Genomic DNA, 57,671 nt, shown 5'->3' on the forward strand with positions numbered 1-57,671 from the left:
ACTCGTTGTACATCCACACAAGAACGTACAACGAGTTTTTTTTTATTTATATTGGGAGTTTTGACACACCCTCCTATGTGCTTTTTGGGCTTTACCTTTCCGCTATGCGCCGGTGACCGTTGGTTCAGCCCGTTTTGTTTGAGTTTTGACACACACTCTCCTATGTGCTTCTGCCCCTTCGTGGCGTGCTGCTTAGACTTTATACGCCATATTCTCCATATAGTTGCTACGCTTATTCACGTATAATGCCTGATGTGCAGGATATTTGCAATAGAAGCACGAATATGAAGTGTTTGAGCATCAGATTATGTTTTTACTATTTGTTGTTTTAGTGCATATTTGTTGCTTTGACGGTGTGATTCTTCTCTATAATTGTTCTGTTTATTACGGAAACTACTCATTATTTTACTTAATATAAGTTAAGTTCAAAATGGTCCAATTTCTTACATTCTTCTTTAACAATCTTCTGTGTCGGAAGTTATGAAAGTGAATGGAGAATTATAATAATCATATAAATGTTAAGCGTTGTAAAAAAGGGAAGGTAAACGCAAATATATACTAATATTCTATAGCTGTAGAATTGTAGTATATTATAAATATGTACCTTTGCAATGAAACGTGTTAAATGTTGGACTTTTTTCAGTCCCTTGTGATAAGAATATGAAAAATCATAGGTATAAGTTAGTATTACTTGCTGTGTGTTTATTGTTTGCAGCAAGCGCTTTCGGACAACATACTGTGGTGAAGACCAATGCACTTTATTGGGCCACTACCACTCCCAATCTTGCACTTGAGACCAAGATAGGGCGGAAGTGGACTGCCGAGTTATCTGCCGGATACAATCCTTTCACCTTTTCCGATAACAAGAAGTTGCGCCATATTGCTGTGCAACCCGAGGCACGTTATTGGTTGTGTTCGCCCTATGCCGGTCATTTCTTCGGCATGCATCTCGTATATTCACATTATAATATAGGTGGCATCAAGTTGCCGTTAGGCATCTTCAAGGACCTGCGCAACTATCGTTACCAGGGCGACCTTGGAGCTTTGGGCTTCGGATATGGCTACTCATGGATGTTGCCTGGCAACCATTGGAGCATAGAGGCAGAGGTTGGAGTAGGCGTAGGCATAACGAAATACGAGAAATATGAGTGTGCCACATGCGGTTCTAAGGTAGGCAGCGACACCAAAACATTGTTTATGCCAACCAAAGCAGCCATCTCGCTTGTATATAATATCAAGTAATCCGCTTTACGTCTAACACATAATCATTATATGAACACCTTTATATATTTAATGATGTCGCTGCTGTCGTTGGGCATAGTAATGCCCACTGCAGCCCGCACAGCAATTCCAGCTGTCAATCCCACCGCATCCGCTCCAGGCATCAACATGCGATGGACAGCCGACACGCTGCATCTTTCGTTTGCCCTTAGCGAGTCGCGCAATGGCAGCGGCAGCAACTATGCAATATGGGCGATGCCCCGATTGGGCAGTGCCACGGGCGACACCATCACCCTTCAGAACTCCGTGTTTCGTGGTCGTCGCAACATGCGATATGTCGAACGCGAGCGTCATTTCGCCCCAACCACGTCCGACCGTATGATGCGCCGCTTGAATTCGTCGCCCCGCAGCACCATGCAGCGAGCCCGCAACGAGGTGATGCTTGGCGACACCGTGCATTACGACGTAGCCATATTGCGCAGCCAGTATCCGTGGCTGTGGCAGAACCGTGTGACGCTCGACGTGCTTCGCGAGCAAGACGGCTGCTGTTCAACCGACCGTCTCGCCCCGTCCACCCTTGCGTCCCTGCGCTACGTTCCGCCCTTCGTGCCCCAGTTGAGCCTCGTGCCCGACAACACCGGCAAGGCAGGCGAACTCGAGAAGACCAATCCGCTGCTCCGTCCTTACAGCCAGTATCGTCCCTACACCAAGGACCGCATACTCCGCAAGGAAGAGGGAGCGCTCTACGTACACTTCGATCTTGACAAGTCAACGCTGCGTCACGACTTCCGCAACAATGCCGCCACGCTCGACCGCATCGTAGACATAACCCGCCAGATACTTGCCGACACCACATCCAACGTTCGTGTGATTCAGATAATAGGACTTGCGTCGGTAGAAGGCCCCGTCAAGCACAACGAGCAGCTTGCCGCCTCGCGTGGAGCTGCGCTCAAGAAGTACATACAGCAGCGTGTGAAGATAGCCGACTCGATGTTCGACGTAGCCAATGGAGGCGAGGCATGGACCGAGTTGCGCTCGCAGATAGAAGACCTTCAGTTTGACGGTCGCGACGAGATGCTTCGCATTATCGACACCGAGAGCGATGTCAACAAGCGTGAGCTTAAGCTGAAGACACTACGCGGAGGAAAGCCATATAGCTTCTTGCGCGACAAGGTGCTTGCCGACCAGCGCAACTCAGGTTATCTGCGCATCTACTACGATTATGTGCCCGACACCGCAGCAGCCACCATCAACCGCGCTACCGAGCTTATCAACCGCTCACAGTATGCCGAGGCTCTGCAGCAGTTGCGCACAGTCAGCACCGACCGCCGGGCATACAACGCCCTTGGCGTGGCTCTCTACATGACGGGCAACCGTACCGAAGGCATGGAATACATACGTCGCGCTGCCGCCGATGGCAACGCCGAGGCACAGGACAACCTGCGCCAATGGGAGGCAATACAGCGTGCCGAACAGTAAAACAAGAAAACGTAACGTGTAATACGACAAGAGAATTAAAACATTATAAACAAACATCGTAAATGCGTTGATAATCAACCGCTTACGAGGAGGCAATCCTGCGGCATTTCAAAAGGACTCCTTTTGAGGTGCTAAAGGACTCCTTTTGGACCGCAAAACGAGTCCTTTTGGTGAGCAAAAGGACAACTTTTGCAATGCAAAACGACTCCTTTTGCAGAACACAACTAAAAAGGCTTGAAACCCCAACGTACGGGGCTTGAAAACCAACGCATCTACATTAACAAAAACGTTCATTTTTATGAAAAAACTAAGCAGCTTTTTCCTCATGGGCACAGTAGCCCTTGCAGGACTTGGTGTGATGTCATCGTGCTCGTCAGACGACCTCGGCAATGACTCCACAACAAACCCCGGCGAAACAAAGGCAGTGAAAACCCAGTTCGCCCTTAACATTCCGCGCGCCAACGGAGGCACACGTATGAGCGGTGACAACGCACAGGCTACACAGAATTTCCTTGGAATGGAGGACATCCGCATGTACTCTTTCAAGGGAGAACCGACCGCCTCTTCTACAAGTACTGCCACATTCACCCTTGCCAACATCGCTCCTGGCATTTCAGAAACAGCTTCGTCAAAGATCTACAGCGACGTATCTGTACCCGTAGGAACTACACACTTCCTCTTCTATGCTCACGCTCCGCAGGGAACAACAGACGTTACAAATGCCGATAACTTCACAAAGGGTGTGCTCAATTTTGCAGCTGGCACAGACAATGCTACCGCTACAAATGATATCTCGGCAGCTTTGGTAGGTGTTAAGGGTACTGACAATGGTTCGGCAGACAAGCTTCTTGCAGTTCTCAACGCTGTTGCAGGAGTAGAAAATTGGTCAACCGTTGCTGAAACTACAGAACTTGGCAAACTCTACAAGAACTTCATTACCCTTAAGGCTGGTTCTGCCAACAGCATTCGCCTTGCACTCCAGGATCTCTACAACGCTCTTGGTGGTGTGACAACAGGTAGTGACGCTGATGCTAAGACAATCGCTAACAATATCCGTACAGCAATAAAGACAGATAACGTATTTACTGTTACTGAACAAACAAACAAGACATTTGCCATTACAACAGCAAACACTTATCCTAACAACATCAACCTCCCTGATGGAGCAGTGCAGTTGTCATACGCAAAAGAAACAAAGACATTCTCTTATGCAGGTAAGTCTGATCTCACTGGTATTCAGCAACTTGATGCTGCCAAGATTTGCTTCCCTGCATCTATCTATTATTTCCAGAGCAGCGACCTTGCAGCTACTGCTGCAGAGCTTGATAATACAGCATGGCCTAAGACTACTTCTGATTGGACAAGCAATACAGTTGCTCCTTGGTTGAAGGACGGTGCTGCTGGTTGGACAGCCTCTGTTCAGCCCACAACACGCTCTATCGCAATGCGTCAGAACATCAACTACGGAGTTGCCAACCTCGCTACTACCGTAAAATGTGGTGCTGAGACATTGGCAGACAATGTGGGTCTTAAAGTATCTGAGCCCAATGAGTTCACAGGTACAGTAACCGTTCCAACTGAAGGCTTCACCGTTACTGGTCTGCTTATTGGCGGTCAGCCCACAAAGGTAGGCTTCAACTTCCAGCCATCTGACGACAAATTCGATTATACTATCTACGACAAAAATCTTACTGGTATTGTAGCCAAGAACGCTGAGTCTACCACAACCAACTACACCATCGTTCTGCCTAACGACAAGGGTCGTGGCGTTGCAAAGCAGGAAAAGGTTAACGTAGCAATTGAGTTGACCAACAACTCTGGCGTAGCCTTCCGTGGTGCAGACGGCATTATCCCTGACGGTGGCAAGTTCTATCTTGTAGGTCAGCTCAATCCTGATGCCAAGACTATAGAAGGCGTTGCCAACCCCGCAGTATTCATGAGCGACTACATGACCACAATGAATCTGACTATCACTTCGCTCAAGAGCGCTTACAACACAATCCCCGACCTGCGTTCAACAAAGCTCCAGCTCGGTCTCTCGGTTGACCTTGACTGGCAGGCAGGTCTCCAGTTTGATGTAAACATCGACTAAAACCGCAGCCAGCAACAGTCTGGCACCCCATAGGGCGGCAGCCCTTGATCAGGCTGCCGCTCACTATTTTAACACTACACGTACATGATTATATTGACATTACGACACGGCGTGAGGCTTGTCGCGGCAACAGCCATTGCCACGGCATGCCTCACTTCGTGCATAGACGAGGACCTGACACAGTGTGGCAAGAACTACACCGTCGACTACACCGTGCGCCAGCTCACCGACGTGCCTGCCATTCTGCAGCGCCACCTCACTACCCCTGCCGAGCAGCAACTCTCGGCACAGTTGCTCGCACCGCTCAATCGGGTGTTTGCATCTACCGCCGCCGACCTCGACCTCTCCTTCTTCGACAGCGCTACGGGCAACGTCGTGCAGCACGAGCAGCACGACATCAATGCCTCGCATGCCCAGTACACCCTCTATCTCAAGAAACTCGACTACCGCAACCTGGCACTCGCCAATGCCGCAGCCGAGCCGTTTGTGGCTGTCGACGGAGCCGCTTCGTCATCTGCGCTGACGCTCAGCCAGACCCCGTCCGACACCATCGACACCCACACCCATCCACTCTTCACGTCGCGACTCGACATGACACTTGACGACCAGAGCCAGTCCTATCATGCCGACCTCTACATGCAGAACTGCGCTTCGTGCCTCGTTCTCGACCCCGGCACCAACGTCGTGCAGAGCCTTTCGGGCTATGTCGACGACATGGCAACCGAATTCAGCGTCAGCGACAGCACCTATCACTTCGCACGCCACACCGTTGTGCGCTCCACACCCGTCAGTGCCGGCGGACAGTATGCGCTCTATGCCGCATCCATGCCGTCGCCAATGGCAGCCCAAACCTACACCTCAGCCGACGGCATCAGCCAGACCGCCACATGGCGCATAGGCATAGTGGTGCGCATGGCGGGCCGTTACACCAAGACCACGCTCTACGTTCAGGAGCCGCTACGGGCAGGCGAGCTGCGCATCATCAAGTGCAAGATAAACAACCGAGGCGAAGTGGTGCCCAATCTGCACAATGTAGGTGCCAGCGTCGAGCTCGACTGGAAACCCGGAGGCGACCACAATATCGACATCTGACAATTCCCTTCAACACAAACCGTATACAAATGAAACGCATAGACTATTTCTTTACACTCATAGCCACGCTCATCCTGCTCGCCTCATGCGGCAGCAGTGGCGACGAGCCGTCGCCCTCCACAAAGCCTAAGGTGGTGCTGCGCATGCTTGTTCAGGCACCCAAAGCTCCGTCGTCGCGCATTGCCGACCCCGGCACCTCAACGGGCGAGGCCGACTTGTGGGACACCTTCCTGCTCGCCTTTGTCTACAAGAGTGACGAGGCAGGTGCCAATACTGTGATAGTCGACCGCATAACGCGCACGCAGTTCAACCAACTCGAACGCTACAACGACAACGACAATGTGCGCTACTACACCATTCAGCTTATGCCCGGAGTGGTTTATTGCTACGGCATAGCCTACAGCTCCGACGCAACCGATTACGACATATACCGGGGTCTGCAACAATGCACATCGAAGGAGGCAGTTGACAATCTGTTGATTTCCAACTCCTACGCCGCAGGCAGTGCCGATGCCACGTCCAAGTTCCTAAGCGTTGCCACGGGCTACTATCGTGATTTGAAAGACAAAACCCGTCAGGGCACAATCGACATAACCAATGCCGCAGCTTCGGCAGAGTCGCCCTACAACGTGCCCGTGCTTCGGCTCGTGCGCTTGGCATGCAAGATAGACGTGCAGTGGGATGCCGCTTCGGCATTCACAGGCAGCCAGTTGCGTGCCTACGTTACGGGATTCAAGTACACCTCCAATCCTTCGGTCACTGGCGCAGGCTACGGTCGTCTCTTCCCCGAACTCGCCACGTCTACCGAAGCGGTAGGTGGCAGCACCGCATTCCTCAACACCAGCGAGATAAGCCAGCGCAACGGCCGTGCCTATCACTACGTCTTCCCCGAGTCGCAGAAGGCAGTAGGCACAAAGCCCAAGCTCACCTTCGACGTGAAGGGAGTCGCCGACGGCACGACGAAGCAGTCTGCCGTCACCGTCAACTTCAGCAGCCAGCCCCAGGCAGCCACTTGGTACAAGATCAACGCCACAGTGAGCGGCATTTCTGCCAATAAGGAATTCACATGGAACATCACCCAAACACAGGGTACGAACTAAATATCATTCTAATATATGCTTCGATTTATACAGAATGTAATGGCAGCGGCAGCCCTCATGGCAATGCCGCTTGCGCTCAATGCGCAGACCAATTACTACGTCAAGGCACCTCACGACCTCACTACGGCTACGCCAGAAGGCACAGCCGACGGCTCTTCGTGGGACAAGGCTATATCTCTGCAGCAGGCATTGGCAAAGGTTAAGGCAGGCGACTGCATCTTTGCCAAGGGCTACACAGCCGGTGAAGCCACCGGCGAAGACTTCTACTACACCGTACCCGACCCCAAGGGCTTTGTCCTGCCGTCGGGTGTGCGCATGTATGGAGGTTTTGCAGGCAACGAGACCGAGATCAGTCCCGACAATCTCGACACCCAAGCCAATGACCCACGCGGCTGTGTCGGCAGCGACCTCTCGCACATGAAGTACCGTTCGGTGCTCACTGCCGACATCGACTGCAACGACACCGTGTCTGACACGTGGCTGCTCTTTCCGCAGAACTCTACTCGCAAGGACAACGCCCGTCACGTTGTGACGATGAGTCTTGCCCCTACTGCCGTCAATCCCAATGCCGGCAACGACCCCACTGTGCTCAACGGATTCTATATTGTGGGCGGCAATGCGTCGGATTCGGACGATTCTTACGGTGGCGGAGTGTACATCACCGATGCCGGCACAGCCGACAACAACACCGGCGAGCGCGGTTATGACGTGTCGCGCTGCTTCTTCACCAATAACTACGCAGAGCGTGGCGGCGCCATATACGTGGCAGCCAACGTCAAGCCCAACGCCAACCGACGTGCCTACATACGCTACAACACCCTCTTCAACAACGTGGCAGGCACACGAGGAGCCGACGACAACCTTGGAGGCGGACTCTGGGCAGAGGGTAGGGCAGACATCGTCAACAACCTCGTCTACTGCAACATCAACGGTGGTATGCGTGTGTCGGAAGCCACTACCGTTGTCAACAATACCATTTCGCGCAACAACAGCGCCGGTATCGACCACGTGTCGCCTGACAAAAATAACAAGCTCACCGTCTACAACACCATCGTCTGGGGCAATCACCGACTCAACAAGTATTCGCCTGCGCCCCATTTCAGTCATGGCGCATACTATACACACCGTGGCGAGGCAAACCCCGGCGACGACACCAACGTAGTTCTTGAAGAGAGCAACAATGCAGCTGACGGCGCAACGCCCAACTTCAAGGATCCGGTTACATCTGCCAGATACGACCGTAGCTACATCTGGACCACTACCGATTATCCCAAGTGGTCGTATGCCATTGACTACGGTTCGGCACTCATTGCCAAAGGCGACCCTACACAGTATAAATCTGCCACTTGGGGCGACCGTGCGCTCAGTGCCGACAACCGTTTCGGCACCGCCGACAACAATACTACCACCATCGATATAGGTGCCTACGCCTATACCAAGGTGCCCGCTTCGCGCCGTCGTTACGTCAAGACAGCAGCCAATGGAGGCAACGACGACAACGACGGACTTACTTGGGCCACTGCCTACGCATCACCCCAGAAAGCCATCGACGCCCTCAACGACGGCACAGGCCAGCGTGGCGAGGTGTGGGTGGCAGCCGGAACATACGCCCCCAGCGCCCATATCACCGAAGACACCAACAGCCCCGTGGCATTCCTCATGCACAGCGGCATCAACGTCTTTGGCGGATTCCGTGGCACGGAGACCTCGATCGACCAGCGCGACGGCTATTACGACGGTTCTGACGATGACCAACCCAACCGCGATTCTCAATATACATGGAAGTTCCACGAAGAGTATCGCACCATATTCCAGGGCCATTCCTGCACAGTTCCCGTATGGAACAGCACCAAGGGCGAGTGGGTATTCAGCAGCGGATCGTATCATGTGGTATGGTTTGCACCCATTGCAGCCAATGGAGTGGGTACGTCTGACAATAAGGTGGCAATGTTCGACAAGGAGACAGTGCTCGACGGTGTCACCATCGAGGGTGGCAGACACACCGTCGAATCCGGTTCGGTCAGCGAAGGCTATCTGCCCAACGACGGAGCCGGAGTGCTTATGGGCGAGAATGCCATACTGCGCGACTGCGTGGTGCGCTACTGCTATGCTGCAGGACGAGGCGCTGCCGTGTACAATGGTGGCGGACGTGTCGAGAAATGCCTTATATATAATAATGTGAACGCATCGGGCGACGGTGGCGGAGTCTACATCGACGGCTTCGGCATCGTGTCGCGCTGCATCATAGCCAACAACAAGGCGCGCAATGGCGGAGGCGTGTACATGAAGAAGGGCAAGGTGGCTGACCATGCCATACTCGCCCTGTCGGTAGTAGCCAACAACGAGAACACCGCCAACGGTGCCGTCTATGCCGACCAGTCGGGCAATCTCATACACAACACCATTGTCAACAACTACACCTCAACCTCTACCGACGAGTCGGACGATAACGCTTCGCACACGGGTGGAGTGTACGTCAACGGCTACTGTTATGCCGTAAACAACATCATCTGGAACAACGTCATCAAGCGCCCGGAGGGCTCTCTGGCAAGTTCGGCAACCCAGCAGGCACAGATATATGCCTCCAATGCCACTGCCGCCAACGTGCGGTTCTACAACAATGCACTCTCATCGCCCAACTCGGCAGTGTGGAACAACGTCTACCAGTCGGGCACAATATCACTCGGAGCCAATGCCGCTGACTGCGTATTCAAGCTCAACGACGTGGGTGCTGAGCAGTACGGCTCATGGGATCAGATAATCGACTGTATCGGATTGCAGTCGTCGTGGAACACAATCGACTACTACTGGCCCACAAAGAACGGCGCTTCGCTGCGCTCGTCAGGACTGCCCCAGTATATGTTTGATGCCGAACTGCTGTTCCGTCCCGCTGCCGACATCATCGGCGAAATATTCAATTCCTATACCATCGGAGCCTACTACTCCGACGTAGTCAAATTCCGTCCGGCTCTGTTGCGTCGCGACGGCAAGGACGTTGTGCGTCTGTATGTCGACCCCAATGGCTCTAAGGCTGACGGCGACGGCTCGTCATGGAGCAACAATGCACCGTCGCTGCACGAGGCACTCGTCTTCTTCGAGAACTTCACGTTGCCAGTTACAAAGTCGTTCAATACACTTAACGTGGAGACACCTGATGCTTATCCAGGACAAAATAGCATCACGCTCAATCCCGACAATACCATATTCGAGATCTGTCTGCGCGAGGGCGACATCCAGCCCGAATACTCTTACGACAACAACGACGCCAGATCCGTGTCTCACCGTATTCCGCGTATGGACTGTCCGCTGCGCATCGTGGGCGGCTATCCTTCGGCTTCAGCCAACGCTAAGCCTACCGATGCCGACCGCGACATAAAGAACCACCGCACCGAGTTTGATGGACGCTATACTATCGGAGCGCTCAGCGGCCACTCGTATCATACGGTGCGCGTGCAGAATGGTGCCGACGTGACGTTCGACGGAGTTGCCGTGACAGGCGGCAACGCTACCGAGAACTCTACAATACACACCGGTGCAGGTGTGCTTCTGTTCAATGGAGCACGTGTACAGATGGACAACTGCATCATCGAGAACAACCGTGCCTATACAGGTCCGGCTGTGGGAGCCACCACATTGGCTGACAACGTGAAGCTTGTGATGCGCAACTGCGTTATCAACAACAACACTGTGGTAGAGTCGCAGGAAAAGGCTGCAAGCGACGATCCGTGGCTTTTGAGCATTACGCCAAAGGATATTGAGTTCAATCATGTCACCATTGTCAACAACATAGCGTGGGCTCCGCAAGACTCCGTGCTCAATCGCAATGCCCGCACATCGTATGCTCTTGGCAATCAGTATCCTGCCGGCACGGTGACAACATATTGCAACAACACATTATCTAACATTGCATCATTGGGTAAGGACGGAGCTGCCAACTTCTCCAACCCCTCTGTCAACTGTGGTGCAGCCGAGTCGGGCAACGTTTATTATGGCGGCAATGCCGACTATCGTCCGCTCACCAGTTCGGAGGATATGCAGGTGGTCATCAACAAGGCTGCTGCCAACGCTGACGATATGTCAGTCGACATCTATAACGATGAGCGCGACCTCGGTGGAGCACCCGACTTGGGCGCTGTTGAGGCTCTGCTGCCTAAGTCGGGTAGCGTGATTTACGTGCGTTCGTACAACACCGTGGCACCAAAGGACAACACCGAGGTGCTTGACGAGACCGACGGAAAGCCCGACTTCAGCCTGCTTAAGAACAATCCCGGCGTGGTTTACAACGGAAAGTCGTGGGATACTGCCATTCATGGCAATGCCATGTGCGACACACTCAATATGGACAAGCTTGACAATTCCATATATGTGCTTGAGAATGGCATGATGCTTGCTGCTACGTATAATAACTTAAACTACTCAACGTATCTCGGCAAAACCACTACTCCAGTACGCACCGAACCCTATTATGGTCCGGCGTCGGGACATTATACACGCTTCCTTGTGCCTGACTGGACTCGTAATTATCAAAATACTGATGCTGGCAGGAAAGCGTGGGACAAGTATTATCAAGGCAATACCAACCAGTGGGACTGGGCATCTTCAACTGGCAACTATAACAGTATCAACAACGACCGCAAGGAACGATACATCAGCGGTTTGCAGTTGGCAGTGGAAATAGCCGCCAAGTACAACGCCCTGCACAAGAACGATGCAGGATTCGAGCCTAAGGTTGTATGGGTAGGTGCCGGAGTATATACCGACTACAAGGGCTTTGTAATCCGCAATGGAGTGAAGGTGTATGGAGGCTTCCCCAAGGAAGGAACACCAGGCGAACAGGAGCGCAAACCGCTGCTCTCGCAGTACGTTCCGGCTCGTTTGGCAGACGCATCACGCACTAAGTCCGACTACGAGACAATACTTCAGATACGCAAGGAATCACCAGTGAAAGGTAGTACAAGTGACAATCTTGACATATCCTCTTTTGCTGAAAAAATTGTAAATGAATGTGCCGCAGACGCTACCAATGGTGCTACAGGCATGTGCCAACGACACTATGTACTGTATCAGCCTGACGTGTGTGTGACAACCTGGCATGTGGCAGGCGATGGCAATAACAGTGCATACAATGGCAACGAGTATCGCTGCTACGAAACTGGCAAATACTACTGGAAGAACTATGTCGGTGGCAACAAACCGAGCGTTTATAAGGAATACGAAGATGTGAAGTGGGACGGATTCACCGTTCGTCATGGCTACATTATTAATTATATGGCTAACCGTGACGGTGGTGCAGGTGTGCGCGTGTTCCATGGCGTTAAACTCGAAAACCTCATCATCACCAACAACCTCACACACGGCTACCGTACACGTGGAGGCGGACTGTATATGGATGGTGCCAACTCGACAATATCCAACAGTTTCGTGCTCAACAACCTCACTACCGACTACAATGCCAAAACGATGAGCAATTGGTCGGACGGATATGTTGGTGCAGGTGTGTATAACCGAACTGGAGGCTTTGGCGATAATGATGACTACGGTGGCGGTGCCTATATGATTGTGGGCACGGGCTACAATATGGTCGTGGCTAACAATCGTGTGGTAAGCCATCTGACACCGTCGGGCAGCGGTGGAGGCATCTTCATCGAGAACGCCAAGTTCTACAACAACACTGTAGCATACAATTCTTCACGCCGAAACGGTGCCGGCATAGAGCAGTGGGCATCGGCTGGCAACGCCACCGGTGTGTCGTCAGAGCTGTCGCTTTACAATTGTATCGTCTACGGCAACAAGAGTACTGACTTCCCCGACAATCCTCAAGTGTCGTCGACAAGCGTCGGCACATTCAAACCTGCCCACAACTGCTTCCTTATAGGCGGTACAAACAGCACGGCGGGTGTGTGGAACGAGAGCGGTGTTAGCAATGCCGACGAGAAACTTTATTCTTCAGCCAACGGCAACATTATATATAAAGGTAGCGAGGAGTCTTCTTGCAACCCGTTTGAAGCCGGTGACAATGCCCGTAAGACCAACGACTATCGTCTGAGTAGCTCTACCAAGTGTATGAACGGTGGTACCGACAACCTCAACCAGAACAATGAGGAGCACAAGGTAGACCTCCCACTCACCGATATGGACTACTCCGACCGTATCAAGGACTGTAAGGTGGACATCGGAGCATACGAGTCGGACACTTACTCTAACATCGCTTACGAAACACGCAACGACTCTATCGTGTTCTATGTGACGCAGACTGGCTACGGCGACAACTCCGGACGCAATCCGGAGAATGCTGCCTGCGCCGATAAACTGCAAAAGGTGCTCAATGTTGCGGGCGAATGCTTCGCCACGAAGAAGTTTGGTGACAGAGATTTAAGCGCAATAAAGAAGTTCGTTGTGAAGGTGGCTGGCTACAATATGAACAACTCCAGCGAGGGATTCATATATCATCCCAACACCCTTGCCGACCCTTCCGACCCTCAGAGCTACACCTATCTCATCCCTAACGGAGTGACGCTGATGGGCGGATATTACGAGGGTGAGCAGCAGACCGTAAGCGAAACCGCTGGTACTGAAACTATAAAGAAGATAAAACTGGTAGGCTACAACTGGTACGACGACAATCGCAACGTGTGGGACGGATGGCGCAAGCTGACAGACGGAACCCTTGCCAACAGCCGTACGGTTCTGTCGGCAGTAGCCAAGTTGCCTGCCACCTCTACCGTTGACCGCATTGTGGGTCATCACGCCGTAACATTCGGCTCATGGCCAACCGGCGATTTGCAGAAGTGGAGCCAAGAAGCGGTGAGCAGCAGTGCCACTATCGACGGATGTTTCATCGTCAGCGGCGAGGCAATCACTAACGACGGACACAAGGCTTTTGGTGGTGCTGCCATCGTGCCGAAGAACGCTCATGTGCGCAACTGTGTCATTTCGCACAACAAGGCGGTTCGTGGCGGAGGTCTGTATCTTATGCCTGGAGCCATCGTGAGCGGCACTATGATTGACGAAAACGAGGCTCGTGTGGGTGCTGGTATGTATGTTGACAACGGCGATACTCAGTCGGGTACACCCGACAACCGTGCCTATGTCATGTCGACAACAATCGTCCGCAACACGGCTGAGAATACAGGTGGAGGCGTATTCTTTGAAGAAGGAGCGCTTATGGCAGCCAACTGCGTGGTGTGGGGCAACTTTGCCGCATCCGACAAGAACCTGAGTGGCATTTCCGACAGGGACTTTGAGGACACCAAGCTCTACGGTTCTGTAGATGGAACGAATGCTGCCACAGGTCGCGAATATCCCTTCAACGATTGCTTCATCGAGACTTTCAAGATCAAGTCGAACCACCCCAACATCTCGATGACATCCGAGAATACACGCTATTTCCGTTCGGGCGACACGTATGTTCCGCGTCCTTTCTCGCAGCTTATACACGCTGGAGCGGACAACGCTACTATGCTCAACGTGTGGAAGAAGAGCTTCGACGTGGCAACCTACGATATGCGCTCGGTTGAATTTGCTGTCAGCAACCTGCAGAACAAGCTCACCGTGGGTGCGTTTGCAGTACACCTGGCTGCTACCGACGAACTCTTCACCCGACTGTTTGTGTCGCTCGACGGCGGCAACGAGGTGTCGGCAGACATTCAGCAGAAGTATGTGGGACGCTCGTTCTACACTCCGTTCAACTCGCTCGGCAACGCTCTGGAGTACATCCGCAAGATGCGTGCAAGCAGAAAGGCTACTGACGACACCCACTTCGAGATACTCCTGGCTAAGGGAACCTACGTACCAGTGCTGGCACGTACCACCACTTCGACCAAGCTCGACAACGATATGCGTATGTGTTCGTTCTCTATTCCGGTCAACACGGCACTCTATGGCGGATTTACGGGTAAGGAACTCTACTGCACAGGCAAGGGACTTGTCTATGAAGACTTCCCTGGCAAGCCTACTGGCACGTTTGTTGCCGATGGCAAGATGACCGATATTCTCGCCGAACGCAACAAGAAGGAGAATACATCTACGTATTTTGTCGACCGCAACTTGAACAATATCATTGAACCGTGGGAGTTCAACTCGCTCACCATTCTTACCGGCGACCTGCTCAACGATGAGTCCGAACGTGCCTATCACGTAGTTTATGCCTACGATGACAAGACGTATGCGGAAGCCGACAAGGCAAAGAAGCGCCAGCAGCTGGGCATAGTTCTCGACGGAATAACCATCCAGCACGGTGCAACTTCGTCGTTCCTCGACTTCGACGACAGCAGCGGTAAGGAGCTACTGAACGAAGTTGGTCACGGCGGAGGTATATATAGTAATGGTGTAAACGTAACGCTCAACCGCTGCCGACTGATTGACAATCGAGGCATACATGGCGGTGCCGCCTTCATCAAGGATGCCGATTTCTCTGTATTGGGCTCGCTCGTGGCAGGCAACGAAGCTATAGCCGACTCGCGCATGCGTTCGGAAGCAGGCAAGGGTGGAGCCCTCCACTTCAACTATGACGACCAGAACGCCTACGGAAGTTTCTATACTGCCAACTCGCTCTACGTCAACAACAGCGCCGAACCGTCGCTCGACGGCACAGGCGACGGTATGGGTGGAGCCATATACTTCAATGTCGGCAACGATGCCACTAATCACGAAATGCACTTCATGAACTCGATAGCAGCCCGAAACAAGGCTACTAAGGGTGCAGGAATGTACTGGAACGGTAAGATTCTTGAAGGTAAGCACTTCTCTTGCAACAGTGTTGTATGGGGAAACAAGGCAGACAAGAGTCAGCAGATGTTCTTGAAGAATGTGAGTCATGTAGCCAGCGACGTCTTTGTCAATCTCAATCCGAAGACCGATTACACGGATGTGACGCGCGAAGACGGCAGCGTTGTACGCACACTCATCAACGACAACATCGTACTCAGCACCGACAACATGGCTATTGACGGTCCGCGCTTTACCAAACCGACCGCATTGGCTGGCGTAGATGGCTACGACCTCAAGTCGCAATGGAACCCTGCAGGCATCTCAATACTTACTGATGCCGGCGACGGAGTGTTGAAGAAGGACAACTCTGGCAACTTCAACAATGAGACCGGATCTTATTACGACTTCTGGAAGAATGTTGTGTCGGACACAATACGCACTTATTTCGCTGCCGATTATGGTATAAGCCGCTATATGTTGCGCCGTCAGTCGAACATGAACAGCAATAGCACTGTTTCCGATACGCACTGGACCGACTACGCACGTTATCTAGGAGGACTCAACGAGGACGGAACTCTCGCCGACAAGACCATCGATATCGGACTGTATGAGTATCAGTATAAGATAGACTTCCGTAAACTCATCGGCGTTTACATCGGTAATACCGAGCAAGGCGACGGCGACGGACGCGACTGGGCTAACCAATCGTCCGACCTGCGCAGCGCCATTATCGCAATGGCAAACCCAGATGGTGCCGTAAGTACGGGCGATGGATATAAGAAGCGTACCGTATATGTGCGTGGCGGAGAGTACTTCTCGCCGACACTTTATGCCGGCAATGCCTTCTCGTTGTATGCAAGTGAAAGCGATGAATGGGGCGAATCGGTTACGATAAAGGGCGCATGTACGGGCGAAGGACATGGTGACAAGGCTCAGCAGGACTTCTCCAAGCAGACCGTTATCGTTCCGAGCAAGCTGCCGATACTAAAGGCTGGCAGTCTGCTCAACGTAATGACCAAGCACAAGCCCGTAACAATCGAGGGATTGACATTCAGCAACGACTACGGTCGCGGACTGCGTGCGCAGGTTGACGATGCCCGAGGCTCGCTCACGATACGCAACGGCGGATTCCGTGAGAATGTAGGAAGCGGAATGTTTGTGGCTCAGAATAAGGGTAAGGTGCTTATATATAATACGGTGTTTGCAAGCGATTCGTGCAAGAGCAACATCAAGAACGAAACCGGAGAAGCCGCAAAGGTGGGCAACAATGCGGCGCTTGTCACTACAGGCAAGACAACGGTTGTAAACGCAACGTTTGTCGAAAACCTTGGTCCGGCTATCGCTTCGAGTCCTACAACAACTGAGTTTGGAGAGGCTTCGCTCAAAGATACTCGCGTATTCAACTCCGTTTCATGGCAGAACGAGGACAACAAGACCGACCTGACGCAGCTTGCCGACGGAACCACCGAGATAAAGGCGGGCAGCATCTACGCCCCAGGCGGAGTGTTCTGGTCGGACATTACTGGCATAGAAGGCTCTGAATTGCCACGCAACAATAAGGCGTTTGCCTATCATTATGCTGATGTCAAGGTGCGAGATGGAGTCGTTAACGGTCCGGCTAATGCCGATGCTATGAACGGACCAAACTTCACCAATCCCGCAGCAAAGGACTATACGCTGCGCCCGTCGCTCTTCTTGCTCGATAGAGGTTCGAATACTCACTATCAGAAGGAGGTGCTCGGCTATGACGAAGCAAAGATAAAGGCAGCCAAACCAGCCATTCCCGACACCGAAGTAGAGCTTGCCAACAAGCGCCGACTTGTAGGCGATGCCGTCGATGTGGGGGCCTACGAGCACGACGCACAGCTGCGTCAGATACTCTACGTTACGCCTATAGCTTCGGCTGAGAACACGGGCGAGAGCTGGAACAAGTCGATGGGCGACCTCCAGTCGGCTGTTGACCTTGCCGGACTCTACTCGCGTCGCAACGAAGACGACAGCTACGTGTTTGTCGACCAGAAAGTTAGTGTAGACAATCTGAAGCTCGAACTCGACCGTGTACACGTTTATGGCAACATGAACGGTGAGAAATCAGCATCGGACGAGACCACGGACGGAGCCAATAAGGTGGTCAGCGACCTCCTCGGCAAGCGTCATGGAGCCTTCGAAAGCGGATACAGCATGTCGAAGATTAAGAATCTTACGATTGATGCCGATGCCGTAGTCGACGGATTTGACATAACGGCTTCAGCCCAACTGCGTAAGGGATTGCTCGGCGGAGCGCTCGTTGAGTGCAACGTAACGGGTACGGGCGAGGGCGTACTGTACAACTCGCTCGTCTACGACAGCAATTGGGAGCAGACCGCCAAGCCTTCGGCAATATCACAGCTCACCGTTTCAGATGTTCGAGCAGTCAACGTTTCGAGCCAGGGAACAATCCAGAATGTCAGCACTGATGCCTCACATAAGTTCAGCTTTATGCCCGATCTGCTTGGCAGCTATGCCAATCGGGCACCGGGATGGAAGTGTGGCAAGGCAGTAACGGGCACCGTCAGCGTAGCCGACACAATCAGCCACACGTGCTATGTGCCCTCGTCGCTGCGCTACCGTTGCTATCAGCTCAACGACGACGACAACGACAATCTCGACAGATGGCCTAAAACCTCAACACAATATGCCGCTGCTAATATGTGTATAGACAAGGTAGGCCACGCATACGACGTACTTGGCAACAAGCGTTTGCGCAATAATCTTGACAACGGTTGCTTCGAGACGTGGAACGTCTTGGTTGATGGTGAGACAAAGACAATCAACTCTGCCGACTATCCGCATTGTCCTTCGGTGATGTACGTGCGCAGCGGTCGCGAACTGGCTATCGAAGACGGTGTCTATCCCAACCCCGGCACAGACTACAACGCCAATGCTTACTTAGCATTCCTGCTGCTTGAGCACCACGCCGGACTGCGTTCGCACAACAACTGGTTCGGATATATGCGTCTGGCGGTTGAACGTGACTTCGAGAACGGACAGTCGCAGTATGTGTACATGCCGTTCACGGTCGACCATGTGACCAATTCCGACTGCTTCAAGGCTTACACCTACAACGCCAAGGAGCGAGCCGAGTACGACTATAAGTACAAAGCCAATGACGGAGCTTGGAATCCTGCCGACCGACTCAGCTACATCGGACTGGCACTTGTGCCCAATGCCGGGGCGCGAACGAAGTTCACCGCACGCTTCTACAGCAAGCAGCTCGACGAGCATCCGAAGTGGCAGATAACCGGCAACAATCTCAACGTGACACTACAGCAGAGCAACAACCGCTCGCCGTGGTCGTCGCCGGCTGACGGCGGAGCCAAGTTCACACACAAGGAGAACATGGGATGGAACCTCTTCGGTTCGCCCTACATCTGCTCGATGAACTACAAGGACATGGAATATCCGCGCATAGCCTACTGGCTCAACGCTTCGGGCGAGATGCAGACGCTCAATATGAATCTCACTATTGATGCAGAGCAGGCAGGACACATCCCTCCGTTCGACGCAGTGTTCACCCAGACCGCTACACTTGCAGAATCCGAGAAGTTCAGCGTGGCACAATCCACCGGCGTTTCGGGCAAAGCTTACGCCTCGACCACACGCATGGCAGTAGCGATAGCGCCCTACGCAGCCACACGTCAGGCTTCTGAAGCCAATGTGTCAGATGAGTTCGCCTTCCAGGCAGTGCCTCACGACGAGGCTCGCAGCGACTATGATATGGGAGCCGACGGCGTGAAGTGGATGTCGGGCACACAACCCCTCATCTACGCCGAACGCAACGGCGGACGCTACTCGTTGCTCAGCGCACTCGACGAAGAGGGCGAAGTGCAGATTGGAGTCAGCGTGCCCGAGGCGGGAATGTACGTGATGCAGGTGCCCGAAGGATGCGATGCCACCGACTATGAGGCAGTATTGCTGAAGGACGCAAGCACAGGCAAGGCTGTAGATCTGCTCGAAGGCAGCTACACCTTCAGCGCCACAGCCAAGGGCGAGCAGAACAACCGCTTCTCGATAGCGTTCCGCAAGACTGCCGATGCCGACGCTTCAAGAATCTATGTGAGCCGTGTGGCAGCCGACCGCATACGCATTGTGGGACTTCAGACTGACGACGACGTGCGTCTGTATCTGCCCAACGGAATGATAGCCAACCAGACACGAGCCACTTCCGATGCCGTAACGATGACGGCAGGAACGCAAGGCGTAGTGATAGTGGAGGTTGTAAGACAGGGCAAGCAGGTGTGCGTGCGCAAACTGAAATAGATAGTTAGTAAGTATGATTAGTAAGGACGACACGAGCAAGGGGGCAACCTCGGGTTCGTGTCGTTTTTTGTTTTGGAAGGATAGAAAATCCAATTGATTTTTCCCTTTTCCCTTTTCCCTTTTCCCTTAAATTTCCGTCGCTTTTCAAAAGGAGTCCTTTTGGGTTGCAAAAGGGTTCGTTTTGGATTGCAAAAGGAGTCCTTTTGGAGAGTAAAAGGAGTCCTTTCAGAGTGCAAAAGGAGTCCTTTTCGGCTCATCCGATATTTGGAGTGATGTAAACATGAGAATTTTGTCCAATGCTTATACAAGAAGTGGCTGACGGGCTGAAAGCCCAATAAGCTCATAGGGCACCGCCCTGGGTGTACGGATTGATAAATGCAAAACGCCCTGTAGGGGCAAAAGCATTGATAATTAACGCTTTTGCCCTTACAGGGCGCATTGTTTTGGGTGGCTTTTTACCTCAGGGCGTTGCCCTGGGCTATGTGCTTCTGCCCCTTCGGGGCGTGCAGCTTAGATTTTTTGATACACGCTCCTCCTATAGTATGCTTTACAATATCCGCCGTATGAACCTTATACCTTACTTATACCATTCCTTTCCACTTTTATCCTTTATTCTTCCTCGTTCAAAATCTTCCCAAATACAAACAAATGTTAATCTTGTTCATAAATCCGTTGTTTATGCGTTTATATATCAGAAAGCCTAAAGAATGAAAGACAAGGAGTTTGAACATATAGCACCAGTGCTGCGCCAACGCTCGGTAGACACAGCGCGCAGCCTCGGACTTGATGCCGACGATGCAGAGGATGTGGCGCAGGATGCGCTGCTGAGGCTGTGGTCGTTGCGCGGAGAGCTAAAGATGGAGCGTGTTGAGGCTCTTGTCGTCACCGTGGCGCGCAACTTGTCGATTGACATTCACCGACGACGGCGCACCGTTCCGATGGACAGCCGCCCCATAATCGACGAACTCCACACCCAGCCCGACACGCTTATGGAGGTAGCCGACGATGAGCGGTGGCTCGAACAGAGAATGCAGGCACTGCCATCCACCGAGTATCAGGTGCTGCACCTGCGTCAGGTGGAACGCAAGACCGACCAGCAGATAGCCGCAATACTCGGCATCGGCATCGCCTCGGTGCCCACGCTGCTCTCCCGGGCACGTCGCAAACTGATGCAGGCAATGCTTGCACGGCAGCGTAAAGAGTAATCCTTGGCAGCGTAAAGAGTAATCAGTAAGATGAATAACCCCAATAAAATGACAGCTATGCAAATACAGCAACTCATAGACAAATACATGAACGGACAGACAACCGTTGACGAGGAGCAGCTCATAGCGCGCTACTTCCGCTCTGCTACCGACGTGCCCGACTCGCTGAAGCCCTACCGCGACATGTTCGCCTACTTCGACGATGGCATGCCATTAGGCGCTTTGTCCGAGTTTGACGGTTCAGCCGGGCAGGCAGACACTCGTGTTGCGCCCGACAGCAGCAAGGTTGTCGCTCCGCGCAGACACAGCCTTCGCATGGCAGCATGGTGGAGTGGGGCAGCGGCAGTGGCAGCAGCCGTGGCTCTTTTGCTGATAATGCATCGCCCGTCGGCACCCGTCCAGCCCATAGCATCGGCTGTAGTAGTGAGCGACACGTGCAGCACGTCCACGGGTGTTGAGGCTGAACAGAACGTCGTGACCGACTCAGTAAAGCTCAAGCCACAGCCCCAACGTCGTCGCCCAAGCGTACGCCGCCGCTACTACTTGGCTCCGCCCAAGACCTATCTGGCGCACGCTGCCGCCGCCGACAGCATCACGCCCGCAGCCAACGCCAACGTGAACGGCTCTGCCACCGACTGCCTTGTAGCCATACACGAGTTGCCCGAGGCAGAGCGCCAGAGCATAGAGCGCGACATAATGGAGTCGCTCAGGCTTGTCGACGAGGTGCGCAACACGCTGCTTGCAGTAGACATGCTCAACCAAATCGACGACGAAGCCGACGACGAACTGTATTGACATCGGATGAATAATATACTCGCATCGAATAAATACACCTAATAAAACATTGACGATTATGAAAAAGATATTCACAATGATTATCGCCCTTGCGCTCGTTCCGGCATTTGCGGCAGCGCAGACCACCATTGCACGCGTAGTGGAGCAGTTCAAGAAAGGCGCTGTTGAAGAAATTTCAACCTCCAAGGAAACCGACACCGACACCGACGGCAAGCAATGCGTTTATGAAAGAAATATATTTCTTGTGGCAAAGAACAGCGGCAAGTTCAAGCAGCTGATGGATGTCTTCAACGACGAGCAGACGAATGCCTACTCTGTGAACAAGCGTATGGCAGGCTATGACGGCTCTGCCAGTAAAATAGGTTACGGCAAGAATTCGGAAAAGACGATAGTGTTTATGAAATATTCCGACCGCAACTACTTCGTGCTTTACTTTAAGGACCCTGCCGATTCGAAGCGTCGCACGTGCTATGCATTGGCATGGTATGAAAGCAAGAAGGACAAGAAGAAAAAGGAAATGTGGTGTGTAGACATCATACGTGTATACAGCCTGAACCCCGAATATGTGAGGTCGCTGCCCAAGACCATAACCAAGACCACTACTACCGTCAATTCCGACGACACCAACACGTCCATTACGGTCAACTCCGACGGCACCATCATACGCTACGACCGCAACACGGGCAACAGCATAGTGTATCGTCCGCAGGACAACAAGAAGGCAAGCAGCATCGATGTGCCCATAAAGAACAGCGGCGACTTCATACAGCGGTTCAACGATCTGCGCACCGAGTATATACAGGTAGTGCAGTTTGCGGGCAAGGAGCAGACCTTCTTTGCCTACCGTATAATGCCGCCCGTCAACAAGATGCTGCAGTTGTGTCGCGAGCATAGCAAACTTCTGAAAAGCAACGAGCGCAACTCGTGCATGGGAATACTCGATGACATGAAGCAAAGTGCACGTGACAAGGGCATACGCGAAATGCTCAATCTCGCCCAGACGTATCTGGGCGGCAAGTAAGATTTCTCTCTCTATTAATATGAAATAATATAATCCCAGCCCTCCGGTTGTCGTGACGACAGTCGGAGGGCTTTTTCTTCTGTTCCACCCGAAATGTTTTGTGATGAAAACATAGGCTCAAGACAGGATAGAACAGGCAATGCAAACAGTAGGAGGCTATGGCGTCCTCGCCGTAGCCTGAGCAGTTTGCCGACGCATTTGCTATTGTTATGATTTGCACTTTCAGCTTGCTCAGGCTACGGCGGGGACGCCATAGCCTCCTACAGTTACTTTCTTGTCTGTCTATTTGCGTCAATCCATCTTCCGTAACAAGACTTTTTCGCAGTCAAAAATATTGTAATTGTAATAAAACGTTAACCATATGAAAATGTTGTAAAAAAAAAACAACTACTTGCCGAAATTATATTTATCTTTACAACTTCAAAACGGACGAAACCTAAAGGTAGCAATACGGCAACCTGAACTTATATATCGATTTATACATTTTAGAAACTAATTATAAACAATCTCTTACAAGATGAAGAAAAACAGGACTATCCCATTGACATTGTTATTGTCAGCATTGGCAGCAACTCCGGCTGGTGCGAGTGCGGTTCCTGGTGCTTCGGCATCGGTCTTGCAGACCATGCAGCAGCAGACTTCCGCATGCAAAGGCGTCGTTAAGGACACTAATGGCGAGACACTCATTGGCGTCTCAGTAGTAGTGAAAGGCACAACCAACGGAACAGTGACCGGACTTGACGGCGATTTCGCCATCAATGGCGTGAAGAAGGGCAGCCGCCTTGTAGTGTCGTTCATCGGTTTTACTTCGCAGGAAGTGGTATGGAACGGCACACCGCTCAACATTACTCTTAAGGAAGACAACAAGACCCTCGACGAGGTGGTTGTTGTAGGTTTCGGTACGCAGAAGAAGGAGAACCTCACGGGTTCTGTCTCGCAGGTGAAGATGAGCGAAGTGCTCGGCGACCGTCCCGTAACCAATGCCGCAGCAGCATTGCAGGGAGCCATGCCCGGACTCACCATCGGTGGCGGTACGGGTCCTGGACAAAGCAAGTCGTTCAACATCCGCGGTACGCTGTCAATCAACGGTGGCGGTCCGCTCGTGCTTATTGACAACGTAGAGGGCGACATCAGTCTGCTCAATCCCGACGACATCGAGAGCGTATCGGTATTGAAAGACGCCGCATCGTCAGCCATTTACGGTGCGCGTGCAGCCGGTGGCGTGATTCTCGTTACCACAAAGCGTCCCAAGGACAAGGCTAAGCTCAACCTCAACTACAACTTCAACGTAGGTTGGGAACGCTCGCTCAACGTACTTGAGCAGTCGAGTCTGACCGAATATATTGATGCCTATCTTGAGGCAGGCTACACCAACTCTTACTGGGCAGGTAACGGCGACGTGGCAAAGTGGCGCGAGTATCTGCAGCAGTACAAGCAGAATCCGTCATCGCTCAACACCGTCGGCGACGGCATCTATAAGGATGAGGACGGCCGCGTGTACTGGCTCAGCGAGAAGAACATGTACAAGCGCATCCTCACAACGGGCGCTCTGCAGAACCATAACGTGTCTATCTCGGGTGGCAACGACCGCATACGCTTCCGTATGTCGGCAGGACTGAGCCGTGAGGATGGTCCGCTCATCACCAGCAAGGACAAGTACATGCGCAAGAACATTTCGGCATTCGTCTCTGCCGATGTCAACAAGTGGTTTACACAGGAGGTGAACCTGCTCTATACCGATGCCGACAAGACCAATCCGGTGAACGTAGGCAACATGTCGGGATTCTACACCACACGTCTTGTTGGCTACTATCCCGAGGGAAACATACCCGGTTCGATACTCGGAATTGAGGACGACCTGCCCTCGCAGACACCGAGCAACATGCTCCGACTGGCTCCGGTATCACATCTGAATACAGCCGTAACGCGTGTCTCTACACGCTCTGTATTCAAGCCGTTGAAGGACTGGACCATCACAGCCGAATACACCTTCGACAAGAAGGATGCCGACTCGCACTTCTATTCGGAGCGCTTCCGCTTTGCCGATGTGCAGCTGGCTGCCAAGTGGTCGGTAGAGTCGGGACAGGACTACTACAACATGCAGGACACACAGAAGCGCTACAATGCCTTAAACGTGTTCTCTAACTACGACCATCGTTGGGGCGACCACTCGTTCAAGGCAATGGCTGGTTTCAACCAGGAGAGCTATTCGTACAAGTCGTTCTATGCCCAGGTGAAGGGACAGACTACTCCGTCGGTACCTTCGTTTGCAGGCGGTTCGGGCGACAAGAGCATCACCGACGGCTATTCGGAGTATTCAATACGCAGCGGTTTCGCCCGTCTCAACTATGCTTTCAAGGACCGCTATCTGCTCGAGCTTAACGGCCGCTACGACGGATCGTCCAAATTCCCCAAGAACGACCGCTTCGGCTTCTTCCCGTCAGTGTCAGTAGGCTGGCGTTTGGGACAGGAGAAGTTCATGGAATGGTCGCGCACATGGCTCGACGACATCAAGCTGCGCGCCAGCTACGGTTCTATCGGCAACCAGAACATCAATCCTTATCAGTTCCTTTCGACCATGACCGTCAGCCCAAGCACCGTATGGCTCGACAAGAACGACAAGGTCAACGTAATCTCTTCGCCGGGACTCATCAGCAGCAGCTTCACATGGGAGACCGTGAAGACCATCAACCTCGGTGTTGACGTTACGGCGCTGAACAACCGTCTGCAGATGACATTCGACTACTACAAGCGCCGCACCGACGGAATGCTTGCCGACGGCATCGAGATACCGGGCGTTGTGGGTACATCGGCACCGCTTCAGAACATTGCCGACCTTTCGTCTGACGGTTGGGAACTCAATCTGACATGGCGCGACCGTATCGGTGATTTCGCCTACAACATCGGTTTCAACATCTACGACAATCAGGCTAAGATAAAGAAATTCAACAACGAGAGCGGAATTATTGACGGCCAGTACTACGTCGGACAGAAGCTTGGCGAGCTGTGGGGCTATGTTGCCGACGGCTACTATAGCATCGACGACTTCGTGATGGACGATGCAAAGCGTGGCGTATGGACTCTGAAGGAAGGCGTGACATCTATCCAGGGCTATTCTGTTCAGCCTGGTGACGTGAAGTTCAAGGACCTCGACGGCAACGGAATGATCAATTCCGGCGCTGGCACATTAAGCGATCCGGGCGACCGTAAGATCATTGGCAACACTCGCGCACGCTATCAGTTCGGTGCCAACCTGGGTGCAAGCTACAAGGGATTCAGTCTCGACGTACGTCTGCAGGGCGTAGGCAAGCGCGACTACTGGCTCGGCGGCTCTTCAATATTCCCGTTTGCAGGTGCAGGTTCGGGCGATGCTGTGTTCCAGCCGCTCTTCTCTAACCAGACCGACTACTGGCAGGCAAAGAGCTATGATCCTGCCGATCCCGACTATATGGTTGCAAAGAACCCCAACGCCAAGTTGTTCCGCATCTACAATCAGGGCAACAACGTAGGTTCTAACACTCGTGTTAGCGACAAGTATCTGCAGAATGCAGCCTATCTGCGCGTCAAGAACATCACCCTAGGCTACACCTTGCCACGCAATTGGGTGAAGAAGGCGCTCATAGAGCAGGCACGCGTGTACGTCAGCGTTGAGAACCTTGCCACTATCAGTGACCTGCCTAAGGGCTACGATCCCGAAGGCAACACCAGCAACAGTATTGTATGGGACTATCCTTACTATCGCACAATATCTGTTGGTGCAAACATCACATTCTAATAACACAACTATAAAAGCCTGAACAATGAATAATAAGATATTCGCCGCGGCAGCTCTTGCCGCAACACTCACGCTCACGGGGTGCAACGACGACTTTCTTGAGAAGACGCCTAAGACCGACCTGACCGAGGTCAACGCATTCCTTGAGTACGACAACTTCAAGGCGTTCATGTATCCGTGCTACGCCATGTTTACTGACACTAACATACGCACCAACTTCAACACTTGCGTTGTCAACTCGCAGTTCTACGGCGACTTCTACGGCGGACTCGTGACAAGCCGTGACAACAGCAAGAACCAGTATGCCTATCGCACTGTTACGCAGACAACAACGGGCAACGGATGGAACTTTGACTATATACGCCGCATCAATATCATGCTCTCGCATCTTGACGACGGCGTGCTTAAGGAGTCGGAAGCCAAGCATTGGCGCTCGGTAGGCTACTTCTTCAAGGCGTGGTGGTATATGGAACTCATCGACCGCTTTGGCGATGTGCCTTGGATTGAGAATGTAATCAACGAGGAGAGTCCCGAAACTTACGGTCCGCGCACACCGCGTAAGGAAGTGGCACAGAAGATTATCGAATGTCTGGAGTATGCCATCAACAACATTGGCGACTTCAACGACGGCGACAACACTATCTCTGCCGATGCCGCACGTGCCGCCTTGTCGCGCTTCCTCTTGCGTGAGGGCACATGGGCAAAGTATCATGGACTCGACGAACCGTATGAGGAGTACTTGAACAAGTGTCTCACCGTGTCGCAGGAACTCATGGCTAAGTATCCTACATTATATAATGGTACGGAGAATACGCCTGCATCGGGCTATGGCGAGATGTGGACTACTGAGGACCTGACCAACGTTCCGGGTGTCATCTTCTTCAAGCAGTATGTTGACGGCATACTGATGAACCGTGGCAACGACTACGAGCACATCGCAGCACATCACGAAGACGTGCCTCAGTACACTGTAGACATGTTCCTTATGAAGAACGGTCTGCCTATAGCCAATCCCAACTCGGGCTATAAGGGCGGTCGCGGCAAGGATATGTGGGACACTTTCGCCGACCGCGACCCGCGTCTTTACCAGAACATACAGCCGCCTTACGTAGTAGTTCCTAACAGTGGCAATGTCGACGGAGTCAATCTGTTCAAGTCGTGGCGCTACGCCAAGGCTGGCGACGTGATTGAGGGTCACACCGTAACAGCTGAAGAGGCTGCCAAGTATCGTACATACATGGACTATCTCGGTGCCAATACGCAGTGTCTGCGTGGCGGTACGTTCGGCGGAACCGGTATGAAGCGAGTACCAGGACAGAACTGGGGAGCGTCGCTCACGAAGAACAGTCCAAACCTGACCGACAACTCTACAACTGCCTACATGCGTTGCCGCACAGGCTACTACACTTGGAAGCACTACGACATGTGGGAATTCTCTACTGGTTCAAGCTCATACTGTACAGCCGACAAGCCTATATTCAAGATTGAAGAGGTGCTGCTCAACTATGCTGAGGCAGCTTGGGAGCTCGGCAGATTCGACCAGAGCGTAGCCGACAAGACCATAAACAAGTTGCGCGACCGTTCGGGTGTGGCACACATGGTTGTAGCCGACATCAACGACGACTTCGATCCTAACCGAGACAAGGGCAACGCTCCTTGGTGGACAGGCAATGGCGGCAAGTTCGGCAACTACAATGTCGACCCCGTATTGTGGGAGATTCGCCGCGAACGTCAGATAGAATTGTTCGGCGAGGGATTCGCTTTCTACGACATTCGTCGTTGGGCTAAGGCAGCTTATTATGTCAATCGCCAGCCGTGCGGTATGTGGATTACGGCTACCGACAATCCTTATGGCACAAAGGGCAGCAAGTACTCTGGCTCGTTTGTCGACTATGAAGAGATTCAGAATGCTGGTAAGTCAGTAGGCGAGAACAATTCTACTGGCTCAGGATGGATATATACTTATCCGAGTCCGCTCGATGCTGGTGGCGGATGGCTTGACACTTACTATCTGATGATGGTACCGACCAAGCAGATTGCGCTCAATCCCCAGCTTTCGCAGAATCCGGGCTACAACGAGTTGTTCGGACTTGGCAAGTAAACATTGATACGTAAAGCCCTACCCCCTTGCCCTTCTCTCAGCGGAATAGAGGTAAGGAGGTAGGGATTTTTTTATGTCGTTCTCGACAAAAAACATTAACTTTGCAACTGAAAACAAACAACAATCGATATGAACAAATCTCTTCTATTAGCCTCGGCAGGCATTGCTTGCGTGCCAACGCTGCTTGCGGCTAAGACAGCAAAGGCCGCTAAGGCCAACGACCCGACACGCCCCAACATCATATTTATATTGTGCGACGACATGGGATATGGCGACCTTGCATGCTATGGACAGCCCTATATCTCTACGCCCAACATCGACCGCATGGCAAGCGAGGGCATGCGCTTCACTCAGGCATACGCCGGTTCGCCCGTATCGGCACCGTCGCGAGCTACCATTATGACCGGTCAGCACTCGGGACACTCGCATGTACGTGGCAACAAGGAGTACTGGTCGTACAAGAATACCGTGAAGTATGGCGACAACGTCGACTTCGCCGTAGTAGGTCAGGAGCCTTACGACCCTGCCCATAAGATTCTGCCCGAAATGCTCAAGGACCGCGGCTATCGCACAGGCGTGTTCGGCAAGTGGGCAGGAGGTTATGAAGGTTCGGCTTCAACACCCGACAAGCGTGGCATCGACGAGTTCTATGGCTACATCTGCCAGTTCCAGGCTCACCTGTATTATCCCAACTTCCTCAACCGCTTCTCGCGTTCGCAGGGCGACACAGCCGTTGTGCGTGAGGTGATGGAGGATAACATCAAGTATCCGATGTTTGGCAAGGACTACTTCAAGCGCACCCAGTACTCTGCACGTATCATACACGACAAGGCTCTGGAGTGGATTGACAGTCAGGATGCCGAGCATCCGTTTGTGGGCTTTTTCACCTACACTCTGCCCCATGCCGAGCTGGCTCAGCCCGACGACCAGATACTCGAAGGTTACAAGAAGAAGTTCTTCGTCGACAAGACCTGGGGCGGACAGGAAGGCTCGCGCTATAATCCCGTAGAGCATACACACGCCCATTTCGCCGGAATGATAACCCGTCTGGACTCGTACGTAGGTGAAGTGATGGCCAAACTGAAAGAGAAGGGACTCGACAAGAACACTCTCGTCATCTTCACAAGCGACAACGGACCTCACGAGGAGGGCGGTGCCGATCCCGAATACTTCGGTCGCGACGGCAAACTGCGCGGATTGAAGCGCCAGTGCTACGAGGGTGGCATACGCATTCCGTTCATAGCATGGTGGCCGGGACGCATTCAGGCTGGCACAACAAGCGACTTGCAGTTTGCCTTCTACGACCTTATGCCTACATTCTGCGACCTTGCCGGTGTGAAGAACTTCCGCAAGCGCTACACCAACCGTGCCCTGCCAGGCGACGGTTTCGACGGCATCAGCATCGCGCCGACACTCCTTGGCAATGCCGACAAGCAGCAGCTGCACGACCATCTGTACTGGGAGTTCCACGAGACCGATCAGATTGGTGTGCGCCGAGGCGACTGGAAACTGGTAGTAGTAAAGGGTAAGCCACGTCTGTACAATCTCGCCAACGACCTGCACGAGGACATTGACGTGTCAGACAAGCATCCCGAAATCGTCAAGCAGCTCATTGACGTAATCAAGAAGGAGCATACCGACAACCCGATGTTCAAGGTTACGCTGCCATATTAATAACAGGCGAACCTTATATATATAATATGTGTATCCTATATATATAATAGGTGAACCGGGTCAAGCGCCCCATAAGGCAGGCATTGTATGTTAATGCTTCCTTATGGGGCGTTTTTAGAAGTCACGCCATCTCACCGTCTCACCATCCCAACTTTCATATCCAGCCGTTAATTTGCATTAACGCCCGAAATAAAGTCGGAAGAAAATGCACCCAATTGGATTTTTATTGCTAAATTTGCACGCAATAAATTTTTAAGTTATATGTCATCATTTGTTGCTGATAAAATTGTAATGGACGGTCTCACTTACGATGACGTCCTTCTTATCCCCGCTTATTCAGAGGTACTGCCCAAAACGGTAGAGTTGAAAACCAAGTTCTCTCGTAACATCAGTCTGAATGTGCCTTTTGTCACAGCAGCCATGGATACCGTGACAGAGTCGGCTATGGCTATTGCCATCGCACGCGAAGGCGGTATTGGTGTTATTCACAAGAACATGTCAATCGAAGACCAGGCGCGTCAGGTTGCCATCGTTAAGCGTGCCGAGAACGGCATGATCTACGATCCGGTGACTATCCGTCGTGGCAAGACAGTAAAGGATGCTCTCGACATGATGGCCGAGTATCACATCGGAGGTATCCCCGTTGTTGACGACGAGTGCCATCTCGTAGGTATCGTTACTAACCGCGACCTTCGCTTTGAGCGTCATCTCGACAAGCTCATCGACGACGTGATGACAAAAGAGAACCTCGTGACAACTCACATCAAGACCGATCTCTCGGCTGCTGCCGATATACTCCAGTCAAACAAGATTGAGAAGTTGCCCGTTGTTGATGGCGAAAACCACCTCGTAGGTCTTATCACTTACAAGGACATCACTAAGGCTAAGGACAAGCCAATGGCTTGCAAGGACGAGAAGGGTCGTCTGCGTGTAGCAGCTGGTGTAGGTGTGACAGTAGACACACTCGACCGTATGAGCGCACTCGTTGAGGCTGGTGCCGATGCAATCGTTATCGATACAGCTCACGGACACTCTAAGTACGTTATCGAGAAGTTGCGCGAGGCTAAGGCTTCCTTCCCCAATGTCGACATCGTTGTAGGTAACGTGGCTACCGGTGAGGCTGCCCGTATGCTCGTAGACAATGGTGCTGACGCCGTTAAGGTAGGTATTGGCCCGGGCTCTATCTGTACAACACGTGTCGTAGCAGGTGTAGGAGTTCCGCAGCTCAGCGCTGTTTACGACGTGTACTCAGCTCTGCAGGGCACAGGAGTGCCTTTGATTGCTGACGGTGGATTGCGCTATTCAGGCGATGTCGTTAAGGCTATAGCCGCTGGCGGTAGCTCGGTTATGATCGGTTCGCTCGTTGCAGGTACCGAGGAGAGCCCCGGTGACACCATCATCTTCAACGGACGTAAGTTCAAGAGCTATCGTGGTATGGGTTCGCTTGAGGCTATGGAGAACGGTTCAAAGGACCGCTACTTCCAGGCAGGAACCAAGGACGTGAAGAAGCTCGTGCCGGAAGGCATCGCCGGACGCGTACCTTACAAGGGAACAGTTCAGGAAGTTATCTATCAGCTCATCGGTGGTTTGCGCTCAGGTATGGGCTATTGCGGTGCCGGAACTATCGAGGCTATGCACAACGCCAAGTTCACACGCATCACCAATGCTGGTGTGCTTGAGAGTCATCCGCACGACATCACCATCACAAGCGAGGCTCCTAACTACTCACGTCCGCAGTAATCGCTGCCACGTGCAGAATCAAACGACGCTACGCCCATCACGATTTTGGGCTACAGCATAAAAGGCAATGGCCTGTGTAGATGTCTGTATCTGACAACTGCACAGACCATTGCTTTCACCGGTTTAAATATAACGCAAATTCGACGGATAACATCCGTGTTGACAAGATGAAGATAAAAACACTGTTGGTTGCTATGTCGCTCACGGCAGGCAGCGCTTTTGCCCAGACCGCCGACCCGATAATAATGACCATTGGTGGCAAGAACATCACACGGTCGGAGTTTGAGTATGCCTACAACAAGAATGCTGCTGAATCCACGATAGACAGAAAAAGCATAGAAGAATATGTCGACCTGTTTGTCAACTACAAGCTTAAGGTCATTGCAGCCGAGCAGGCTGGCATTGACACTACAGCTGCATTCCGCAAGGAATTTCTCATGTATCGCGACCAGCAGGTACGCCCTTCGTTCATTGACGACGACGACATAGAGCGCGAGGCGCGTAACATCTACAAGCAGACACAGACACGAATCGATGCCGAAGGGGGAATGGTGCATCCGCAGCACATTCTTGTGGCACTGTCGCAGCAGGCTGATGCCAAGCAGCAACGGGCAGCATCGCTTAAGGCAGATTCTATATATAAAGCCCTGATTGGCGGGGCTGACTTCGCCGACATGGCGCGCCGGATGTCCGACGATAAGGGTTCGGGCATGCGAGGGGGCGACTTGTCGTGGATACAACGCGGACAAACAATCAAGGAATTTGAGCAACAGGCGTTCGCTCTGAACAAGGGCGAAATGTCCAAACCATTCCTCTCGCCTTATGGCTATCATATTGTGAGAGTGGTAGACAAGCGCAATTTCTTCCCATACGACTCCGTACGTGCCGACATAAGACGCTTTATCGAAAGCCGCGGACTGCGCGAGCGCATCATTTCGGCTCGTATCGACTCCATAGCCAAGCTCTCCAAGCCGGCGCTCACACCCCAGCAGGTGATTGATCGACGTGCAGAAGAACTGATGAACGGCTCTACCGAGATGGGTGGATTGATACGCGAGTATCACGACGGACTCCTGCTGTACGAGATATCAAACCGTATGGTGTGGGAACGGGCTGCTAACGACACCCGGGCCCAGCAAGCATTCTTCAAGAAGAATCGCAAGAAATATACGTGGACAGAACCGCGATTCAAGGGAGCGGCTTTCTATACACGCAACCAGAAGGATGCCGAAGCCGTAAGAAAATTGCTGCGCAGCATGCCGTTCGACAAATGGACAGAGGCGCTGAAGACACATTTCAACGATTCTACCGAGCGCATCAAGGCAGTTGTAGGCATCTTTGCCAAGGGCGACAATGCCACAGTCGACCGCGCAGAATATGGCATCGACAAGACCGATGCATCCACATTGAGCAACGATATATATAATGTAGAGGGCACATTCGGCAAGATGATAAAGCGTCCGCAGGCTTATACCGACGTGCGCGAACTTGTAGTGTCTGACCTGCAGGAGCAACTCGAACATAAATGGGTGGCTGAATTGCGACGCAAGTATGCTGTGCATGTCAACCGCGAGGTGCTCGCTACGGTCAACAGGCATTAGAATGCTGAAGCCGATATTGCAAAGTGAGTAATCATTAAGATATAGAATAAAACAAAAAGAGATAGATGAAAAAATCAAAATCAATATTAATGGCTATTGCAGCTGTATTGCTGTGTGCTGGCATCGGTGCCAATGCGCAGCGTGGCAAGGGTCTTGTGATTGATGCAAAGTCGCAGCCCGACACATCGGCAGTAGCCATTTCTGACACGGCACAGAGCCGTGCTGTGGATGCCGACTTCAAGGCTCCCGAGCATAGTGTGGTTGATGAGGTGATTTGGGTGGTAGGCGACGAGCCTATACTCAAGTCGGATGTTGAGATGACACGACTCCAGGGCGAGGCCGAAGGAGTGACATGGCACGGCGATCCCGACTGCGCCATTCCCGAGCAGATTGCCGTTCAGAAACTCTTCCTGCATCAGGCTGAGATTGACTCAATACAGGTTACAGAGGGTGAGATAGCCCAAAACATCGACATGCAGATCAATCGCTGGATACAGCAGGCCGGTTCTAAGGAGAAGCTTGAGGAATACAAGAAGATGAGCGTTGCTCAGATGCGTTCGCAATTGCACGACGACTTCCGTAACAACCAGCTCATACAGCAGATGAAGGAGAAGCTTGTGAGCGACATTTCGGTTACACCTTCTGACGTGCGCAACTATTTCCGCGACATGCCAGAGGACAGTATCCCCTTCGTTCCTACTGAAGTTGAGGTGGAGATAATCACACGTCAGCCCCAGATTGACCAGGAGGAGATAAATAGAGTAAAGAACGATTTGCGCGATTATACCGACCGTGTCAACAAGGGCGAGACTTCTTTCGCCACATTGGCGCGTCTTTACTCAGAAGATCCTGGCTCGGCTCGTCAGGGAGGTGAGATGGATTACGTAGGTCGAGGAATGCTCGACCCTGCCTTTGCAAGTGTAGCGTTCAACCTGACCGACCCCAAGAAGATTTCGAAGATTGTAGAGTCGGAGTATGGATTCCACATCATCCAGCTTATCGACAAGCGTGGCGACAAGATCAAGGTGCGCCACATACTACGCATTCCGCGCGTTTCGCCCGAGGCTGTTGACTCTATGCGTACACGTCTCGACTCGCTTGCAACCGACATACGTGCCGCAAAGGTGACATTTGAGGAGGCTGCCCAGGTGGTATCCGACGACAAAGACACCCGCAACAATCACGGACTCATGTCGTACAACGGACAGGACGGACGCACATCGAAGTTCCAGATGAAGGACCTTCCGACAGAAGTGGCTCGCGAAGTGGAGCACATGGAAGTGGGCGATGTAAGCAAAGCGTTCCAGATGATAAACGAAAAGGGCAAGACGGTGGCTGCCATAGTCAAGCTGAAGAGCCGCACTCCTGCCCACCGCGCCTCCATTACCGAAGACTATCAGGTGATGAAGAACGTGGTATTGCAGAAAGAACGCGCCGACTTCCTCCACCAGTGGGTAGTCAACAAGATCAAGACCACATACGTAAAGATGAACGACCGCTGCAAGAAGTGCAAGTTTGAGTATGAGGGATGGATCAAATGATCCGATTATGCTTTAAAAGGCTTATTGTTTAATGGTAATGAATGAAAATAATTCTATAAAAATGAAATGGCATAGAATCGTCGTTCTGACGGTTCTATGCCTTTTTGGCTTTAGCCTGATGGCAACATTGGCGGCTCCATACAAAAAGAAGAAGCGCCAGAAAACAGACGAACGCGTGTATCTTGTACATGCCGACGAGTTGAGTTACGACCAATGGGGAGCCGTGCCTGGAGCCCAAATACTCAAGGGCAAGGTGCATTTCAAGCACGCCGGAATGCAGTTGTGGTGCGACAGCGCCTACTTCTTTCAGGTGGAGAATTCGGTTGAGGCTTTCGGACACGTGCGCTTCAGGCAGGGCGACACCCTCTCGCTCACCTGTGACCATGCCGACTACAACGGTGCCGAGCAGATGATGCACGCCCGCAAGAACGTGGTGCTGAAGCATCGCACGCAGACCTTGTACACCGACTCGCTCGACTACGACCGCATGTACAGTCTTGCCTACTTCTTCGAGGGTGGCAAACTGGTAGACGGCAAGGACCGTCTCGTGAGCGACTGGGGTGCATACAGCACGGCAACGCGCGAGGCTTCGTTCTATTATGGAGTCGAGATGTTCTCGGGCAAGAACCATATCACCACCGACACCTTGCATTACGACACCCGTACGCAGATAGCCCACGTCGTAGGTCCGTCCACTATCAAGTCGAAGGGTACGATTATCCACACCACCGATGCCTACACCAACTCGCGCACCGACCGCTCGCAGCTGTTCGGACGTTCTACCATCATCGACGGCGACAAGACCATTACGGGCGACTCGCTGTTCCACGACAACTCAAACGGCGACAACGAAGGATACGGCAACGTGATATATGTCGACAAGAAGAACAAGAACGAGATGCATGCCAACCGACTCTTCTACAACGAGAAGACCGGATACGGATATGCCACCGACCGCGCCTTGCTGCTCGACTATTCGCAGCGCGACACGCTATGGATGCATGCTGACTCGATGAAGATATACACCTTCAACATAAACACGGACTCGGTATACCGCAAGGTGCATGCCTTCCCGCATGTGCGTGCCTACCGTCAGGACGTTCAGGCGGTGTGCGACTCGCTCGTGTTCAACTCGCTCGACTCGTGCATGACAATGTATCGCGACCCGATAGCGTGGAATCTCAACCGCCAGATACTTGGCGAAGAGATAAAGGTGTACTTTGCCGACTCAACCGTTCGCAAGGCTGAGGTCATCGAACAGGCATTGTCAGTAGAGCAGATTGACGCCAAGGACCACTTCAACCAGGTGTCGTCGAAGCGTATGGACGCTTATTTCACCGATGGAGCCATGCGCCGTACTGATGCCATAGGCAACGTAATGACTATATATTATAATCGTGACGAGAAGGACTCTGTACTCACCGAGCTGAATTATCTCGAAACCGACACCATGCGAATGTTCATGTCTGCCGACCGACAGCTTGAACGTATATGGGCATCGAAGGCCACCGGCACAATGTATCCGATCACTCAGGTGCCGCCCGACAAGTCGAAGCTGCCCTCGTTCGAATGGTTTGACTATATACGACCGCTCGACAAGAACGACATTTTCGAATGGCGTGGCAAGAAGAGCGGCACACAACTCAAGAAAATACAGCGACGCGAAGCACCGCTGCAAAAGTTCGATTGAAAGGCGACAAATTCGCTATAAAATAACAGCGCAGCCCTTTGGTCTTGCAAATGTATTCGTTTTGACGTGCAAAAGGACTACATTTGCAAGGCAAAAGGGCTCCTTTTGTATGCTAAAAGGACTCCTTTTGCACTCCAAAAGGACTCGTTTTGAATGCCAAAAGGACTCCTTTTGAAAAGCCGCCCGATTCAGTCCTGAAATGAATACGTTATCGTTGGCAGATGAATACGTTATCGTTGGCAGATGAATACGTTATCATAGCCCGATGAATACGTATTCATATTAACTTGCAATCTTGAGCTTATAATAAGTAACAGTTCAGAATAATCATTACATATATATGAGGATGGTGTCAAAACTCATACAATGCGGGCTGAAAGCCCAAAGTTTTCCATAGCCCAGGGCAACGCCCTGGGTATAAGGTATTTACCGACAATGCGCCCTGTAAGGGCAACTTTAATATTACATTATTTTTTACAGTTGCCCTTACAGGGCGCGTTGCCGCTTTGTATCCGTTTACCCAGGGCGTTGCCCTGGGCTATGAAGGTCATTGGGCTTTCAGCCCGCTTTGTTTTTACTCTTGCCTAATCCTCTTATAGAAAGTAGCTCATATAAAAATAAATATGACCATATACTTATAGCCACTCTAATAGTCGGATGAACCATAAACCATTCCATCTAAAATAAAAAGTTCCTTCATTATGTATTTTTTCAATCGCCGTCCACGTGGATTTCACTATACAATGCGCTTCAGCAACGAGCGTCGCGACCTCGTCGACGACCTTCGTCGGGGTGTATCGCCCGAAGTTCTGGCACAACGTTCGCTTCAGGAAGAAGCCGGACAGACCGGTTGCACAAGACGCCGACGCAGCACACGCGGCATGTATTTTGCCACAGGAGTCATGGTTGTAGTAGTGCTGATAATTCTTCTGGCAGCCATTTTGCTGTTGGTTTGAACGGCAGCCAAAGACAATAAAGTGCTGACTATAGTTTGTATTTATGATAAAAATGCTTATATTTGCATCTAAAGAAAACATTCAGTTGCAATAACAGCAAAGATTCAGTTGCAATATTTGCACACAACCCGTAAATCCTATGAGCGATATAATACAACTGTTGCCCGATTCAGTGGCCAATCAGATTGCGGCAGGCGAGGTGATACAGCGTCCCGCAAGCGTCATTAAGGAACTCGTCGAGAACTCCATCGATGCCGGAGCTACGTCCATCCAGGTGGTGTGCGTTGACTCCGGACGCACCTCAATACAGGTTATCGACAACGGCAAGGGCATGTCCGAGACCGATGCCCGGCTCTCGTTCGAGCGCCATGCCACAAGCAAGATACGCAAGGCCGACGACCTCTTCAATCTGCATACGATGGGATTTCGAGGCGAGGCGCTCGCTTCGATAGCAGCCGTGGCACAGGTGACGCTCAAGACACGCATGGCAGACGACGACCTGGGCACACAGTTGTCGCTGGCAGGGTCGCGTTTCGTATCGCAAGAGGCTTGCTCGTGCGCCGTAGGCAGCAATTTCCTCATCGAAAACCTATTCTACAACGTTCCAGTGAGGCGCAAGTTCCTCAAGTCGAACGCCACCGAGCTCAACAATATCGTCACGGCTTTCGAGCGTATAGCCCTCGTCAATCCCGACGTGGCATTCTCGCTCTACAACAACGACAACGAACTCTACAACCTCAAGGCCTCTGGCTTGCGCCAGCGCATAGTCGACGTGTTCGGCAAGAAAATCAACCAGCACCTCCTGCCCATAGATATTGACACCACGATGTGCAAGCTCACGGGATTCATAGGCAAACCCGAGTCGGCACGACGCAAGGGAGCGCGCCAGTACTTCTTTGTCAACGGCCGCTACATGAAGCATCCCTACTTCCACAAGGCGGTGATGGCAGCCTACGAACGACTCGTACCCGAGGGCGACCAGGTGCCGTATTTCATCTACTTCACCGTCAAACCCGAAGACATCGACGTAAACATACACCCCACCAAGACCGAAATCAAGTTTGAGAACGAACCCACGATATGGCAGATACTTGCCGCAGCCGTGAAGGATGCGGTCGGAATGTTCAGCGATGTGACAGCCATTGAGTTCGACACCGAGGGCCAACCCGACATTCCGGCACTCGGAACCATGGACGAAGTGCGTGCCCCCAAACTGCAATACAATCCCTCGTACAATCCATTCAACGAACCCTCGCCACGACGCTCGGCTCCATCAGAGTGGGAAAGCATGTTCGAAGGACTCGAAAGCAGCTCTTCGCGCCAGCGCCAGACATCGCTTTTCGATGGCAGCAACGACATGATATTAGGCTCAAAAGCCAATCGCAGCATCACCGATACGATGCCCGACATACCCGACCTGCAGCCCGTTGCATCGGCAGCCAGCGTCGCTCCTAATCCCGAACCCGTCCCGATAGCATCCCGAATGACCGCTACAGACGAACCGTCGTCGCCGTCGTCGTCGCCCATAGAGGACAAGTCGCCCGTACATTATCAATATAAGGGGCAGTACATAATGACCGCCGTGAAGTCGGGACTCATGATTATAGACCAGCATCGTGCCCACATGCGCATACTCTACGAGCGTTATACCGAGCAGATCAACGTCAACAAGTCAGCCGCACAGAAGCTGATGTTTCCCGAATCGGTACAGTTCGCCCAGTCGGAAGACGTGGTCATGCAGCAGCTGTTGCCCGATCTGAAGTCGGCAGGCTTCGACATGAGCGAGCTTGGAGGCGGAGTGTACTCCATATGTGGCGTACCCTCGGGATTGGACGGACTTGACTACGTCTCGCTCGTGCAGGATATCGTGGCCTCGGCAGCCGACAATACCAGCTCAGCGCTCGACCATGCCACCCACACCGTAGCCCTATGCCTGGCACGAAGCGCAGCCGTGGCATACGGACAGGTACTCGGCAACGACGAGATGGAGAACATCGTAAACGACCTCTTTGCCTGCTCCAACTTCAACTACGCCCCCGACGGCAGCAAGATACTCTCCATTCTGAAGCAGACCGAAATACAGCGCATGCTCGGATAGGCCGTAATCGGCATAAACCATAAGAAATATTGACAAGCATAATGACACAAAACATACACAATGGCATAAAATATTAACATACAATCAGATAAAAATTTCAGCTAAACTGTTCGTTATTTATCTTTTTTAGCCATAATGACAATATTTTCGTCAAAATAGTGCGGTTATTTAGTTTTTATTAGTAACTTTGCCGAAAAATAATGGGGTATAATGCCCTTTAGCTAAATTTCAATAGGAAAAATTGGTATATAATTTGATTGTTAAATAATAAAGGTTATGAAAAAGTTATTTATTGTTTTGGCAATGTGTGGTCTCACAATGGGCTCAATGGCTCAGGAGACAACAGATCCTGTACAGAAGTACAGCGTTGCAACAAACTCATTCTGGAGCAACTGGTTTATTCAGGTAGGTGCTGATTGGAACGCATTCTACTCAAACGAAGAGCATGGACAGGGTCTTGCACGTAGTCCGTTCAAGAGCTTCCGCGCAACTCCGGGCTTCTCATTGGCTATCGGTAAGTGGTTTACACCGGGTCTTGGTCTTCGCACTAAGTTCTCTGGCGTTTGGGGCCGCACTGTAGTAGACGAGAACAAGTACTCTAACAAGACTTGGACACTCAACGAGAACGTTCTCTTCAACCTCAGCAACATGATCTACGGCTACAACCCGACACGCGTTTGGAACTTCGTTCCTTTCGTAGGTGCAGGTATCAACCGTAACTGCGACGCCAACACTTACGCTATGAACCTCTCTGCAGGTATCCTCAACACATTCCGCGTAAGCAAGCACGTAGGAATCCACCTCGAGCTCGGCTGGAACTGGGCTGAGTCCGACTGCGACGGCGTTACATACGGCAACTACGGTGGCCGCGTTTGGGACAGCCACGACAACAAGCTCTACGCTGAGCTCGGTCTTACATTCAACCTTGGCAAGGCTACTTGGGACAAGACTCCTGACGTAGACGCTATCAAGGCCCTCTCACAGAGCCAGATCGACGCCCTCAACGCACAGCTCAATGACGCTAACGCTGAGAACGCTCGCCTGAAGAACCTCCTCGCTCAGAAGAAGGATGAGCCAGCTCCTGTTGCTAAGAACTACAGCAACACTCCGATGTCTGTATTCTTCAACATCAACAAGGCAACTGTAGCTTCACGTAAGGACCTCGTTAACATCAAGTCACTTGCTGACTTCGCTAAGGAGAACAACTCTAACCTCGTTGTAACAGGTTATGCTGACAGCGCTACAGGTTCTGCAGCTTACAACCAGAAGCTCTCTGAGCGTCGTGCTGAGACCGTAGCTAACGAGCTCGTTAAGATGGGTGTTAGCCGCGACAATATCTCTACAGAAGGCAAGGGTGGTGTTAAGGACCTCTCACCGGTTTCTTACAACCGTCGTGCTACTGTTAAGCTCGCCGACTAATCAGCAATGCTTGGCGATTGTATAGGTAATCGTAAAAAAACAAACAATATGGGTGCTTTCCGCAAGGAAGGCACCTTTTTTTATGTCCTTAGGCTTTATAAAAGGTTGGTTTACGCTCCATAATTGAAAAAAGATATGTAAATTTGCGTAAAATAAATCAACATTCGAATGAGATACTTACAAAAGATGCGCCGATTTGCGGCTCTCGTGTGCGAACCGTTGCGTTGCAATGCCCCGTTTTTCGTGTTCATGTATGTCCTTGGATGTATATCTGCCTGGGCGACATTGCCCGATGTTCGTGGAGCACATCTGTACAAGAACCTGTACCCCGAACTCTTTCTCGATGTCTATGTGCTTGCCTTGGTGCTCACGTTGCTGCCCCGTCGTGTGCGCCCATGGGTGCGTGGCATATTCTATTTTATATTGTATGCGGTAGCGTTGGTCGACGTCTATTGCTTTGTCAAGTTCCATTCGTCGCTCACCCCAACCATGCTGCTCCTCGTAGGCGAAACTGACTCGCGCGAAGCAGGTGAGTTCTTGCGCTCATGTGTGTCGCCCGACGTGTTGTTCAGCAATGTAGGTTGGGTGGTGTTGCTCATGTTCATACATCTGCTTGTGGCGTTGCAGCTGCGCTTTCCTCACTTCGTACCTAAGAACTGGTGCCGGTTGTTCTGGTCGTTGCTCGACCGTTTCGGGCTGATGCTTAAACGGGTGCGCCCCGTTACTCAATGGACTGTGCTCCTGTTGCTTATAGGCTCGATTGTATCAAGCTCCCACAACAAGGCAGCCTTCGTCAAGCTGATGTCGGGCCGTACAATCGGTGACGTAGAACATACGCTCACCGAGAAGCGTCCTGCCAACCTTTATCAGCCTATTTATCGTCTGGCATTCAGCCTTTACGCCAATACGCTCACCGCAAAGCAGGTAGACCGCCTTGTAGCGAGGGTTGATAAGGCGCGCGTCGATTCTTGTTCGTTCCGCTCGCCCAATATCGTTCTCATCATAGGCGAGAGCTACAACCGCCACCACTCGGCACAGTATGGCTACTGCATGCCTACAACGCCACGCCAGCAGAAGCTCGAGAAGCAGGGTCGATTGGTGAAATATACCGACGTAGTGAGCCCCTGGAACCTCACGAGCTTCGTCTTCAAGCACATCTTCTCGCTCTATACTGTAGGCGACAAGGGTGAGTGGTGCGACTATCCGTTGTTCCCTGCCGTGTTCCGCAAGGCAGGTTATCATGTCACATTCATCACAAACCAGTTCCTACCGAAAGCCGGTGAGGCGGTGTACGACTTCAGTGGCGGATTCTTCTTGAACAATCCGAAGCTGAGTGCGGCACAGTTCGACACCCGCAACACCAAGTTGCACGAGTTTGACGAAGATTTGCTCAAGGATTACGACGAACTTAAGGGTCAGAACGGCGACAACAACCTCATCATTTTCCACCTTTTGGGTCAGCATGTGGCCTATCGCCAGCGCTCACCGAGAAATCGCAAGCACTTCCACGGCGACGATTACAAGGAACTGAAGCCCAATCTCAACGCCCGCGAGCGCCAGATACTCGCCGACTACGACAATGCCATACTCTACAACGACTCAGTCGTGACCGAGATAGTGAAGAAGTTTGAGAACGACGACGCCATCGTCATCTACGTTCCTGACCACGGCGAGGAGTGTTATGAGGGCGATATGCACTTCTTCTGTCGCATGCACTCAGCCAAGGTAGACGCCCGTCTGGCGCACGCCGAATTTGATATACCTATGTGGATATGGTGTTCGCGCAAGTACATACGCCGCCGTCCGGAAATATTCCGGGAGATAATGTCGTCGCGCAATCGTCGTTATATGACCGACGCGTTGCCCCACATGCTACTCTATCTTGCCGGAATATCGTGTCCCGAATATAAGGAACGACTCAATCTGCTGTCGCCCCATTATGACGAATCACGTCCGCGAATACTCAAGAATTCAGCCGATTACGACAAGTTGAATTAGGAATTAGGAGTTAGGAATTAGGAATTTGTCGGCTGTGCCGATTACGAATTAAGAATTAAGAATTTCGTAATTCACAATTCCAAACTCGTAATTCATAAATAAAAAAACTCGTAATTCATAAATAAAAAAACTCGTAATTCGTAACTCCTAATTCGTAACTCATAAATAGAATAACTCGTAATTCGTAACTCCTAATTCGTAATTCATAAATAGAATAACTCTTAACTCGTAACTCCTAATTCGTAACTCAACACCATGCTCACTCGTACAGAATGTTCCGCATTGCGTGGACTCGCCATCATAGGGATTTTCCTTCACAACTATTGCCATTGGCTTGGCTTTGCTGTGAAGGAGAACGAGTACACGTTCACTATATCGAAGAGTTCGCAGCTCATTCAGGCTATTATGTCGCCCGACTGGAATCTGCCCGTCCATCTGCTCTCGTTCTTCGGTCATTACGGCGTGCCCGTGTTCCTGTTTTTGTCAGCCTACGGCCTGGTGATGAAATACGAGAACTGTGGCGGACGCAAACCGTCAGCCAGGCAGACCGCCTTCCTGCCCTTCGTAGGCCACCATTACGCGAAGCTTTTCAAGATGATGATAGTAGGATTTGTCATCTTCACCATGGTAGACGCCATCACTCCGGGCCGTCACAACTATCAGCTGATGGACATACTCGGCCAGTTGTTCATGTTCAACAATATGATGCCCGACCCCGACCACGTCATCTGGCCCGGTCCGTACTGGTTCTTCGGACTCATGATGCAGCTCTACATAGTCTATCGTCTGCTGCTTTGGCGCAAGGGCGACATCTTCCCGTTGCTGCTGATAGTGGCATGTTGGGCAATGCAGGCATTCTGCGACCCCGAGGGCGACACCCTCAACCGCGTGCGCTACAACTTCATGGGCGGAGTGCTTCCGTTCTGTGCCGGACTGCTCTACGCCCGTCATGCCAAGCCGATGAGCCATGCCTTCTGGGTGACGCAGACCATAATAAGCGTAGTGCTCGTCTTCTTCTTCAGCTTCAACTTCCAGTTGTGGCTGTGGGCACCGCTCTTCGTGTGCTCAGCATCGGTAGGAATAGCCAAGCTCACGCCTGCCAAAATCAACAAGTGGATAGCCTGGATGGGAGGCATATCAGCCGCCCTCTTCGTGCTTCACCCCATCACTCGCAAGATATTAATACCCATATCGCGCCACGGCGACGTATATACAGGCTTGTTGCTGTATATAGTTGCGTCAGTAGCATTGGCGTGGTTCTATCATAACTTCAAGTTGCGCAATGAAGATACCAAGCATTGAATTAGCCAACATATCACGCTTTCGCGCTGAGCAGATGGGAGCCGCGATGCTCTTCGTCATACTCTTTCACGTTGCACTCGACCGTGGCGACCCGTTCTACGGATTGCGCCGGTGTGGCAATGTGGGTGTCGACATATTCCTTTTTTTAAGTGGAGTGGGGCTGTGGTTCTCGTGGGTGAAGACGCCCGACGTACTTCGGTTCTACCGCCGTCGCCTCTTGCGCATCGTGCCGACATGGCTTGTCGTTGCCACGGCGTTCTATCTGCCCGACTATCTTGGTGCGCGCCGCTTCTCGCGCAGCCTTGTCGACCTCATAGGCGACATCACCATCAACTGGGATTTCTGGCTTCACGACGAGCTGACGTTCTGGTATGTGCCCGCAATAATGGCACTTTACCTTGTGGCACCGTGGTATATGCGGCTCGTGCAGAGCCGTCCCGTCTACCGATGGTTGCCGTTGCTGATGGTGATATGGTGTGTTATGGTGCAATGGGTGCTGCCCATACACCATGCCGTGGGCCATATAGAGATATTCTGGAGCCGTGTGCCCATATTCTTTATAGGCATCAACTTCGGCGAAATGGTTCGTACGCGCCGGCAGTTGCCCGGTGAAGCCGTGTGGCTGCTGCTCATCACGTTCCTCATGACGTTCGGCACGTGTCTCTATCTGGAGCAAGTGCGCCACGGACATTTCCCCCTCTTCGTAGAGCGTATGCTCTACATACCCTTCACGGTGTGTACCGTTCTGGTGATGAACCGCATCTTCCGCCGCATGCCGCAATGGGTCAACAGCTCGTTCCGGTTCGTCGGAGCGTTGAGTCTGGAGGCTTATCTCATCCACATCCACTTCGTGCTTGTGTATGTTCAGCCCTATCATCTGGGCTATTGGCTCACCTTCCTCGTCACCGTAGCCATAACGCTGCCCATAGCATGGCTTCTGCAGCGACTCATAGGACTGCTGACGGCAAGGCTATAGACCACAATGGTCGTGATAATAGACAACAATTCAAAAAAAACTGACATATATGATAAAGAGCATCCTGCGCCTTACGCGCCCCAAGCAATGGATAAAGAACATGTTCGTCTTTATCCCCATGTTTTTCGGTGGCGAACTGTTCGACCTGCACAGCGTGTGGCTTGCCGTGCTGACGTTCTTCGCCTTCAGTCTGGTTGCATCGTCGATATACTGCTACAACGACATTGTCGATATTGATGCCGACCGCAATCATCCCGTGAAGTGCCTGCGTCCGATAGCATCGGGCGAAGTTAGCATACGCCTGGGTTATATACTCATGACGCTGACGTTCTGCCTCGGCATGGGCATATTGCTCTTGCTGCCGCCCGAAGTGATGAGCCAGGTCATGGCAGTCATCGTGTTCTACTATGTGCTCAACCTCGCCTATTGCTCCAAGCTCAAGCAGTTTGCCATACTCGACGTGTGCATCGTGGCATTCGGTTTTGTGCTGCGCATACTGGCGGGAGGCTTTGCCTGCGAGCTGGCTCTGAGCAACTGGATAGTCATAATGACCTTCCTGCTCACGCTGTTCATGTCGTTTGCCAAGCGTCGCGACGACGTGTTGCGCATGAATTCCACCGGCGAGGCGCCACGCAAGAACACCGTGCGCTACAATCTCACGTTCATCAACCAGGCCATAACCATCACCGCCTCCGTGACGCTCGTGTGCTACATCATGTATTGCGTGTCGCCCGAGGTGAGCGAGCGTTTTGATACGCCCTACCTATACCTTACGTTCGTCTTCGTGCTGTTGGGCCTGCTGCGCTACATTCAGATAGCCGTGGTCGACGAGAAGAGCGGCGACCCCACCAAGATAATCCTGCGCGACCACTTCTCGCAGATTATCGTAGTGGCATGGCTGCTGTCGTTCCTCCTTATGATATACGTGATATGATGCGCCGGCTGTATCTGTTCGACTTCGACGGGACGCTTACCTCCGCCGACACCCTGCTGTGCTTCATACGCTATGCCTGCGGAACGTGGCGCTTCCTGATAGGTTTTGCGCTGTTCAGTCCGTTGCTGGTGCTCATGAAGCTTGGCCTTTATGCCAACTGGCGAGCCAAGCAACACCTCTTTGCTTGGTATTTCCGAGGGATGAAAGCCAGCGATTTCGACGACGTGTGCCGCCGTTTTGCCGCCGACAACCATAGTCTGCTGCGCCCGAAGGCGCTCGAAAAGCTGCGTCACGTGTTCGGGCAGGGCTCGACAGTGGCAATAGTCAGCGCAAGCATCGACAACTGGGTGCGCCCGTTCTTCTATCAACTGACGGCGCACAGCGCTTCTGATTTCCGTGTCATAGGCACCAAGGTGGAGGCCGACAGCAACGGCAGACTCACCGGACGCTTCCTCACCAACAACTGCTACGGCCCTGAGAAGGTGCGGCGTGTGCTTGCCGAGTATCCCCAACTTGCCGCCCAACGCTCCTCGTATGTCGTTGAGGCATATGGCGATAGCCGTGGCGATAAGGAGCTGCTCGCCTTTGCCGACAACGCTTTCTATCGTCCGTTTCAATAGCCCAAATCCACCTCCATTCCAAAAGGACTCGTTTTGCCCTGTAAAAGGACTCGTTTTGTACAGCAAAAGGACTCCTTTTGAGTGCCAAAAGGGCCCCTTTTGAGAGCCAAAAGGACTCCTTTTGAAACACCGGGCGATTTCATCGGTCAATCCGAAGTGTTTCTTCGGCCAATCCGACGTGTTTTAATAGGTCAGTCATGACTGCAATATAGATATTATAATAAGATAATGTGTAAGGAAATCCAACATAAGTCAGACGGAAAAATGGGCGAGGTGTTGCGCTTCGCCGTTGTCGGTGTCATAGCCACGCTGATACAGTATGGAGTGTATTTCGGGCTGGTGCTGTGGCTCATCCCCACGTTTGCCATGACCATAGCCTATGCCGTCAGCTTCGCCTTCAACTTCGTTGCCTCCACACGCTACACGTTCCGTGTCAAGGCTTCGGCACGTCGTGGAGCCGGTTTTGCCCTAAGCCATGCCGTCAACTATGTGCTGCAGATGCTCACGCTCAATCTCTTCATCTGGTTGGGACTGTCCAAGCAATGGGCACCGATACCGATGTTTGCCGTCTGTGTGCCGGTCAACTTTGTGCTGGTGAGATACTTTTTAAAGGTAAAAAAGTAAAAAGGTAAAAGAGTAAAAAGGTGAAAGAGTAAAAGAGTAAAAAAGTAAAAAAGCTACAATTTAGATATTGATATGAATATAAAAGACAACCCCTTAGTTCGAATATTCACATCGCTCTTCCGCATTAAGCGCGAGGAACGTGCGTTGGCAATAGTGTTGTTGCTGGTGTTTATGGCATTGGATGCGCTCGTCGTATGCAAGTATTACGACATGTTCACACCGCTCAACGCCCATTATTGGCATCTGTTCATATCCAAGTTCCACATTTCGGGCTTCGACCCCATCACCTATTCGGTGGTGAGCGATTGGACGGCAGGCTACAATGTCTACCGCCATCCGCTGCTGGCGTTCTACATGTACGTGCCCTATCTTGTCAATCAGGCGCTGATATGGGCTACGGGCATCAACTGCGCCATATTCATCGTCACAGCCATACAGCTGTTCTCGGCTTTCTATGCAGCCATTTTCTTCTATCGCATTTGCCGTGAGATAGTGGGCGTGAGCCGCACCGACTCAACGCTGCTTACGTTCTTGCTCTTCGGTTTCGCCTTCGTGATGCTCTCGTCGATGGTGCCCGACCACTTCATCATATCCATGATGCTGTTGCTGCTTGCCCTCTACGTCAGCGGAAAGCTGATGATACGCCGCCGCAAGCTCACCATCTGGCAGTCGGCACTCTACTTCTTCCTCACCGCCGGAACGTCGCTCAACAACGGACTGAAGATATACTTGTCCGACCTTTTCGTCAACGGATTCCGTATATTCCGCCCCAAGTTCCTCTTCCTCGCCATCCTTCTGCCTGCCGCACTCACATGGGGAGCGGCACGCATGAGCTACGACCATATCGTATGGCCGCGTGATGTGGCAGCCAAGGCGGCACGCGCCAAGGCCAAGGCAGCCAAGGAGGCTAAGAAGAAGGCTGAAGCTGCCGAGCGACACCGCCAGGATTCCATACGCATAGCGTCGTTCACGCTGGAGCAGATGGATTCGTTGCGCCGCGATTCGGTGCAGCGCGACTCCATAGCCAAGGCAAAGCCGAAGCCTGTGCGTCGCCGCAAGAACGGCAAACCCATTGCCAATGGCGAGTTCATAGGCTGGACCGACATCACGACGTCGCGCTCGGAGTCGATTGTCGAGAACCTGCTGGGCGAGTCGATACAGCTCCATCAGGACTATGTGCTGGGCGATGTGCTCAAGTCGCGACCAATGATTGTAAGCTACAACCACTGGTACAACTATGCCGTTGAGGCTGTCATAGCCCTCCTCTTCGTGCTGGGAGTGTGGGCAGGACGCCGCTCGCGCTTCATGTGGCTTGTCATGTCGTACTTCGCACTCGACATGGTGCTGCACATAGGATTGGGATTTGGCATCAACGAGGTGTACATCATGTCGGCACACTGGATTTACGCCATACCGATAGCCGTTGCTTTCCTGCTCAAGAACGTAGGTCGCCGCCGCTATCAGCTTGCCCTTAAGGGCGTGCTGGCATTGCTCGCCTTGTGGCTGTGGGCGTGGAACGTCACGCTCATTGTGGGCTATCTGTATTAGCAGCCCGCGCCTTATACATTATATATATACGCAGCTCTGCAGCTGCCTAACACTTCTTGCATAACTGTCGACAACCATGCTGATAAGAAAAGAAGAACGCCCCGTGGCACTCGTTGCCGCCTTAGTGTTCACCGTGCTCAACGCATTGCTCATATACGCCCACTACGATTCGTTCACGCGAGGGGCGCACGTGGGCTTCTGGTCGGTGTTCTACAACCACCTGAACATGTCGGGCTACGATGTCTTCTCGCTGATATTCATATCGTGCATGCGCCTGCACTGGAACTCGTTGCGCCATCCGCTCTTCGTGCTCCTGCTGCTGCCGCTCTACTGGATCAACCATATGCTCATGCCACCGACCGAGTTCAACTTCGCACCGTTCCTCATGGCGGCGCTACTCATAGTGTGCGACGTGGCAGGAGCTGTACTTCTGCACCGCATATTGCGCGATATTGTAGGTGCCAACCGCTCGGATGCCGCCATGCTCACAGCCATGTTCTACGGCATAGCGCACGTGATGGTGGCAACGATGGTGCCCGACCATTTCGCACTGTCGCTGCCCCTGCTCATGCTTACGCTCTATGTCACAGGCAAGCACTTGCTGCACGGCACACGCATGCCGCTGTGGCAGTCGGCAGTTCTGTATTTCTTCACCGCCGGCGTTACGCTCACCAATGGCGTCAAGGTGGCGCTGGCAGCGTGGATAGCCAACGGAAAGCGCGTGTTTTCGGTGCGCAGCATACTGTCGTTCGTAGTGCCAACGCTCATACTTGGAGCCGTCTATGTGGCTACGCAGAGCCTTATCATAGTCCCGCAGGAGCGTAGCATCAAGCGCATTGAGGCGCATGTGGCTAAGAAAGATCCTGCACGTATAGAGCGGTTGAAGAAGCACGACGAGTTCGTGCGCCGTCAAAACGGTGAGGCTATGACCAAGAAGGTGCCCCTGCTTGAGTGGAGCGACATGACCACTTCGCGCTGGCAGTCGGTGGTAGACAATCTCATGGGCGAGTCGTTGCAGCTGCATCGCGACCATCTTATGGAGGACGTGCAGCAGACGCGCCCCGTATTCGTGGGCTATCGCTCATTTATTAATTACGTCGTTGAGGCTGTGCTCGTGCTCCTGCTCATAGTGGGTGCGTGGGTGGCGCGCCGCGAACGCTTCTTCCTCGTGGTCGCTTCGTGGTTTGCTTTCGACATGATGATGCACTTAGGGTTCGGTTTCGGACTCAACGAGGTGTACATCATGACCGCCCACTGGGCTTTCATATTCCCCATCGGAGCCGCCTATCTGCTGCGTCGCAGTACATCCGGGGCGCTGCGCCTGCTCGTTGCATCGCTCACGGTGTGGCTTTGGGCGTGGAACGGAACAATCCTTTTCGGCTATCTGCTGTAGCCCTTCAGCCTATACGTGTATATTTCAGGCACAGCCTGTATAAATAGTGATAGATAAAACTATGCGAATCTTACATCTGATAACCCATTTTGACCTTGGCGGAGCCGAACGTGTCGCCGCCAACATAGCCGCGTCTACGAGCAAAGGTATGGAATATCATGTCGCTGAGATACTGCGCGGACGTTCAGACTACACCCCCAAGTTTCTCTCGGAGCTGCGCGCCGCGGGCGTGACGTGCCACCGTTCGTGGATGCCCGACATCAGTTGGCACTTCCTTGTGGAACGTATTGCAGCCCTGCTGTTCCCCTTGCGCATGCTCTATCTTATGCTGCGACTGCGCCCCGACGTCATACACACCCACACCGAGACCCCCGACCTCGCTCTGTACGTGTGCGTCAGACTCATGCCGTGGCTCTTTCGCCATACACGCATAGTGCGCACCATACACAATACGAGGCTCTGGACCGGACTGCCACGCACAGCCCGCTGGGTGGAACGTATGTTCATAAAGCGTCAGTCTAACGTAGCCATATCCGATTCGGTGCGCGACGCCTATGCCGGACGTTTCGGCTCGGAGCCGCCGATAATACATAACGGGGTGGGCGAGGTGCCCCAGCAGCCATGGACGCAGCTGCATCCGGGCAAGGTGAACATCCTCTTTGCCGGCCGACTCGAACCGCAGAAGGGCGTGAACGTGCTTTGCGACGTGCTGCGCATGATGTCTGCCGACCAGCGTTTCTTCTTCACCATAGCCGGCGACGGCTCCCAACGCCCACTCGTGGAGCACACTCTGGCAGGCGGCGAAACCGGACTGCCGCTCACTAACGCCCGTCTTCTTCCGCCTATATACTCACTCCCTTCATATTTGGCATCGTTCCACTATCTGTTTATGCCCTCGGTATTTGAGGGACTGAGCATGCTCTCGATGGAGGCAAGCATCAATCGTCTGCCCGTCATAGCCAACGACGCTCCCGGACTGCGCGATACTCTGCCCCACGACTGGCCCCTTATGGCACACGGCAATGCCCTGGACGACTATCGCCGCATCTTCGAGCGCCTTTGCGACGACGCTTTCCGCACCCGAATAGCCGACAAGGCACAGCAGTATGCACGCCTTAATTTCTCCATACGCAGCATGCAGCAACGATACGAGGAGTTTTATCTCACCCCGAAACGATAAGCGCAAATGTTCGGGTTTCATAACATTTAACTCCATAAAGACAAGAAAATCAACCAAAAAAGCGTAACTTTGCATCCTATAGTGAATTTAGGACAGATATCAGAATAACAAAATAAAGAAAAAATGGCACAAGAAGACGTTTTCAAGAAAATTGTGAGTCATTGCAAGGAGTATGGTTTCGTATTCCCAAGCAGCGAAATCTATGACGGTCTGGGCGCAGTATATGACTACGGACAGAACGGCGTTGAGCTTAAGAACAACATCAAGCAATACTGGTGGCAGAGCATGGTGCTCCTCCACGAGAACATCGTGGGCATCGACTCAGCCATATTCATGCACCCTACTATATGGAAGGCCAGCGGACACGTTGACGCTTTCAACGACCCACTCATCGACAACCGCGACTCAAAGAAGCGCTACCGTGCCGACGTTCTCATCGAGGATCAGATAGCAAAGTATGATGAGAAGATTGAGAAGGAGATTGCCAAGGCACGCAAGCGTTTCGGCGACTCGTTCGACGAGGCTCAGTTCCGTGCCACCAACGCACGCGTTATAGAGCACCAGCAGAAGCGCGACGCTCTGCACGAACGTTATACCAAGGCTATGCAGGGTCCGGATCTTGCCGAGCTGAAGCAGATTATCGCGGACGAGGAAATCGTTGACCCCATCAGCGGCACCAAGAACTGGACCGACGTACGCCAGTTCAACCTCATGTTCTCTACCGAAATGGGTTCTACTTCTGAAGGCGCAATGAAGGTATATCTGCGTCCTGAGACTGCTCAGGGCATCTTCGTCAACTATCTCAACGTTCAGAAGACTGGCCGTATGAAGATTCCTTTCGGTATCGCTCAGATTGGTAAGGCTTTCCGTAACGAGATTGTTGCACGTCAGTTCATCTTCCGTATGCGCGAGTTTGAGCAGATGGAAATGCAGTTCTTCGTTCAGCCAGGCACCGAACTCGAATACTTCCAGAAGTGGAAGGAGACACGTATGAAGTGGCACCAGACTCTCGGCTTCGGTGCAGAGAACTACCGTTTCCACGATCACGAGAAACTTGCCCACTACGCCAACGCCGCTACCGACATCGAGTTCCGCATGCCGTTCGGATTCAAGGAGGTTGAGGGCATTCATAGCCGTACAAACTTCGACCTCTCACAGCACGAGAAGTTCTCTGGTCGCTCAATCAAGTACTTCGACCCGATGACCAAAGAGTCGTACACTCCTTATGTAATTGAGACCTCAATAGGCGTTGACCGCATGTTCCTCAGCATCATGTGCCACTCTTATCGTGAGGAAAAGCTCGACAACGGAGAGACCCGCGTCGTTCTGCTTCTGCCTCCTGCACTCGCTCCGACGAAGTTGGCTGTGCTCCCACTCGTAAAGAAAGACGGACTGCCAGAGAAGGCTCGCGAGATAGTGAACAACCTCAAGTTCCACTTCAACACTCATTATGATGAGAAGGACACTATCGGTAAGCGCTATCGTCGCCAGGATGCAGTCGGAACTCCTTACTGCGTGACTGTCGACTACGACACTCTGAAGGACAATACCGTTACTCTTCGCTTCCGCGACACTATGGAGCAGGATCGTGTAAGCATCGATCAGCTTCAGAGCATCATCGAGGACAAGGTGAGCATCACCAGTCTCCTCAAGAAATTACAGTAATATAAAGAATGAAGAATTTTAATATTTTCGCACTCTCGGCGCTCGTAGCGGTTCTCATTGCAGGACTTGCCTCGTGCAGCGAGACATCGGACGAGGTTGAGGAGTATGCCGATTGGCAGAACGTCAACGCTACTTACTTCGACAAGACTTATTCCGAGGCTAAGAAGAAGGCTGATGCCGGTGACGCAAGCTGTAAGGTTTTGCGCGCTTACAACATTGACGAGAAGGTGGCAACCCACTCTTACGACCATATCGTCGTGAACGTGCTCAAGGCTGGAAACGGCTCGGGATGCCCGCTCTATACCGACTCTGTGAAGGTACACTACAGTGGACGACTGCTGCCTTCTGCCAGTTATCCCAACGGCAAGGTGTTCGACCAGTCGTGGACAGGCGATTACGACCTCACAACAATGATGCCTGTGAAGTTTGCCGTGAAAGGTCTTGTCACCGGATTTAGCACCGCTCTGCAGTATATGCACATCGGCGACCGCTGGCAGGTTATCATTCCGCAGCAGTTGGCTTACGGATCGTCAAACACACCGGGTGCAGCTTACTCTACACTCATATTTGACGTGACCCTCGTGGCATACTATCGTGCCAACGATGTTCCAAAATCGGCATCTCGTTCGGGCGATGGCAAGAATGCTGAATCGTCAGGTTGCTGGATTTATGAATAGTCTACAAGATCCCGTTTGCTATATATATAATAATGTAAGTGAACGTCCGTAAGTTCAGAGATTTCTGTAGTTGAAGGAAGGATGTAGCCCTTTTGATTCTTATAGGTTCATACCTTAGGATTCAGAAGGGCTACATTTTTTTTGTATGTCTTTGATCTATATCAAACAGGGGTTTTGATGTATGTCAAATCAACCTTAATTTTGTTGTGTGTACGCACACAATACTTTGATTTACATCAAAAATCAGGCGAGAAAGGGTAAGAAATGCGTATAAACTCTTGGTTGTGTACGTAAACAATAGTAACTTTGCATCGTCAAAACAAGGGAACCGCGAGGCAACCTCGATAGACAACACATCATGAAGGTATAGAAAATTTGAGAGGTTTAAGGTAAATAGACTATCAGAATATAATTCAAAGAGAAGGTAAAGGATTAGGATGACTTGATAGAAGGTATAAAGATTAGGATGACTTCAGAAGGTAGTAAAGATTAGGATGACTCAGAAGAAGGTAATAAAGATTAGGATGACTTGAAAAGGTAGAAGGTGATTGAGTTAAGATAACAACACAATGATTAGTAAGTATTAGCAAGAAGGTAAAGACAGAAGATTGCATTAAGGGATAACAAGAAGATCGGTAAAGTCAAAGGTAAAGACAGAAGATTGCATAGAAAGGATAACAAGGACAATAGGTAAAGAGAAAGTCAATAGGTAAGAGAAGTCAATAGGTAGAAAGTAAAAGGTATTGGAAGTTAATAGGTTTAATGGTTTTAAAGGTAAAAAGGTTATGTTGATGACAATGATGATGACCCTATTTGCAGCCAGTGCTGCAATAGGAATGTGGGGAGACGGCAACGGTAAATGATCGTTTGTCCTCCCCCTGAGGCAAGACGGAGCGCAAGTCAAAACGCAATGAGGTCTGGCTAATTAAATGGGAAAATAATAATTTTAAAATAAGAAGAGGCTGTTTCGGACAATACCGAAACAGCCTCTTTTGCGTGTATGGATATTTTATTAATCCCACAGGTGCGGATCGTCGAGCGACATGAGCACACCCTGGTCGACGGTATTGCCGCCGTCGGGCAGTATTATTTCAACTTTACCGTTGTCTTCGCTGTCGTTGACCTCTCCTGATGCAGCTATAGGCATGATTGTGTCGATAGCTATCACCTCTGACTGAGGTGCTGTATATGATTTCTTTTTCATTTTGTTGAGTTGATTTATTGATGTCTGTAATTTGTAATGTTAGCTTGCTTAGGCTATGGCGGGGACGCCATAGCCTCCTGTCGTTTGTCGGACACTCTAAGTTTTTGATTATTCAGAGTGCCGTATGCGACGGTAGTTTATTTCACTGCAAACTTTTTTCCGTTCTTTATGTAGATGCCCTTGGTCAGCGAATTGCCGTTGACGCGCTGTCCCTGTAGGTTGTATACGGCGTTGTCAGTGGCGTTGCTGTTGTCCATAACGATAGAGTTGATGGCTGTTTCAACGCCCTTGATGCTTATCTTGAGCATTGCGGGTGTGATAGAGGCGTTGTTGCTTATGGTGAAGAAGCAGCGGAATGCCTTGGTCTTAGAGTCTGGATTTACAAACAGAACCTTTCCGTCTTCGGTAACGCCGGCTGCCTTAACGGTGCCGTTTTTGGTTATGTCGATGGGCGAGTAGATGCCCTGGAATGTCACGTCAGCGTTGCCTTCAGTATTCGGAGCGTCAGCGCTCACTTCCTTACCGTTGAATGTGTAGGTTGTGCCGGCAACAGTAGGCTTGATGAGGTAGGGCACGCCAGCCTCAATGCTTGTAGCGTCAGCGAAGTTAACGGTATTGCCGTTGACTGCCTCAAACTTCTCTACGAGTGTGCCTTCGCCGAATTTTGCCTTTATCTCTTCCTCGCTTATGGCGAACGGAACGCAAAGAGTGTTCCACTTGTTGGCTACAAGGGTGCGGTTGAGCTTAACGTATGTGTTGTCCAAAGTCTTGAGGTTGTTGGCGCTTTCTTCTGCCAAATCAATTACAGGATAGTCGACATAAATCTTGATGCTTGTTGGAGCAGCGTAGATTCCAACCGTATGACTGTTTTTGAACGACACCTTTTGTGAGTTGCCAGTCCATATAATCTTGTCTGATTCTATCTTGTAGTTGCCCTCAGAAGTGCCTTGCAGTCTGTTCATATCGCTACCAACCATTTCTATACGGATGATTTTTCCGCTCTCTACAGTTATATCTGTAGAGCTGCCTCTACCATTGATATGATATTCGTTTGTAGCAAATGAAGCTAATCCAGAATGAATCTTGGCTCCATATTTAGCCATTTCGTCCGATTGAGTAGAGCCATTCAAGATACTTGTATGTCCCTTGTCTTTGCCGGCAACGAATTCAATGACCTTAAAGTCGATATTCTCAACAACATTGTTTACGTTCAGTTCGTAAGAAACTGCGCCTTGTGTGTATTTGTCGTTACCTGCAAATGTTGCAGTAATGGTTGTTGTGCCCCAAGAGTTAAGTGTTACATTGCCGTTTTCGTCCACTCTTGCAACGTAAGAGTTTGAACTTGTGTATGTGACAGGCAAGCTGTTTGGGTTTATGAGTCGTACATATTGCTTAGCCTCATTGCTGTTTCCGTTGAAGTCGGCTGTGGCTGATGTTGCAGCGAAAGTGATGCCGTTGTCGCGACGCCGTTTCTTATAGATTTGTACAGTGCTGTTATTATCGTAATAGCCAAAACTACTACCGTTACTAAAGCTCAGATTCTTTTTTCTTGGTCTTTCGTTGTTCTTTACAGTTGCATTTCCGTCTTGAATTATAGAAATGCTGAAAAGGCAATATTTATCTGTTGAAGCCTGCATCTGAACATTCTCTTTATAACGGCTTTCATATGAAATATACTGACCATTAAACTTCAGATACCAGTTGCTTCCATTGCTTTCAAGTATGGTTTCGCCCAATCCTTCTGTATATTTGAGAATACCGTCAGTGATAGTAACCTGAACAGGGTCTATTTTTGTACCCTCTGTATTCACCGCTCCCATTGCGTTAGTTCCCGAAGCAATTACCACAATGTCTCCGCTCTTCAGTTCCGAAGCGTCAGTTACGAGTTTGTAGGTGTCACCTTCAGCGGCTTTACCTACCAATGAGCATGCTATCGTCAGCA

The 57,671-nt window shown here is 51.7% G+C and carries 33 protein-coding genes (1 of these 33 running past the window's edge); 31 read left to right on the forward strand and 2 right to left on the reverse strand.

Translation table 11 applies throughout. From position 1 onward, the window contains the following. Positions 1-660 precede the first annotated feature (660 nt). The 31 genes from I6E49_RS06190 to I6E49_RS06340 all read left to right on the forward strand — a co-directional run bounded on the left by I6E49_RS06190 (position 661) and on the right by I6E49_RS06340 (position 54,525). Entirely contained in the window at positions 661-1,242 is a 582-nt protein-coding gene (locus I6E49_RS06190; RefSeq protein WP_235401072.1) for a DUF3575 domain-containing protein, read from the forward strand. Between the two features lie 30 nt (positions 1,243-1,272). Beyond that, complete coding sequence (locus I6E49_RS06195; RefSeq protein ID WP_235401073.1) at positions 1,273-2,700, forward strand: hypothetical protein; 1,428 nt, start codon at positions 1,273-1,275, stop codon at positions 2,698-2,700. 298 nt (positions 2,701-2,998) lie between these two features. After that, entirely contained in the window at positions 2,999-4,792 is a 1,794-nt protein-coding gene (locus I6E49_RS06200; protein ID WP_235401074.1) for a hypothetical protein, read from the forward strand. An 84-nt stretch (positions 4,793-4,876) separates the two neighbouring features. Beyond that, the gene (locus tag I6E49_RS06205; RefSeq protein WP_235401075.1) at positions 4,877-5,884 is read left to right on the forward strand and encodes a FimB/Mfa2 family fimbrial subunit; all 1,008 of its coding nucleotides are present in this window, start codon (positions 4,877-4,879) and stop codon (positions 5,882-5,884) included. A 29-nt stretch (positions 5,885-5,913) separates the two neighbouring features. After that, a complete protein-coding gene (locus tag I6E49_RS06210; RefSeq protein WP_235401076.1) occupies positions 5,914-6,984 on the forward strand; it encodes a hypothetical protein in 1,071 nt (356 codons plus the stop codon). 15 nt (positions 6,985-6,999) lie between these two features. After that, complete coding sequence (locus I6E49_RS06215; protein WP_235401077.1) at positions 7,000-19,992, forward strand: right-handed parallel beta-helix repeat-containing protein; 12,993 nt, start codon at positions 7,000-7,002, stop codon at positions 19,990-19,992. Between the two features lie 368 nt (positions 19,993-20,360). Next, positions 20,361-20,696, forward strand: coding sequence for a hypothetical protein (locus I6E49_RS06220; RefSeq protein WP_235401078.1), 336 nt, complete (start codon positions 20,361-20,363; stop codon positions 20,694-20,696). Positions 20,697-20,699: 3 nt separating this feature from the next. After that, positions 20,700-21,197 carry an RNA polymerase sigma factor gene (locus I6E49_RS06225; RefSeq protein WP_235401080.1) on the forward strand — a complete coding sequence of 166 codons (498 nt, stop codon included), beginning with the start codon at positions 20,700-20,702 and terminating at the stop codon, positions 21,195-21,197. Between the two features lie 57 nt (positions 21,198-21,254). Next, positions 21,255-21,992, forward strand: coding sequence for a hypothetical protein (locus I6E49_RS06230; RefSeq protein WP_235401081.1), 738 nt, complete (start codon positions 21,255-21,257; stop codon positions 21,990-21,992). A 58-nt stretch (positions 21,993-22,050) separates the two neighbouring features. Then, complete coding sequence (locus tag I6E49_RS06235) at positions 22,051-23,013, forward strand: hypothetical protein (protein WP_235401082.1); 963 nt, start codon at positions 22,051-22,053, stop codon at positions 23,011-23,013. 517 nt (positions 23,014-23,530) lie between these two features. Next, positions 23,531-26,788, forward strand: a complete 3,258-nt coding sequence (locus I6E49_RS06240; protein WP_235401083.1) for a SusC/RagA family TonB-linked outer membrane protein — start codon at positions 23,531-23,533, stop codon at positions 26,786-26,788. A gap of 25 nt (positions 26,789-26,813) precedes the next feature. After that, on the forward strand, positions 26,814-28,889 hold the full coding sequence (locus I6E49_RS06245; protein ID WP_235401084.1) for a RagB/SusD family nutrient uptake outer membrane protein: 2,076 nt from the start codon (positions 26,814-26,816) through the stop codon (positions 28,887-28,889). A 129-nt stretch (positions 28,890-29,018) separates the two neighbouring features. Then, positions 29,019-30,563 carry an arylsulfatase gene (locus I6E49_RS06250; protein WP_235401085.1) on the forward strand — a complete coding sequence of 515 codons (1,545 nt, stop codon included), beginning with the start codon at positions 29,019-29,021 and terminating at the stop codon, positions 30,561-30,563. Between the two features lie 261 nt (positions 30,564-30,824). Further along, positions 30,825-32,303, forward strand: a complete 1,479-nt coding sequence (gene guaB, locus I6E49_RS06255) for an IMP dehydrogenase (RefSeq protein ID WP_235401087.1) — start codon at positions 30,825-30,827, stop codon at positions 32,301-32,303. Between the two features lie 167 nt (positions 32,304-32,470). Further along, a complete protein-coding gene (locus I6E49_RS06260) occupies positions 32,471-33,904 on the forward strand; it encodes a peptidylprolyl isomerase (protein WP_235401089.1) in 1,434 nt (477 codons plus the stop codon). A 65-nt stretch (positions 33,905-33,969) separates the two neighbouring features. Next, positions 33,970-35,445, forward strand: a complete 1,476-nt coding sequence (locus I6E49_RS06265) for a peptidylprolyl isomerase (protein WP_235401091.1) — start codon at positions 33,970-33,972, stop codon at positions 35,443-35,445. Between the two features lie 31 nt (positions 35,446-35,476). Beyond that, positions 35,477-37,135 (forward strand): OstA-like protein, encoded by a 1,659-nt coding sequence (locus I6E49_RS06270; protein ID WP_414602741.1) that lies wholly within the window; start codon positions 35,477-35,479, stop codon positions 37,133-37,135. A 701-nt stretch (positions 37,136-37,836) separates the two neighbouring features. Beyond that, positions 37,837-38,091, forward strand: a complete 255-nt coding sequence (locus tag I6E49_RS06275; protein WP_235401093.1) for a hypothetical protein — start codon at positions 37,837-37,839, stop codon at positions 38,089-38,091. Between the two features lie 139 nt (positions 38,092-38,230). After that, entirely contained in the window at positions 38,231-40,189 is a 1,959-nt protein-coding gene (mutL, locus tag I6E49_RS06280) for a DNA mismatch repair endonuclease MutL (protein ID WP_235401094.1), read from the forward strand. A gap of 276 nt (positions 40,190-40,465) precedes the next feature. Beyond that, positions 40,466-41,608 (forward strand): OmpA family protein, encoded by a 1,143-nt coding sequence (locus I6E49_RS06285; RefSeq protein ID WP_235401095.1) that lies wholly within the window; start codon positions 40,466-40,468, stop codon positions 41,606-41,608. Positions 41,609-41,776: 168 nt separating this feature from the next. Further along, a complete protein-coding gene (locus tag I6E49_RS06290; protein WP_235401096.1) occupies positions 41,777-43,606 on the forward strand; it encodes a phosphoethanolamine transferase in 1,830 nt (609 codons plus the stop codon). 255 nt (positions 43,607-43,861) lie between these two features. Next, positions 43,862-44,908 carry an acyltransferase family protein gene (locus I6E49_RS06295; protein WP_235401097.1) on the forward strand — a complete coding sequence of 349 codons (1,047 nt, stop codon included), beginning with the start codon at positions 43,862-43,864 and terminating at the stop codon, positions 44,906-44,908. Next, positions 44,889-45,884 carry an acyltransferase family protein gene (locus I6E49_RS06300; protein ID WP_235401098.1) on the forward strand — a complete coding sequence of 332 codons (996 nt, stop codon included), beginning with the start codon at positions 44,889-44,891 and terminating at the stop codon, positions 45,882-45,884. Before I6E49_RS06295 ends, I6E49_RS06300 begins: the two co-directional genes overlap by 20 nt. 52 nt (positions 45,885-45,936) lie before the next feature. Next, positions 45,937-46,818: a decaprenyl-phosphate phosphoribosyltransferase gene (locus I6E49_RS06305; protein ID WP_235401117.1), complete on the forward strand. Its 882-nt coding sequence runs from the start codon at positions 45,937-45,939 to the stop codon at positions 46,816-46,818. Beyond that, positions 46,779-47,438: an HAD family hydrolase gene (locus I6E49_RS06310; RefSeq protein ID WP_235401100.1), complete on the forward strand. Its 660-nt coding sequence runs from the start codon at positions 46,779-46,781 to the stop codon at positions 47,436-47,438. The genes I6E49_RS06305 and I6E49_RS06310 overlap by 40 nt, the downstream gene beginning before the upstream one ends. Before the next feature lie 228 nt (positions 47,439-47,666). Continuing rightward, the gene (locus tag I6E49_RS06315; protein ID WP_235401101.1) at positions 47,667-48,062 is read left to right on the forward strand and encodes a GtrA family protein; all 396 of its coding nucleotides are present in this window, start codon (positions 47,667-47,669) and stop codon (positions 48,060-48,062) included. Between the two features lie 72 nt (positions 48,063-48,134). Continuing rightward, positions 48,135-49,610, forward strand: coding sequence for a DUF6080 domain-containing protein (locus I6E49_RS06320; protein ID WP_235401103.1), 1,476 nt, complete (start codon positions 48,135-48,137; stop codon positions 49,608-49,610). Between the two features lie 76 nt (positions 49,611-49,686). Continuing rightward, on the forward strand, positions 49,687-51,003 hold the full coding sequence (locus I6E49_RS06325; RefSeq protein ID WP_235401104.1) for a DUF6080 domain-containing protein: 1,317 nt from the start codon (positions 49,687-49,689) through the stop codon (positions 51,001-51,003). 61 nt (positions 51,004-51,064) lie between these two features. Next, positions 51,065-52,183 (forward strand): glycosyltransferase family 4 protein, encoded by a 1,119-nt coding sequence (locus tag I6E49_RS06330; RefSeq protein WP_235401105.1) that lies wholly within the window; start codon positions 51,065-51,067, stop codon positions 52,181-52,183. A 123-nt stretch (positions 52,184-52,306) separates the two neighbouring features. Continuing rightward, positions 52,307-53,848, forward strand: a complete 1,542-nt coding sequence (locus I6E49_RS06335; protein ID WP_235401106.1) for a glycine--tRNA ligase — start codon at positions 52,307-52,309, stop codon at positions 53,846-53,848. Positions 53,849-53,856: 8 nt separating this feature from the next. Beyond that, positions 53,857-54,525, forward strand: coding sequence for an FKBP-type peptidyl-prolyl cis-trans isomerase (locus I6E49_RS06340; protein WP_235401107.1), 669 nt, complete (start codon positions 53,857-53,859; stop codon positions 54,523-54,525). Between the two features lie 1,012 nt (positions 54,526-55,537). Here the strand turns inward: I6E49_RS06340 and I6E49_RS06345 are convergent. Both I6E49_RS06345 and I6E49_RS06350 read right to left on the reverse strand, forming a co-directional pair. Then, positions 55,538-55,729 (reverse strand): hypothetical protein, encoded by a 192-nt coding sequence (locus I6E49_RS06345; protein WP_235401108.1) that lies wholly within the window; start codon positions 55,727-55,729, stop codon positions 55,538-55,540. 137 nt (positions 55,730-55,866) lie between these two features. Next, positions 55,867-57,671 carry the 3' portion of an Ig-like domain-containing protein gene (locus I6E49_RS06350; protein ID WP_235401109.1) on the reverse strand. Its footprint extends 34 nt past the window's final position, so 1,805 of the gene's 1,839 nt are visible here — the last part of the coding sequence; its start codon lies off the right edge, out of view; the stop codon is at positions 55,867-55,869.

This window comes from Leyella stercorea (assembly GCF_021531655.1).

Coding starts and splice junctions, on each gene's coding strand:
- I6E49_RS06225 (WP_235401080.1), top strand. CDS start 20,700: ATGAAAGACAAGGAGTTTGAACATATAGCACCAGTGCTGCGCCAACGC.
- I6E49_RS06310 (WP_235401100.1), top strand. CDS start 46,779: ATGGCTGCTGTCGTTCCTCCTTATGATATACGTGATATGATGCGCCGG.
- I6E49_RS06330 (WP_235401105.1), top strand. CDS start 51,065: ATGCGAATCTTACATCTGATAACCCATTTTGACCTTGGCGGAGCCGAA.
- I6E49_RS06215 (WP_235401077.1), top strand. CDS start 7,000: ATGCTTCGATTTATACAGAATGTAATGGCAGCGGCAGCCCTCATGGCA.
- I6E49_RS06230 (WP_235401081.1), top strand. CDS start 21,255: ATGCAAATACAGCAACTCATAGACAAATACATGAACGGACAGACAACC.
- I6E49_RS06200 (WP_235401074.1), top strand. CDS start 2,999: ATGAAAAAACTAAGCAGCTTTTTCCTCATGGGCACAGTAGCCCTTGCA.
- I6E49_RS06275 (WP_235401093.1), top strand. CDS start 37,837: ATGTATTTTTTCAATCGCCGTCCACGTGGATTTCACTATACAATGCGC.
- I6E49_RS06315 (WP_235401101.1), top strand. CDS start 47,667: ATGTGTAAGGAAATCCAACATAAGTCAGACGGAAAAATGGGCGAGGTG.
- I6E49_RS06340 (WP_235401107.1), top strand. CDS start 53,857: ATGAAGAATTTTAATATTTTCGCACTCTCGGCGCTCGTAGCGGTTCTC.
- I6E49_RS06325 (WP_235401104.1), top strand. CDS start 49,687: ATGCTGATAAGAAAAGAAGAACGCCCCGTGGCACTCGTTGCCGCCTTA.
- I6E49_RS06290 (WP_235401096.1), top strand. CDS start 41,777: ATGAGATACTTACAAAAGATGCGCCGATTTGCGGCTCTCGTGTGCGAA.
- I6E49_RS06210 (WP_235401076.1), top strand. CDS start 5,914: ATGAAACGCATAGACTATTTCTTTACACTCATAGCCACGCTCATCCTG.
- I6E49_RS06240 (WP_235401083.1), top strand. CDS start 23,531: ATGAAGAAAAACAGGACTATCCCATTGACATTGTTATTGTCAGCATTG.
- guaB (WP_235401087.1), top strand. CDS start 30,825: ATGTCATCATTTGTTGCTGATAAAATTGTAATGGACGGTCTCACTTAC.
- I6E49_RS06335 (WP_235401106.1), top strand. CDS start 52,307: ATGGCACAAGAAGACGTTTTCAAGAAAATTGTGAGTCATTGCAAGGAG.
- I6E49_RS06345 (WP_235401108.1), bottom strand. CDS start 55,729: ATGAAAAAGAAATCATATACAGCACCTCAGTCAGAGGTGATAGCTATC.
- I6E49_RS06265 (WP_235401091.1), top strand. CDS start 33,970: ATGAAAAAATCAAAATCAATATTAATGGCTATTGCAGCTGTATTGCTG.
- I6E49_RS06250 (WP_235401085.1), top strand. CDS start 29,019: ATGAACAAATCTCTTCTATTAGCCTCGGCAGGCATTGCTTGCGTGCCA.
- I6E49_RS06245 (WP_235401084.1), top strand. CDS start 26,814: ATGAATAATAAGATATTCGCCGCGGCAGCTCTTGCCGCAACACTCACG.
- I6E49_RS06195 (WP_235401073.1), top strand. CDS start 1,273: ATGAACACCTTTATATATTTAATGATGTCGCTGCTGTCGTTGGGCATA.
- I6E49_RS06260 (WP_235401089.1), top strand. CDS start 32,471: ATGAAGATAAAAACACTGTTGGTTGCTATGTCGCTCACGGCAGGCAGC.
- I6E49_RS06285 (WP_235401095.1), top strand. CDS start 40,466: ATGAAAAAGTTATTTATTGTTTTGGCAATGTGTGGTCTCACAATGGGC.
- I6E49_RS06205 (WP_235401075.1), top strand. CDS start 4,877: ATGATTATATTGACATTACGACACGGCGTGAGGCTTGTCGCGGCAACA.
- I6E49_RS06295 (WP_235401097.1), top strand. CDS start 43,862: ATGCTCACTCGTACAGAATGTTCCGCATTGCGTGGACTCGCCATCATA.
- I6E49_RS06270 (WP_414602741.1), top strand. CDS start 35,477: ATGGTAATGAATGAAAATAATTCTATAAAAATGAAATGGCATAGAATC.
- I6E49_RS06320 (WP_235401103.1), top strand. CDS start 48,135: ATGAATATAAAAGACAACCCCTTAGTTCGAATATTCACATCGCTCTTC.
- mutL (WP_235401094.1), top strand. CDS start 38,231: ATGAGCGATATAATACAACTGTTGCCCGATTCAGTGGCCAATCAGATT.
- I6E49_RS06235 (WP_235401082.1), top strand. CDS start 22,051: ATGAAAAAGATATTCACAATGATTATCGCCCTTGCGCTCGTTCCGGCA.
- I6E49_RS06190 (WP_235401072.1), top strand. CDS start 661: ATGAAAAATCATAGGTATAAGTTAGTATTACTTGCTGTGTGTTTATTG.
- I6E49_RS06300 (WP_235401098.1), top strand. CDS start 44,889: ATGAAGATACCAAGCATTGAATTAGCCAACATATCACGCTTTCGCGCT.